Origin of the sequence: Trinickia diaoshuihuensis (assembly GCF_003390925.1) — a bacterium.
In the GTDB taxonomy this organism is placed as follows: domain Bacteria; phylum Pseudomonadota; class Gammaproteobacteria; order Burkholderiales; family Burkholderiaceae; genus Trinickia; species Trinickia diaoshuihuensis.
This window is the reverse complement of sequence record NZ_QUBS01000085.1, coordinates 113537-154921: the sequence shown is the minus strand read 5'-3', so window position 1 is coordinate 154921 and position 41385 is coordinate 113537. Positions and strand designations below refer to the sequence as shown.

The following is a 41385-nucleotide window of genomic DNA, read 5'->3' as shown; positions in this document are numbered from 1 at the left end:
GGCATCGGGCGGCGGCGCGCGTCGTTTGCGCGGCGCGGGGGCCGGGCGTTCGCCCGCCGCGCCCGAGGCCGGCCCGTTGCGCAAGCGGCGCATCCTTTCGACGGCCGAAACCGAAGGCGTCGAGCTCGACGCACTCGGCTTGTCCGTCGAGCGGCTTTGCGATGCGGCGAACGGTTCTTGGCTCGGCGCGCCCGCGGCTTCGCTGGATGCCGATGGGGCTTGCGGCGCGCCGATGACGTCCGAGGCGATCAAGGGCGCCGATGCGTCGCCGCGCGGCGCGGACGCCGGCACGGCCGGCGTCGGCAATGCTTTGAAACCGGCCGCGACCTTCACGGGCGTGGCGTTGCCGTCCTCGCTGTCGGATGCGCCGATCACGGGACCGGCAATCGCCTGCGTGGCCGAAGCCGCTTCCGTGACGGCGGCTTGCAGGGCGCCCGGTTTGCCCCGCTGCAATAGGTAGTAGTCGAGGACGCGGCGCACGATCGGCCCCGCCACGCTCGCGCCCCAGCCGCCGTTTTCGACGATACAGGCGATGGCGATTTTCGGGGCGTCGGCCGGTGCGAAAGCAATGAACAGCGAGTGATCGCGCAAGCGCTCGGGAATCGAGCCGCCGTGATATTTCGCACCTTGCAGCGAGTAGACCTGTGCCGTGCCCGTCTTGCCCGCCACGAGGAACGGTGCGTTGCGAAACACCTCGTAGCCGGTGCCCGACGGATTGCTCGTCACCGCTTCCATGCCGCGTTTGACGACGTCGATATCGGCTTGGCTCACGTCGATGCGTCCGCTTTCGCGCGGAACGGTGAGCCGCATGTCGCGCGTGATCGGATTCTCGATTTCCTTGACCAGGTGCGGCCGCATGATCGTGCCGTTATTGGCCAGCGTCGCCGTGGCGTGCGCCAGTTGCAGCATCGTGAACGAGTTGTAGCCTTGGCCGATCCCGAGGCTGATCGTCTCGCCTTCGTACCAGCGCTGCTGTTCGGGCTTGCGGTAGGCCTTCTTTTTCCATTCGGTCGACGGCAAGATGCCGCGCGCCTCGCCGGCGATATCGATGCCCGTCAGTTGCCCGAAGCCCCACGGCTTCATGAATTTCGAGATCGAGTCGACGCCGAGGTCGTGCGCGAGCATATAGAAATAGGTGTCGTTCGACACCATGATCGCGCGATTCATGTCGATCCAGCCCTGGCCCTGCGGCACGTCGTTGCGGAACATGTGCCCGCCGAACATGTAAAAGCCGGGATCGTGGAAGCCCCAATCGGGCGTGCGCTTGTGCAACGCCAGCGCGGCGAGCGCCATGAACGGCTTATAGGTCGAGCCCGGCGGGTAGGCGCTATGCAGCGGCCGGTTCAGCAGCGGGTGATCGGGGGAGTTGTTGAGCTCGTCCCACGTTTGCTGATCGATGCCGTCCACGAACGCGTTGGGATCGAAGCTGGGCGCCGAAACGAACGCGAGCACGTCGCCTGTCGACGGTTCGATCGCCACCAGCGCGCCGCGCTTGCCCGCGAAGGCCTGTTCGGCCACCTCCTGCAAACCGATATCGAGCGAGAGCACGAGGTTGTTGCCCGGCGTCGCCTGCGTGCGCGAGAGCGTGCGAACGGGGCGTCCGCCCGCCGTCACCTCGACTTCCTCGAAGCCGGTCAGGCCGTGCAATTCCGCTTCGTAGCTCTGCTCGACGCCGATCTTGCCGATATAGTCGGTGCCCTTGTAGTTGTTCGCATCGAGCCGAGGATCGTAATGATCGGGGTCGCTGTCGTTCTGTTCGCTGATTGCATCGATCTTTTCCTGATCGCGCTGCGAGATCCGGCCGATATAGCCGATCACGTGCGCGGCCGTGGTGCCGAGCGGATACTGACGGAACAGTCGCGCGCGCACGTCGACGCCGGGGAAGCGGAAACGCTGCGCAGTGAAGCGCGCGACTTCCTCGTCGGTCAGCCGGGTGCGGATCGGCAGGCTTTCGAAATTCTTCGAATCCTCGAGCAGCTTCTTGAAGCGGCGCCGGTCGCGCGCGTCGATCTCGACCACCGTCGAGAGTTGATCGATGACGTGATCGAGCGTGTCGCCCAGCTTCGAGGGGGTGACCTCGAGCGTATAAGCCGAATAGTTGCGCGCGAGCACGACGCCGTTGCGATCGGTGATGATGCCGCGATTGGGCACGATCGGCGCCACCGAGATGCGATTCTCCTCGGCTTGCAGCGAGTACTTGCTGTAATGCCAAACCTGCAGAAACAAAAAGCGCAGGATCAGCAGCCCGAAGCACGCGAGCACGAACAGGCCCGCCGCCGCCACGCGAAAGCGAAACTTCGAGAGCTGCTGCTGGGTGTTTTTGAATTCCGTCATGCTTCGGTGCAAAACGCGCTCGCGAACGAGCGCTCGGGTCGGCTCTTAAATGGGCCGCGTGTCGTCCGGATCGGCCGGGCGGCGCTGCGGCATCAGAAGCAGCGAACAGGCGAGGGGCCACAGTGCGGCTTCGACGAAACCGTGCACGAGCTGGCCCCAGCCGGGAAATGCCGCGCCCGTCAGCAAGCGCGTGACGAACGGCACCAGTTGCGCGATCACGAGCAGCGGCGCGACCGCGAAGACCTGCAAACCGCGCGGCATCCAGAGCACGCGGCGGTGGATCGTGATGGCCCCGTACGAAAGCAGCGTGTAGGCGAGCGCATGCTCGCCGAGCAGGCTCGCGCCGTGCACGTCCATCAAGAGCCCCAGAAAGAACGCGATACCCATACCGACCTTGCGCGGCTGATGGACGTTCCAAAAGAGCAGCACGAGCGCGACGAAATCCGGAACCCCGATCAAGCGGCCCCACGGCATCAAATTCAACAAGAACGCCGCGGCGAGGCTGAAGGCGATGAAGTAGGGATTGACCGGCAGCAGGATGTACTGCGGACGATTCATCGCTGGGCTCCCGAGGCGGCGCGCGCCGTGGCCGCGCCGTGTCCGTTGGCATCGGCCTTGGCCGGCTCGGCTTGTTTATCGGCCGCCTTGCCGTCGGCTTTAGCGGCTCGATCGGCTTTATCGCTCCTGCCGGCCGCCTTCTTTTCTTCAGCGTTCGGCTCCGCGCTCTTCGCCGCGGCGCCCGCCGGCTTCTCGGCCGTTTTTTCGGCGCCCTTCCCGGCCTTTTTGCCTTTCGCGTCCTTCGCCGCCGACGCGGCCTCGGGCACCTCGGGCCGCGGCGGCACGTCGCTCTTGTAGTGCAGCACGAGGACGTCGCGCGCGCCGCGCACGGCCGCGACCGGGGCGCAGACGACGCGTGCGAACGCCGTATCGGCTTGCTTATCGACGCGCACCACTTTCGCCACCGGCAATCCTTCCGGATAGACGCCGTCGAGCCCGCTCGTCACGAGTTCGTCGCCCGCGACGACATCGGCGCTGATCGGCACGAAACGCAACTCGAGCGTATCGCCGGTCGCGGTGCCGTAGACGACGCTGCGCAAGCCCGTGCGTACGATTTCCACGGGCACCGCTTGGTCCTTGTCGGTCAAGAGGGTGACTTCGGACTGCATCGGGAACACGCGCGTGACCTGCCCGATCATGCCGTCCTCGCTGACGACCGGCGAGCCGTTTTGCACGCCCTGGCGCGAGCCGCCGCCGATGACGACCTTTTGCGTGAACGGGTCGCGCATGCCGTACTGCACGTCGGCGGGGATCGATTGCGTGGCGACGTTGCGCGAGAGATTGAGCAGCGCGCGCAGATGCGCGTTCTCGGCGGTCAGCGTGGCGACCTGATTCGCTTGCAGCGAGAGCTGAAGATTCTTGGCGGCGAGCGTTTGATTGTCGCGCCGCAGCGTGTTGTTGGAGACGGCGAACTGCGCCGCGCCGAGCACGAGATCGCGCGGCAAAAGCGCGACGCGCTGTAGCGGATAGAGCCCCGCATCGAGCACGGCGCGCACGACTTCGAGCGTCTTGAAGCGTGCATCCGAGACGAGCAACACCAGCGAGACGACGACGAAGAAGATAAGCCGCGCGAGCGCGGACGGACCCTGCTTAAATAGAGGCGGCGGACTGTATTCCATGGTCGACGCCGAAAGCGTGAACGTTGGCGGGAGATGAAGCGGCGCGCATCAACGCTCGATCCGGGGGGAGCGAGTGGCGCGCGCCGAAGACGCCTGCAACGTCACTCGTACGAGAAGATGCTGCCGAGCTTGTCCATCCGCTCGAGCGCCATGCCGGAGCCGCGCACGACGCACGTGAGCGGATCTTCGGCGACGAGCACGGGCAGGCCCGTTTCCTCGGCGAGCAGACGGTCGAGGTCGCGCAGCAGCGCGCCGCCGCCCGTGAGCATCATGCCGCGCTCGGCGATATCGGCGCCGAGTTCCGGCGGCGTTTGCTCGAGGGCGATCTTGACCGAGGAGACGATTTGGTTGAGCGGATCGGTCAGCGCTTCGAGAATTTCGTTGCTGGAGATCGTGAAGCTGCGCGGAATACCTTCCGACAGATTGCGCCCCTTCACTTCCATTTCCTTGACTTCCGAGCCGGGGAACGCGGAGCCGATCTCCTTCTTGATCGCTTCGGCCGTTTGCTCGCCGATCAGCATGCCGTAGTTGCGGCGGATATAGTTGACGATCGCTTCGTCGAACTTGTCGCCGCCGACACGGACCGAGCCCTTATAGACGATGCCGCCCAGCGAGATCACGCCGACTTCGGTCGTGCCGCCGCCGATATCGACGACCATCGAGCCGGTCGCCTCCGACACGGGCAGGCCCGCGCCGATCGCGGCCGCCATCGGCTCCTCGATCAAGTAGACTTGCGAGGCGCCGGCGCCGTGCGCGGCTTCCTTGATCGCGCGGCGCTCGACTTGCGTCGAACCGCAGGGCACGCAAATGATGATGCGCGGCGAGGGCGAAAACATGCGCGATTCGTGGGCCGTTTTGATGAATTGCTTGATCATCTGCTCGGTCACCGTGAAGTCGGCAATGACGCCGTCTTTCATCGGGCGAATCGCTTCGATGTTACCCGGCACCTTGCCGAGCATTTGCTTGGCCTCGCGGCCGACTGCTTGAATGGTCTTCTTCCCGTTGGGACCGCCTTCTTGGCGGATCGAAACGACGGACGGTTCGTCGAGGACGATGCCCTTGCCGCGCATATAGATCAGCGTATTGGCGGTGCCGAGGTCGATCGCAAGGTCGTTGGAGAAGTAGCTGCGCAAAAAGCCGAACATGAAATCCTGTCTCGCGGGAGAGGCCGGGCTTCGCCGTGATGGCGCCGCGCGGCGGCGGAAAAAATAAAAGCTTCGGGTCTGAGCGGCTGCCGTTCGAGCGCCGCCACGCGAGCGCGAAGCTGCAATGAATTCGACCGGAGGCCGCGGCTCGCGAGGCGGCGGCTATGGTTGAGGCGCCGAGTGGCCTCACGCGGGGCCGGTCCGGGTTTGGTTCGAACGCGTAATGATACCTTATAATTTCGACCTATTTGTAGTAAACGGCCGGTCCTTTTTGCCGTTGCCGGCCCCCTCGTCGAGGGTACGATCCGACGCCCTAAACCACTGGCGCGACAGACGTTTTTCCGCGTTGCGCTTAAGTCCCTGTTTCCGGTGGAACACATGGCTTTGACCCTGACCGATGTGAAACGCATCGCCCATCTCGCGCGGCTCGAATTGGCCGATGCCGACTGCGAGCACACCCTCGCTCAACTCAACGAGTTCTTCGGGCTCGTCGAGCGGATGCAGGCCGTCGATACCTCCGGCATCGCGCCGCTCGCGCATCCGATCGAACAGATCGAGGACGTCGCGCTTCGGCTGCGCGAGGACGCCGTCACCGAAACGGTCGAGCGCGATGCTGCCCAGCGCTGCGCGCCTGCCGTGCAAGACGGGCTGTATCTGGTCCCGAAAGTGATCGAATAACCGGATCTACGGAAAGAACCGATATGTACGAGAAAAGTTTGAGCGAGCTTGCGGGCGCGCTCGCAAGCCGCGCGCTGTCCGCCGTCGAACTGGCGCAGTTGTACCTCAAGCGAATCGACGCGGCGCGCGAGTTGAACGCGTTCATCGAAGTCGACCCGGAACTCACGCTCGCGCAAGCGCGCGAAGCCGACGCGCGGCTCGCGCGCGGCGAGGGCGGCCCACTCACGGGCGTGCCCGTCGCTCACAAGGATGTGTTCGTCACGCGCGGCTGGCATTCGACGGCGGGCTCTAAAATGTTGGCCGGCTACGAAAGTCCGTTCGATGCCACCGTCGTCGAGCGCCTCGCCCGCGCCGGCATGGTGACGCTCGGCAAGACCAACATGGACGAATTCGCGATGGGTTCGTCCAATGAGAACTCCGCCTTCGGCGCCGTGCGCAACCCGTGGGACGAGCGCGCCGTGCCGGGCGGCTCATCGGGCGGCTCGGCCGCCGCCGTGGCCGCGCGCCTCGCCCCCGCGGCGACGGCGACCGATACCGGCGGCTCGATTCGTCAGCCCGCGTCGTTCTCGGGCGTGACGGGAATCAAGCCCACTTACGGCCGCGTGTCCCGCTACGGGATGATCGCGTTCGCTTCGTCGCTCGATCAAGGCGGTCCGATCGCGCGCAGCGCCGCCGACTGCGCACTGCTGCTCGGCGCGATGGCCGGCTTCGACGAGCGCGACTCCACGAGCTTGCAACGGCCCGACGAAGACTACGCGCGCCTGCTCGGCCAACCCTTCGCGGCCGATGCACCGGCCGGCAAGCCGCTCGCCGGCCTGCGCATCGGCCTGCCCAAGGAGTACTTCGGCGAGGGCCTCGCGGGCGACGTGCGCGCGGCCGTGGACGCCGCGCTAGCGCAGTACGAGGCGCTCGGCGCGACGCTCGTGCCGGTTTCGCTGCCCAAAACCGAGCTGTCGATTCCCGTCTACTACGTGATCGCGCCGGCCGAGGCGTCGTCGAACCTCTCGCGCTTCGACGGCGTACGGTACGGCCATCGCGCCGCCGAATACCGCGATCTGCTCGACATGTACAAGAAGTCGCGCGCGCAAGGCTTCGGTCCCGAGGTCAAGCGCCGCATTCTCGTCGGCACCTATGTGCTCTCGCACGGCTACTACGACGCCTACTACCTGCAAGCTCAAAAAATCCGGCGCATCATCGCGCAGGACTTTCAGGAAGCCTTCAAGCAGTGCGACTTCATCATGGGTCCCGTGGCGCCGTCCGTCGCCTGGGACATCGGCGCCAAGGGCGACGATCCCGTGCAAATGTATTTGGCCGATATCTATACGCTCTCGGTCAGCCTGGCCGGCCTGCCCGGCATGAGCGTGCCGTGCGGCTTCGGCACGGGCGCGAACGCGGGCCTCCCGGTCGGCCTGCAGATCATCGGCAACTATTTCGACGAGGCGCGGATGCTGCAAATCGCCGACGCGTTCCAACGCGTGACCGACTGGCACACGCAAGCGCCGCAAGCGGCATCGCGGGAGGCATGAACATGGAGTGGGAAGTCGTCATCGGTCTTGAGACGCACGCGCAACTGTCGACCGTCTCTAAAATCTTCTCGGGCGCATCGACGCGTTTCGGCGCGGCGCCCAACACGCAGGCGTGTCCGGTCGACTTGGCGCTGCCGGGCGTGCTGCCCGTCGCCAATCGCGGGGCCGTGGAACGCGCGATTCGTTTCGGTCTCGCCATCGGAGCGACGGTCGCGCCGCGCAGCATTTTCGCGCGCAAGAACTACTTCTATCCGGATCTGCCCAAGGGCTACCAGATCAGCCAGTACGAGATTCCGGTCGTGCAAGGCGGCACCATTACGATCGCCGTCCCCGCCAACGAAAAGACCGGCACCGCGGCTTACGAGAAGACGATTCGCTTGACGCGCGCGCACCTCGAGGAAGACGCGGGCAAGTCGTTGCATGAAGATTTCGCCGGTATGACGGGCATCGACCTGAACCGGGCCGGTACGCCCCTGCTCGAAATCGTCACGGAGCCCGAGATGCGCAGCGCGGCCGAGGCGGTGGCCTATGCCAAGTCGCTGCACGCACTCGTCGTATGGCTCGGCATTTGCGACGGCAATATGCAAGAGGGCTCGTTCCGCTGCGACGCGAACGTCTCGGTCCGCCCCAAAGGGCAGGAGCAATTCGGTACGCGGGCCGAGATCAAGAACCTCAATTCGTTCCGCTTTCTCGAAGAGGCGATCCAGTACGAAGTGCGCCGCCAGATCGAGTTGATCGAGGACGGAGGCACGGTGGTGCAGGAAACGCGCCTTTACGATCCCGATCGCCGCGAGACGCGTTCGATGCGCAGCAAGGAAGACGCGCACGACTACCGCTACTTCCCCGATCCCGATTTGATGCCGCTGGTCATCGACGCTGCGTGGATCGAACGCGTGAAGGGAGAAATGCCGGAGCTGCCGGCTGCGATGCAGCAGCGTTTCGTCGCGCAATACGGCCTGACGCCGTACGATGCGACGGTCCTCACTTCGAGCAAGGCGATGGCGGCTTACTTCGAAGCCGTGGTCGCTAAAACGGGGCCCTCGCAGGCGAAGGGCGCCGCGAACTGGCTGATGGGCGAGGTGTCGTCGCAGCTCAATCGCGACGGCCTCGAAATCGACGCCTGCCCCGTTTCTGCCGCGCAACTCGCGCTGCTCTTGCAGCGGATCGCCGACGGCACGATCTCGAACAAGATCGCCAAGGAAATCTTCCTCGCGATGTGGGAGGAAAAGGCCGGTGACGAAGGCGCGGCCGATCGCATCATCGAGGCGAAGGGCTTGAAGCAGATTTCCGACGCCGGCGCTCTGGAGGCGATCATCGACGAGGTGCTCGCCGCCAACCAGAAATCGGTGGAAGAGTTCCGCGCGGGTAAGGAAAAGGCGTTCAATGCGCTGATCGGCCAGGCCATGAAGGCGACGAAGGGCAAGGCCAATCCTCAGCAGGTCAACGAATTGCTCAAGAAGAAGCTGTCCTGAGCATCGGGACGATCGACGAACGAAGGCGGTTGGCCGGCGCGAGAACAAGCGCCGGCCGTGTCAGACCAACGAAAAGGGCATGAGAGGGCATGGGCAAGCGCGCGCGACTGGACGACTACCGGGTCCCGTTTCACGACGGCGATCGAGCAGAAAAGGCATTCTCGCTTGCAGATTTCGACCCGGGCGCGAAGCCCTTCTCGGCCGGTTCGAAGCTGGCCGACCGCGAACGTTTGGCCGGCTACGCCGCCAAGCTCGACGAGATGCAAGAGCGCTTGCACGCGCAGCGCCGCGAGCGTGTCCTGCTCGTTTTGCAGGGTATGGATACGAGCGGCAAGGACGGTACGATTCGCGCCGTCTTTCATGAGGTCGATCCGCTCGGATTGCGCGTCGCGACGTTTCGCGCGCCGACGCCCGAGGAAGCCGCCCACGATTTTCTTTGGCGCGTGCACCGTCAAGCGCCCGCGGCCGGCGAACTGACGATCTTCAACCGAAGCCATTACGAGGATGTGCTCGTGCCTCGCATCCGGGGCGAGTTGAATAATTCGGAACTCGCCTGCCGATACGCCCATATTCGGCATTTCGAGACGCTGTTGGCCGATTCGGGTACGGCCATCTTGAAGTGCTTCCTGCACATTTCGAAGGACCAGCAGCGCGAGCGTTTGCAAGCGCGGATCGACGACGATACGAAACATTGGAAGTTCGACCTCGCCGATCTCGAGGCTCGCGAGCATTGGGATGCCTATCAATCCGCCTATACCGAGGCATTGGCGGCCACCTCGACCGAGCGCGCGCCTTGGTACATCGTTCCGGCCGATTCGAAATCGCATCGGAACGTCATGGTGGCCGCGTTGCTGTTGCGGGTGTTCGAGAGTTTGAATCTTGAATACCCGCCCGCGAAGGCATCGCTGCAAGGCATTACGATCAAATGAAGCGGTGCTTGCCGCGCCTAACTTCGATTCAGTAGAACAGAACAAGGACAACCATGCTGCGAGTGATTTCGGCCAACTTGAACGGCATTCGTTCGGCGGCCAAAAAAGGCTTCTTCGAATGGTTCGGGGAGCAGAGCGCGGATATCGTTTGCGTGCAGGAAGTCAAGTGCTCGCAAGACGACATGACGCCCGAATTCCTCGCGCCGCACGGCTTCACGGGGTACTTCCAGCACGCCGTGAAGAAGGGCTATAGCGGGGCGGGACTTTATACGAGGCATGAGCCCGACGATGTCGTGATCGGCTTCGGTAGCGAGGAGTTCGATCCCGAAGGGCGCTACGTCGAAGCGCGATTCGGCAAACTTTCCGTCATCTCGGTCTACGTGCCTTCCGGCTCCAGCGGCGAGGAGCGGCAGCAGGCCAAGTTCCGTTTCATGGACGAGTTCATGCCGCACCTGGCCGCGCTGCGCGCCGAGCGCGAAGTGATTGTCTGCGGCGACGTGAACATCGTGCATAAAGAAATCGACATCAAGAACTGGAAAAGCAACCAGAAGAATTCCGGATGCTTGCCCGAGGAGCGCGCCTGGCTGACCAAACTCTTTGACGACGTGGGTTATGTCGACGTGTTTCGCCGGCTCGATTCGCGCCCCGAGCAATACACGTGGTGGAGTAACCGCGGCCAAGCGTACGCGAAGAACGTCGGGTGGCGTATCGACTATCAAATCGCGACACCCGGCATTGCCGACACCGCGAAGGCGACGTCGATTTTCCGCGACATCAAATTCAGCGATCACGCGCCGCTGACGGTCGATTACGACCACACGTTGAAGTGATCGATCGTGAGCGCCGCGGCGCCGGGCGGGCCGCGGCAAGCCTTTAGCGGCGCCGCTTGTCGGACAATAGCGGGTTTTCCGCGTAGTACCGGCGCAAGAACGTGTGCCGCGGCGCGTCGGCATCGCTGATCGTTTTCGTTTCCACCGCGATCTCTTGGCGCAACAGCCCGCCGCGTTCTTCGCGCGACGCCGGCCACGGCGGCAGAGATGGATCGTTCGGCGTGCCCGTCTTCACGAAGTGGGCTACATACCCGGAGAAGATGCGCGAGACCGCGTGATCCTGCGGCCGCCACACGAATCGATTCGACAGCCCGAGCGTACCGAGCGCGTACTTGATCTCGCTGCTATGCACGGCGCCGTCTTCGGGCAACTGCCCCGGCTCGGGGTTACGCTTTTGCGGCCGCTTGTGCGTGTACAGGTAGAAGTAGACCGGTGCGCCGCTCGTTTCCCGGTGCGCGTCGACCCAGCGGCGCGTGGCATGGCTGATGAAAATGTCGCTCGCGAGCGAGGTGGCCGAGCGCCGCACCTCGTCATCGTCGTTACCCGGGTAGAGCGCGAGCACGTCGGTAGCGTAGGGCCCGAATACGCGCTTCAGGACGGTGCGCCAGTTCTGCGGCGTGGGCGGCTGCGCATCGAGGATCATCGTGTGCGGGGCCTCGTGCGAATTGCTGCCGACGAGTAGCGGCACCCGCGCCTGCGATCCTGCCGCATAGGTTGCTTCGAGCGATTGCGTGAGGAAATGGCCATCGACGGTAGGCCAGAAGAGGAACTCGGGCTTCTCCTTGGGGCCGGTGGCGTCCAAGAGCGCTTGCGCCGAAACTTTGCGTAGGTCGCTGAGCGACGCGCCGTTCATTTTGCGTTGAAAAGCCTGCCCGGCCGTCGTCGCGTCTTCGCGCGTCCAATTGGTGAGCGGACCGAAGCCGGCGCCGCTTTGTCCGATGGCGCGCGCGAAGAGCCCTTTCGAGAGCGGCGAGGCGATATGCGCGCTCACGGCCACGGAGCCTGCGGATTCGCCCCCGATCGTAACTCTATCGGGATCCCCGCCGAATTTCTCGATGTTCTCGCGCACCCAACGTAGCGCCGCATGTTGATCGAGCAGGCCGTAATTGCCGGCAGCGCCATGGGGAGATTCGCGCGCCATTTCCGGCAGCGCCAGGAAACCGAACACGCCGAGGCGGTAGTTGACCGTGACCGTCACCATGCCGCGCGATGCCAGCGCGGCACCGTCGTAGCGCGGCTCGGAGCTGTCCCCCGCGGCGAAGCCGCCGCCGTAAAAGTAGACGAGCACCGGCAGTTTCTCGCCGGCCGTTTGAGCCGGCTTCCAGACGTTTAAAAAAAGGCAGTCCTCGCTCATGTCGCGCGCGCGGAATTCCATCGGAAACATCTGCAACTGCATGCAGCGCGCGCCGAAGCGCTTGGCCTCGCGCACGCCCGCCCACGCCGCGACCGGTTGCGGGGGCTTCCAGCGCAGATCGCCGACGGGCGGCGCCGCATAAGGGATGCCTCGGAAGTTCTCGATTTGGATATCGTTGGCGGATATTTTGAATCCTTCGACCGTGCCGGCGGGTAGGTCGACGCGCGGTGCCGGTTCATGGACGGATGCGCGCAGCGTCGCGGGGGCGAAGACGCCGAGCGTCGCGGCGACGAGCACGACTGCGGCACGTTGGCGCGACGAACGCAGCGAAGGAAGAAAATGCATTGCCGTGATTTGAGTCTTCATCATGATCCTCTCGATTCGTAATTAATGAGTGGGACCGCAATTCGCATTGAAGACGCGAAAGAATCATCGACGCCATGAAGCAATGGCGTAATGAGATTGATGCCGAATTGGATTTATGCGGAGCGATGTCGATATGCATCGGTCCTGATCGGCGCCGCACGGATGCGAGGCGGCGTGAGAAGCATTGTCTTGTAGAACTTGCCGGTATTTAGCGTAATTCCTTCAAATAAGACCAAAGGAACAGTTGGCGTAGCGCGATATGCCGTGCTATTCACCCGGAAACGTAGCGGGCGTAATGCGGATCAAAATTGGCTGTCATCGTCGTTATGGACAGCAAATACGCGCGCGAATCGGAGAGATCCGGCCGCGCGCGCTCGTCGCTAGCCCGGCTGACGCCACGGTGCGATTTTCGGCAAGAGCAGCATGCCGGGCGCCGCCAGCGCGGCGCATACGAGAAAGTAGTCGAACCAGCCGATTTTCGCGACGACGAACCCGCTGGCCGCGGAGGCCAGCGTGCGCGGCACCGAGGCCAGGCTCGTGAACAGCGCGAATTGCGTGGCGGTATAGCGTGGGTCGGTGGTGCTCGCGATGTAGGCCGTAAACGCCGCGAGCGTGAGGCCCGTCGCGAACGTCTCGAAACCGTAGATCAGCGCGAGAGCGGCCGGCGAGGGGCCGATCTTCGCGAGCCAGGCGAAGCCGAGCGTGGAGAGAATTTGGACGAAGCCGAAGATCCACAAACCGCGCGCGATGCCGATCTTCACGAGCCAGGCACCGCCGATGATGCCGCCCGCCAGGCTAGCCCAAAACGCGGTGGTCTTTGCGATCACGCCGATCTGCGTCTTGTCGAAGCCGAGGTCGAGGAAAAACGACGTCGACAGCGTGGTCGCCATCGTGTCGCCGAGTTTGTAGAGAAACACGAACGAGAGCACGAGCACGGCGGCGGCGAGGCCGTCGCGCGAGACGAACTCGGCCAGCGGCGAGACGATGGCCTCGCGCAGATTTTTCGGCGGCGCGCCGTGCACTTGCGGCTCGCGTACGACGAGCGTAAGCACGATGCCCGGCAGCATGAACGCTCCCGTGACGGCGAACACGGCCGTCCAGGGCAGATGGTCCGACAAAATCAACGAGAGCGAACCCGGTACGAGGGCCGCGACCTTGTAGGCATTCACGTGCACCGCGTTGCCGAGCCCTTGCTCGGTATCGGCCAGCAACTCGCGCCGGTAGGCGTCGATGACGATGTCTTGACTCGCGCCGAAGAAGGCGACGAGCGCGGTTAGCGCGGCAACGGTCCAGATCGCCTCGCGCGGCGAGACGAATCCGAGCGAGGCGATCGCGCCGGCCACGAGCAACTGCGTGGCGAGCATCCAGCCGCGGCGGCGCCCCGGGCGCCAAAACGGCAACCGGGGCACGTAGCGATCCATCAGCGGCGCCCAGACGAACTTCCACGTATAAGGAAATTGAATGAGCGCGAACAGGCCGATTTCCTTGAGGTTGACGCCTTCGGAGCGCAACCAGGCTTGCACGAGATAGACGAGCGTGAACAGCGGCAATCCCGACGTGAAGCCGAGAAAGACGCAAATGAGCATGTGCCGGTTCAGGAAAGCGCGCCACCCGGGGTGCGCTTCGTGCGCGCTCAGCGCGGCGCTTTCATGCGATGCGGAAGGCGAAGCGATGTCTCGTTTGATGGTCGGCCTCTTTTGACGCGGCGCGTTCAGGCGGGGGTGGCTCGATTCGAGCCGCGCCTGACGCGGTAGACCGCAAGACTACCACGCCAGTTCGCGCCCCAGCGGACCGCGTGGCCCCCGTGCAGCACGACGCGGTCCAATATCTCGATGCCGACCTCGGGGGCGAGCGCTTCGAAGTCCTTGATCGTGAGCACCCGGACGTTCGGCGTGTTGTGCCATTGATAGGGCAGCGATTTCGAAACGGGCATGCGGCCTTGCAGGACCGAGAGCCGATGCGGCCAGAAACCGAAGTTCGGGAAAGAGACGATGCACTCCTTGCCGACGCGCACCGTTTCGCGCAGGATCGCGGCGGTTTGATGGATCGTCTGCAGCGTCTGCGACAAGATGGCGAAATCGAAGCTCTCGTCCTCGAAAAGCCGCAGGCCGTCCTCGAGGTTTTGCTGGATGACGTTGACGCCTTGCTTGACGCAAGCGAGCACGCCCGCATCATTGATCTCGATGCCGTAGCCCGTCACCCCGAGTTCCTCGGTCAGCAGCGCGAGCAGGCTCCCGTCGCCGCAACCGAGATCGAGCACGGTCGCATTGGGCTCCACCCAGCGGGCTATGGCCCGGAAATCGGCCCGCGTGGAAAGCGAATCGATGGCGGCTTGATTCATGCCCGGACCTCCTCGGCAATGCGCTCGTAATAGGCGCGTAGGACATTGTGGTAGCGCGCGTCGTCCAACAAAAAGGCGTCGTGCCCGTGCGGCGCGTCGATTTCGGCGTACGTGACGCGCCGCTTGTGATCGAGCAGCGCCTTGACGAGTTCGCGCGAGCGCGTCGGCGCGAAACGCCAATCGGTCGTGAAGCTGGCCACGAGGTACTGCGCGCGCGTGTGGGCGAGTGCAGCCGTGAGATCGCCGTCGAACGCTTTGGCGGGATCGAAGTAGTCGAGCGCGCGCGTGATCAAGAGGTAGGTGTTCGCATCGAAGTAGTCGGCGAACTTATCGCCTTGATAGCGCAGGTACGACTCCACCTCGAATTCGACGTCGAAGCTGAAGTGGTACTCGTCGTCGGTGCCGCCCGCCGGACGGCGCAGCGCGCGCCCGAACTTGGTCGCCATGTCGTCGTCGGACAAGTACGTGATGTGGCCGATCATCCGGGCCACGCGCAACCCGCGGCGGGGCTTTACGCCGTGTGCGTAGTAATCGCCGCCATGGAAGTCGGGATCCGAGAGGATCGCCGAGCGCGCCACCTCGTTGAACGCGATGTTCTGCGCCGAGAGCTTCGGCGTGGAGGCGATCACGATGCAATGGCCGACCCGGTCCGGATACATGAGGCTCCAGGCGAGCGCCTGCATCCCCCCAAGGCTGCCGCCCATGACCGCCGCGAAGCGCTCGATGCCGAACGCGTCGGCCACGCGCGCCTGGGCATTGACCCAGTCTTCGACGGTCACGACCGGAAAGCGGGCGCCGTACGGCTTGCCGGTAGCCGGATCGAGACTCATCGGGCCGGTCGAGCCGAAACACGAACCGAGGTTGTTCACGCCGATCACGAAGAAGCGGTTAGTGTCGAGCGGCTTGCCCGGGCCCACCAGGTTGTCCCACCAGCCGACGTTTTTGGGGTCGTCGGCGTAGACGCCGGCGACGTGATGCGACGCGTTGAGCGCATGGCAGACGAGCACGGCGTTCGAACGCTCGGCATTGAGCGTGCCATACGTCTCGACCATGAGGTCGTAGCCGGCGAGCGACGCGCCGCTTCTGAGCGCGAGCGGCTCGGTGAAATGCATGCGTTGTGGAGCGACGATGCCGATCGATTCCATGGATTCCGCCTTCTAATAGGGCGGCTAAACGGTGTCGGCAATGCGCGGGGCGGGAGACAGTGCGCGGCTGACGACCTCTTTAGCCGCATTTATAGTGAACCCGAGACCGGCTCGGGTTCGCGCGCCCGCAATCGAGTCGACAAATCGGCGCGCCGCCTTGCGCGATTCCCGTTCCGGTCAAACGCCGGAGCCGGGCCCGCTTAAGGCAATAGACGGCAAAGGATAGCGGAAATCGGGATAACGCGCCATGGGCCCGTCGTTATTGGGCCTGCACCGCCGGAGGACGCCGTATCGCCGTCACGACATTGGCGCGCTGAAGTTCGGCAATGCCGGGATACCACATTTGGCGAGGCGGCGTCCGGGCGATCTGCCCGATGAACTCGGCAGGCAAGCCCGCGGCGCGGTAGTCGTCGAGCATGGACTGTGTGATCCTTTGCTGCCCCAACGCGTTGAGCCCGACAAAGCTCGGCTGGTGAAATCCGATTCGCGCGTAAGGCGAGGCGGCGCGCGTTCGCCCGGCGAGAAAGACATAGGTACAAGCGCTCGCGCATAGCCGCTCGACATAGGTGTCCAGCCTGCGTGCGCGCACCGCGCCGGCGAGTTGCTGCGCCTCGAGCACACGCCCGCCGTTCGAGTCGAGCACCAGCCATTGTGCCGATGGGGTGGCGTCCAGCACGTCGATGATTTTGGCCGCCGCCCCTTCGCGCAACGTGCCGACGACAAGCACTGCATGCCCATCGGGCGATACGCTTACGCGAAAGCGCCCGATCGGATCCTGGCCGATCGCGATCAACCCGAAAACGCGCATCTGCGGCAAGACGGAACTCACCAAATTGATGACGCCGCCGATCGCACCGAGCACGACCATGCAACGCGCGACGAACGCCCAGCCGCTCGCGCCGCCGCGCGAGGCGTGACGGTCCGCGGATCGCCAGATACCCACAGTCGACCAGCCAGACGAGAGCAGCGACGCAATCAAGACGGCAAGCGTCGTTACCGCGACGACACGCAATGACGCCAGAGTTCGACGCTCGAGCGTCGCGACCGAGGCAAAAATTCCCGCCGTCACCACACCGAGCAAGCCCCCGTTGATCCAGTACGAGACCGGCAGCGGCAGTTCGCCACGCCAGTGGCGCAAGAAGTAATTCGCAGGTGTCGTGCGCTCCGGCTCCGGGGCGGGGAGCGAGATGGCATGCGATAGGGTTATCGCATCGGTCCCTTCGCTCGGGCTTTGCCATACCGGCTCGATGGGTTCGGGCCGTTTGCTCTGCTCGGTTTTCCGGAACGCGAGCACCTTGGCATTGACGACAAAAAGCAGTCCCAGCGCGACGGGGCGGAACGTGCCCGAGGTCATGCGCTCGCTCAAAGCCGCAGCGATTCCGAATACCAGGAGCATCAGAAACGCGGATGCCCAATTGACGACAGACGCTGCATTCGTCAGATTCGGCGACGCTTTGCGGTTCAGTCCGCGCCACGCCATCGCAAAGGGTACGGAGCAGATAAGCGCGCCTGCGAACGTCTGTGCCGCGCTGTCCACCCCTTTAGCCAGCGCTGCCGCTGTGCTTAAAGCCGCGACCGCAACCATTGCCAGCACGGCCGCGTTCACGAGCGCCATCGCCCGTACCCATTTTTCGCCCCGCATCACGTTCCCCGATATTTGTTCGTTTTTGTGGTTCGACGCGGCGCTTGACCGGCGCCCTGCCTGCGCAGCCGCACTAGGGCCGATGCGCGGCAGCATACCGCCCGTGCGAGCGGCCTGTCAAAGCGGTGAGCCCACCTGCAAGATCAGCCGCAATTGCGCATCGGCATGCTCCGCGGGCGCGCGCGTGAAGCCGCTGCGCGCATAGCGATGCCAGCGGCCCACAACGTAGCTCACTAGCAGATTCGCGCGCATGGCGGGATCGTAGTCGGGCGGCAGCGCACCGCCCGCCGCGGGATCGCCCGCCGCGGGATCGCCCGCCGCGGGATCGCCCGCCGCGGCTTCCAACTCCCGGCCGGCCGCGGCCTGGTTGGCCTCCATGACGGCGATGCGCAGGCATTGCTTGACCGAGGTTTCGACGCGCTCGAGCATCTGTCCCACGCGTTCGGCCAGCCGAGCGTGCTCGCCCACGAGGGCTTCGCCGGTCAGCACCCGCGTCATACCGGGATTTTTGGCCGCGAAGTTCAACAGCATCATGCCGATGGCGCGCGCTTGTAGAACGCCGTTCGGCTCCTTTTCGGCGATTTGGTTGATGAGGCCGAAGAAGGTCGCCTCGATGAATTCGATGAGCGCCTCGAACATTTGCGCTTTACTCGCGAATTGACGGTAGAGCGCCGCCTCGGAGACGCCGAGCCGCGCGGCGAGCGCCGCCGTCGTGATTTTCTCGGTCTTGGGCGCCTCGAGCATGGCCGCGAGCGTCCGCAAAATATGCACGCGCCGCTCGCCCGGCTTCATGCGCGGTGCGCGCGCGGCGCTTCTCGTCTCGCTGTCGCGGGCTAAGTCCGCGTCCTGCTCTCGAATCGGCTCCATGGGCGCCCCGTTTCGTGACCCGGTCGGAGCGATTTTAGCGAACGAATGCGCCGATCGACATAGTGGGGGCGACCACTACCCGGCCATCGCGCCGCCGTACCGTCGGGACGCTTGAGCGCGGGAAGGTGTCCCACGATCCAAACCGTGCGGATGCCGAGCCGCTTATAGCGCTTCAGGTGCGAGCGCGTATCTTCGACGAGAATCGCCTCTTGCATCGGCACGCGCGCTTCGCGCAGCACCCGTCGCAACATCGGCAAGTCCGGCTTGGCGTGCCAAGCCCCGCGCCGGCGCATATGCTCGATCGCAATCACGCGCTCGAAGAGGCGCTCGATGCCCAGCTCGGCGAGCACGGCGCGCGCATAGTTTTCAGGTCCGTTCGTCAGGATCAGTTTGCGTCCGGGCAGGCAAGCGACGAGCCGCGCCAGGCCGCGCTCGGCGCGCACCATCGCCGGCAAGTCGGGGAACGTATGGACGACGCGCAAAAAATCGTGCGGATCGATCGGATGATGGCGCGTGAGTCCGAGCAGCGTGGCGCCGTAGCGCCGTCCGTAGCGCAGCCTCAGTTGGTCGGCTTCGGCCCGCTCGACGCTGAGTGCATCGACGATATAGCGCGTCATCGCCTCGTTGATCGCCGGAAAAATCGCGTGCGAGGCGTGGTGCAGCGTGTTGTCGAGATCGAACAGCCATACCGGGCTGCCCCCGCGCGGACGGATGCGGGGACGTCGGGTGGCGTGCGGCGAGACGGGCATCGGCAGGTGATCGGTGGCGGCGTTCGAGGCGGAGTCCGGCTTGGCCGGAACACGTCGCGCTCAGTGCGAGCGGATCATCGTGCCGAACGGCTGCTCGGTCAGAATTTCGAGCAGCACCGAATGTTCGATGCGGCCGTCGATGATGTGGACCGAACGCACGCCGCTCTTGGCCGCATCGAGCGCCGAGGCGATCTTCGGCAGCATGCCGCCCGAAATCGTGCCGTCTTCGAACAACGCGTCGATTTCGCGCGCCGAAAGATCGGTTAGCAGATTGCCGGATTTGTCCATGACGCCGGGGATGTTCGTCATCATGACGAGCTTTTCGGCGTTGAGCACGACGGCGAGCTTGCCCGCGACGAGATCGGCGTTGATGTTGTACGACAGCCCGTCTTCGCCGAAGCCGATCGGCGAGATGACGGGGATGAACGCGTCGTCTTGCAGCGCGCGAACCACGGCCGGGTTGATCGATTCGACCTCGCCGACTTGGCCTATGTCGACGTACTGCCCCGGGTTGTCGCGATCCGGCATCATCAGCTTGCGGGCGTGGATGAGGCCGCCGTCCTTGCCGGTGAGGCCCACGGCATGGCCGCCGAAGTGATTGATGAGCGTAACGATGTCTTGCTGTACTTCGCCGCCGAGCACCCATTCCACGACTTCCATCGTTTCTTCGTCCGTCACCCGCATGCCTTGGATGAACGTGCCCTGCTTGCCGATCTTCTTGAGCGCCTGATCGATTTGCGGGCCGCCGCCGTGCACGATGACGGGATTGATGCCGACGAGCTTGAGCAGGATCACATCGCGTGCGAACCCTTGTTTCAGGCGCTCCTCGGTCATTGCATTGCCGCCGTATTTGATGACGACGGTTTTGCCGTGGTATTGGCGAATATAAGGCAATGCCTCGGCCAGAATTTCGGCTTTCAGCGTGGGCGGCATCTGGGCGAGGTCGAGAGGCTCGGACATGGCGGCAAGCTCGGCAGGCAACGGTTCAAACGGGGGGGCGAAAACAGGCCGAATTGTACAGGAGTGCGCCGGCTACCCGCGGTTTTTGGTCGCAGTGCGCGTATGACGCGCCGATTCTTTGACAAAGATGCATGCGGCGTGCCGACAACGCTGGCATTATCGGTACACCGTATTGTTTTTACGACACTTTTCGTGTTCGACCTAACCGTACCGCCGATGGACGCTTCCGATTACCCGCTCGAACTGGATCCGAGCGCGCGTTGCGCGCGCTGCGGGGACGCGTTCGACTGCGGCAGCATGACGCGGCCGTTCGACTGTTGGTGCGCGCGCCTACCGGCGCTGCGGTCCGCCGCCGCGGGCGGCGCGAACCCGGCGTGCCTATGTCCGGCTTGCTATGCCGCTGAACTGGCTGCCGGCGGCGCGGCGCCGGGCGGGCCGGACGCCGAACTCGACCATACCGGACAGTAGACTTCGATGCACCGTATTACGAATACCGGCCGGATGAATCTCGGGCACCTGTTTTGGCTGCGGTGCCTGGCGATCATTGGGCAACTCGTCACGATCGCCGTCGTGCAGACGTTCTTCGGCGTGCATTTGCCGTTGCCGGCCATGCTGATCATCATCGCACTCGAGGCGATCTTCAACGCCGCGACGTGGATACGCGTGGCCAGCGCGCGGCCCGAAACCGACCTGGAATTGCTCGGCCAGTTATGGGTCGATCTCGGCGCGCTTTCGGCGCTGTTATTTTTGTCGGGCGGCACGACGAACCCATTCGTCTCGCTGTACTTGCCCTCGCTTGCGATCGCGGCGGCTGTGCTTCCGTGGCGGCACATGATCTGGCTCGCGATCTTCGCGATGTGCTGCTACGTCGCGCTCGGGTTCGATTCGGTCCCGCTGAACATGGACAACCCCGCGAACGTGTTCGACTACTACCGCACGGGCATGTGGGTGAACTTCATGGTCAGCGTCGGGCTCATCGCGTGGTTCGTCGCGCGGATGTCTGCCGCGCTGCGCCAGCGCGACGCGGCGCTCGGCGATGCGCAGCAACGGCTGTTGCGCGACGAGCGCGCCGTGGCGCTCGGCGTGCAAGCGGCGACCGTCGCGCATGAGATGGGCACCCCGCTTTCGACCATCGCCATGGTGACCGAGGAGTTGCGCGAGGCAGCCAAGCACGACGAAGGTCTCGCACCGTATGCCGACGATTTCGCGCTGCTCGAACAGCAGATGACGCTGTGCACCTCGGCGCTTGCGCGCCTGCGCTCGCGCGCATCGGTGTCGCCCGCGCGCGAGCGGCTCGGCCATTGGCTCACGAGCTTTTGCGAACAATGGCGGCTGCGTCACCCGCATGTGAAGTTCGAGCGTCTCGGCGCGGTGCCGGACGACGTATGGCTCGACGAGACCGCCGCCGTCGGCCAGATCTTGACCATCTTGCTCGACAACGCCGCGCGCGTGAGCAGCGATCATGTGACGCTCGCCGCCGCCGCGACGGACGGGTTCATCGAATTCGAGGTCTGCGATTCGGGGCCGGGGATCTCGCCGGCGCTACGAACGAAGCTTGGCGCCGCGCCGGTCGACAGCACGCAGGGCGGCCACGGCGTCGGCCTTTATCTCGCCTTCGCGGCAGCTTCGCGGCTGAACGGATCGATCGAGCTGCTCGATGGGCCATCGCGCGGCACGCGCGCCGTGCTGCGGGTCCCGGCCGCCAAGGACGAAGGACAACCGCGGCGTGCCGCACCTGCATCACCGAATTCCAAGGAGAAAGAACTATGAGCGGCAATCTATTTCTCGTCATCGACGACGACGAGGTGTTCTCGGGCATCTTGGCGCGCGGGTTGACGCGCCGGGGCTTCACGGTGCATCAGGCGCACAACGCCGACGAGGCGATCGCGCTGGCCAACCAGCACCGGTTCGACTTCATGACCGTCGATTTGCATCTGGGCAGCGATTCGGGCTTGAGCCTCGTCGCGCCGCTGCGCGAATTGCAACCCGACGCGCGGATGCTCGTGCTCACGGGCTATGCCAGCATCGCCACCGCGGTGCAGGCCGTGAAAGACGGCGCCGACAATTACCTCGCCAAGCCGGCGAACGTCGAATCGATTCTGGCGGCGCTGCAAAGCGAGGCCAGCGCGGCGCAAGCCGAAGCGGCAATCGAACATCCGACGCTGCTGTCGGTGGCGCGGCTCGAGTGGGAGCACATCCAGCGCGCGCTGGCCGAGAACGGCGGCAACATCTCGGCCACGGCGCGGGCGTTGAACATGCATCGGCGGACACTGCAACGCAAGCTCGCGAAACGGCCTGTGAAGCAGTGAAGTGAGGGCGGGTACGGTGAGACCGTGGCGAGCGGCATCTCGCGAGCTTGCTAGTCGATGCCGTTCGCGCTTTCAGGGGGGATCAACGGCGGTTGCCTCTGGGTATTAAATGTAGTAACATACCTACAATTCACAAGAGGGTGCCGTCATGACGATAACGACGCTATCGAGCAGGGAACTCAATCACGACGTGACCCGAGCCAAGAAGGCTGCGAAGGAAGGCCCGGTCTTTATAACGGATCGTGGGCGGCCCGCGCATGTCCTCTTGAGCTTTGAGGACTATCAAAAGCTCACGCAACAGAGGCGGAATATCGCCGACGCGCTAGCGATGCCGGGCGTCGAAGATATTGAATTCGAACCGCCCCGTGTTGAATTTGAGTCTCAACCGGCTGACTTCACATGATGTATGTGATCGACACCAATGTCGTATCTGAGTTACGGAAAGTAAAAGCAGGTAAGGCTGACGCCAATGTGTCCCTTTGGGCGGCAAGCGTCGATGCCGCCTCGCTCTTCATCTCGGCGATTACGGTCATGGAACTGGAGACCGGGGTTTTGCAGATAGAGCGGCGCGACGCCTACCAGGGGCAAATGTTGAGAAGTTGGCTTGACCACCATGTCATCCCAGAGTTCTCCTCGAGGACATTGCCTATCGACGGTATCGTTGCACAACGATGTGCTCGACTGCACGTGCCGGATCGACGCTCGGAGCGTGATGCTCTGATCGCTGCGACCGCGTTGGTGCATGGAATGACAGTTGTGACTCGGAATGTTGCCGACTTCGTTCCGACAGGTGTCGACCTTCTTAACCCGTGGACCGCATCCGCATGAGCGCCGCTCGCGCCGGAATGCATAAGCGGGTGAGAACGCGCTCGACGAGATAGAGTCGATATTCGTTGGACCGGAAGGCCGGCCGCACCGAGCGGCCGGACGTCATCATTTACGCGCTTTTATCGAGCGGCCGGCGCCGGCGCGGTTTCGACGGCGACTTGCTCGGGCGCAACGGCCGGCTGCCCCGGAGCCGTGAGCCGCTGGACGAGCCCTTGCCGCGGTGCGCTGCGGTCCCACACCGAACTCGTTCGCTCGCCGATGACTTGCATGAGCATGCCCCGATTGTCGGCGATAACTGCGGGCCAACGCGGTAGCCATCCTTCATCACGCGCGGTCGTGCCCTCGGGCGAAGCGCCCGATGTGTCGGGCACCGTACCGCTCGGATTGCCCGTTTTCACGAATTGCTCGACATAGCTCGAGAACATCCGGGATACGTCGTAGTCGGCGGCCGTCCACGCGTACCGGCGTACGTGCTCCAGGTTACCGAGCGCATAGGGGACTTGGGCGCTGTGTTTCGCCCCGAGGCGAGGATCGGTGTCCCGCGGCTGACCTGCACGCTGGACCTCGGGCGGCAGCGGTTGAGTGTAGCGGTAGTAGAACACGGGCGAGCGCCCGGTCTCGCGGTGCCGCTCCATCCATCGCCACGTTCCGTGGCCGATGAACAGGTCGCTCGCCAGCGCGGTGGCGGCGTGTTTGACCTCGTTTTCATCGTTACCCGGGTAATGCGCGAGCACCTCTTCGGCGTGCGCCGGAAACTTCGCTTTCACGGCTTGACGCCAGTTCTCCGGCGTTGGCTCCGCGTCGCCTAGGAGCGCCGTATACGGCTGCTCTTGCGAATTCGATCCCAACATCAGCGGGACCTGCGCCTGTCCACCGTTCGTAAAGACTTGCTCGGGCGACTCCGTCAAAAAGTGGCCGTCGATGCTGGGCAAAAACGGGATGGACTCCGGCGTGAGGCCTGATTGCCCCGCGGCCGTGAGGAGCGCGTGTGCCGGGAGGGACCGCAGTTGCTGTAGCGATGCGGCGCCGACGCGTGCCGCGAATTGGCTACCCGCTTGTTCGGCCTCCTGCCGTGTCCAAAACGCGGTGGGCGCGAACGCGCCGCCGCTTTGACCGATCGCGCCCGCGAACAGCCCGCGCGAAAGCGGCGAGGCCATATGCGCGCTGACGGACATCGACCCTGCCGACGATCCGGCGATCGTGACCTTCGACGGATCGCCGCCGAACTGCGCAATATTGTCTCGCACCCACCGTAGGGCCGAGACTTGATCGAGGAGCCCGTAATTGCCGGCCGTGCCATGCGACGATTCGCGCGCGGCCTCGGGCGGGGCGAGAAAGCCGAAGACGCCGAGCCGGTAATTGACCGTCACCATCACGATACCGCGCGCCGCAAGGTTCGCGCCGTCGTACCTCGGATCCGAGCCGTCCCCCGCGGTGAATCCTCCGCCGTGGAAGTACACGAGCACCGGCAGCTTCTTATCTGCCGCCTGGTTGGGCGCCCAGACGTTTAGATAGAGGCAGTCCTCGCTCATCTCCTTCGCGCGCGCATTGCTTTTGCTCGCGGGAACCGGCTGCATGCAGCGCGGCCCGAACTGCCGTGCTTGCCGCACGCCCGCCCAGCGAGCGACGGGCTGCGGTTCGCGGAAGCGGTATTCGCCGACGGGCGGCGCCGCATAGGGGATGCCTCGGAAGACGCGCACGTCCTTCTTCTGTCCTCGCATCTGCAAGCCTTCGATGACGCCGTCGGCTAGTTTGATTTGAGGCGCCAGCGCAGCTCGCGCGGCGTTCGCCGGTACCGCCGATGCGGCGGTGCTGCATAAAAGGGCTGTCGCCGTGGCGATGGCTGTGACGAGATGGCGCCTTGCTGAGTGATTCGACGATGTCTGCACGAATTGCCTCCTTTTTCGACCGGACTTTCGTCCAATGGGCCCGCCGTGGCGGTAGGAGATTCGATCATCGACGTCGTACAAATCGGCGCGGCGCGTGTCGTTCCGTTTCCGACCGAATTACGGTAGACGAACTCCGGAAGCGACGGAAATCGCCGACATGTCGGATTGCTGCGGCGTCTCGCCTGCGTCCCACACGGAGTGGGTGTTCTGTCCGATGACCTGCCGCAAGACGCCTTGTCGCTCGACCCGCAATGCCGGCCAATTCGGCACGGAGCTCGTGCTGCGCGGCCCAGCGTTTCCCTCGGGCGGCTCGCCGGGCGCCGATGCGGCTCCGTTGGGATTCCCCGTCTTCACGAATTGCTCCAGATAGCTAGAAAAGATGCGCGAGACGTCGTAATCGGCGGCCGTCCAAGGGGACCGGTCCGGGCTGCCGGGATTGCCGAGCGAGTACGCTAGCTGCGCGTCTTGCGCGGCCCCGAGTACCGGCGGATGCACCGTCCCGGTGTCGAGGCGAACCTCGCGCGGCAGGTCGTGCGTATAGCGGTAGTAAAAGATGGGAGCTTGTCCCGTTTGCCTCTGTAGATCCATCCATCGCCGCGTACTTTGCGTGACTTCATCGATGCCGGGATAGTGAGCCAGTTTGACGTCCACTTGATCGCGGAACCGCTCGAGCCTTTCGCGCAACGTCATGATTCGGCGGCCCTGACCCGGCTCGCTCGCGGTTGATGGCGGCTGTTGCCGTTCGTTCGATCCCAACAACAGCGGCACTTGAGATTGCCCGCCTCGGGCGAAGACTTGCTCGGGCGATTCGTTCAGGAAGTAGCCGTCCACGCTTGGCTCGAACATCGCCGGCTGTTCCGAACGCAGCGGCTGAGCCGTCGCCGCAAGCAGCGTTTGTGCCGGCAGCGAGCGAAGTTGCCGCAGCGATGCCGCGCCGACGCGAGCCGAGAACGCCGCCGCCGCGCGCTCGGATTGCGCTCTCGTCCATAGGGTCTGCGGCGCGAAGGCCCCGCCGCTTTGGCCTACCGCCCGGGCGAACAACCCACGCGATAGGGGTGAGCTCATATGCGCGCTGACGGAGACCGAGCCGGCCGACGTGCCGGCGATCGTGACTTGCGAAGGATCGCCACCGAATTGAGCGATGTTTTGGCGCACCCAGCGCAACGCCGCGAGCTGATCGAGCCAGCCGAAGTTCCCGGCCGCCTCCTGCGAAGATTCGCCGGGCACTCCTGACGGGGCGAGGAAGCCGAACACCCCGAGCCGATAGTTCAAGGTGACGGCGACGATGCCGCGCGAGGCGAGATGGGCGCCGTCGTAGCGAGTCTCCGACCCATCGCCGGACACGAATCCTCCCCCATGGAAGAACACGAGCACCGGCAGCTTCGCGCCCGCGCTGTTCGCGGGCGTCCACACGTTTAGATAGAGGCAGTCCTCGCTCATGGCCGTCGAGCGGAAGTCCGGCTTGCCGGCGACGTTCGGTTGCATGCAGCGAGGACCGAACTGCTTGGCGCCGCGCACGCCGGCCCAGCGGGCTACGCGTTGGGGTTCCCGGAAGCGAAAATCGTCTACGGGCGGTGCCGCGTACGGGATGCCGCGGAATACGCGTACGTCTTTATATTGGCCCTGCAGCTTGACGCCCTCGACGATGCCCTCCGCGAGCTGCGCCCGAGGCGCTTGCCGAGCCGTGGCGGCATGTGCCGTGCCGTTTGCCGGCAGCCAAGAAAGCGACGCCACGGCCGCGAGGGCCGCGGCCAAACGCGCCTGCTTCGCGCGATCGAATGAAATGTTCACGAGTGCCTCCGCTCCGAATGAACGACGGATTGATCCTCACCGTATGGTGAGTCGTGCGATCATTGACGCCAAACGCGTCCGGGATCGCTCCATTCGTTCAAATCGGACCGGATGCCGAAGCCACGGCTCATGCGAGCCGTACTACTTCACAGGACGTAGCGCGAGAGATCCTCGCTTTGCGCGACGTCGCCCAACGCGCGATCGACATACGCAGCATCGATCGTGACCTTCTGCCCGGAATGGTTGCCGGCCGAGAACGACACTTCTTCGAGCAGCTTCTCGATCACGGTGTACAAGCGCCGCGCGCCGATGTTTTCGGTGCGCTCGTTGACCGAGAAGGCAATCTCGGCCATGCGCTTGATGCCGTCCTGGGCGAACTCCAGTTCGACCTCTTCGGTCGCGAGCAGCGCTTGATATTGCTTCACGAGGCTCGCATCGGTGGCGATCAGGATCGATTCGAAGTCCTCGACCGAGAGCGAATCGAGTTCGACCCGGATCGGAAAGCGCCCTTGCAACTCGGGGATCAGATCGCTCGGTTTCGACAGATGGAAGGCGCCGCTCGCGATGAAAAGAATGTGATCGGTCTTCACCATGCCGTAGCGCGTGTTGATCGTCGTCCCTTCGACGAGCGGCAGCAAGTCGCGCTGCACGCCTTGGCGCGACACTTCGGCGCCGCCCGCTTCGCTGCGCGAGGCGATCTTATCGATCTCGTCCAGGAACACGATGCCGTTTTGCTCGACGTTCTGCACGGCCTTCGCTTTCACTTCCTCGTCGTTGAGCATCTTCGATGCTTCCTCGTCGGTCAAAAGCTTCAGCGCTTCTTTGACCTTGACCTTGCGGCGCGTCTTTTTACCGCCGCCGAGGTTCGCGAACATCGAGCGGATTTGCTCGGTCATGTCCTCCATTCCGGGCGGGCCCATGATGTCCATGCCCACTTGCGGCAAGTCGACGTCGAGCTCGATCTCCTTGTCGTCGAGCTGCCCTTCGCGCAGGCGTTTGCGGAACGTCTGGCGCGTCGCGTTGCCGCTTTCGGTGTCCTCGCTCGCGGCCTGCGCGCCGAACCCGACGGGACGAGCGCTCGGCAACAAAATGTCGAGAATGCGGTCTTCGGCTTGATCTTGCGCTTTCGTGCGAACTTTGCGCATCTCCGATTCTCGCGTTTGCTTGACGGCGATTTCGATGAGGTCGCGCACGATGCTGTCCACGTCGCGGCCGACGTAACCGACCTCGGTGAATTTAGTCGCTTCGATCTTGATGAACGGCGCATCGGCGAGCTTGGCCAGGCGCCGCGCGATCTCCGTTTTGCCGACGCCCGTCGGCCCGATCATTAGGATGTTTTTCGGCGTGATTTCCTGACGCAGCGGCTCGCCCACCTGTTGCCGGCGCCAGCGGTTGCGCAGCGCCACCGCCACAGCTTTCTTGGCCTTGTTTTGGCCGATGATGTGTTTGTCGAGTTCCGAGACGATCTCGGCGGGGGTCATGGTGCTCATCGGTTCCTCACTCGCTTGGCGCTTATTCGATCGTCTCGATGACGCGGTTATGGTTCGTGTAGATGCACATGTCGCCGGCGATTTCGAGCGACTTTTCGACGATTTCGCGCGGCGACAGCGTGGTGTTCTCGGCCAGCGCGCGAGCCGCGGCCTGGGCATACGCGCCGCCCGATCCGATCGCGCAAATGCCGCCTTCAGGATCGAGCACGTCGCCGTTGCCGGTGATGACGAGGGTCGTTTGCGCGTCGGCCGTGATCAGCATCGCCTCGAGCCGGCGCAGCATGCGGTCGGTGCGCCAATCCTTCGCCAACTCGACGGCGGCCCGCGTCAGATTGCCCTGATGCTTTTCGAGTTTCGCCTCGAAACGATCGAGCAGCGAGAACGCGTCGGCCGTGCCGCCCGCGAAGCCGACGAGGACTTTGCCGTTGTAAATGCGGCGCACTTTCTTTGCGCCGCCTTTCATGACGATATTGCCGAGCGTCACTTGGCCGTCGCCGCCGAGCGCAACTTTGTCGCCGTTGCGCACGGAAACGATCGTCGTGCCGTGAAATTGCTCCATGGTGCATTCCTCGAGAATACGAAGGAGCCCCGCGGCGTTCGGCCGCGCGAGCGTGGAAAACGGGGGCGCCGGGGAAGGATCTTCGTGATCCTCGCGCGCGCATTCAGCCCATTTTAGGGCGTGCGCGGGTTTATCAAGGGCGAGGGATGACGATCGGACGATCGCCCGGTCATCCGCTTCGCATCGGTAAGCTTTTCCGAGCGGCGAGAGGGGGCGGGCGCCTGAAGGCCGGCGCCGAAAAGAAAAAAGCGCGCGGGATACCGCGCGCCTCGTTGGAAGCAGCGTGCAAGCGCGCGGCGTGCAGCGCCGCGCCGGCGCCTCGTCAGTCGCCGAACAGCTTCTGCCGCAACTCGCGGCGCTCCTGCGCCTCGAGCGAAAGCGTAGCGGTGGGCCGCGCGAGCAGACGCGGGATGCCGATCGGCTCGCCCGTTTCCTCGCACCAGCCGTAATCGCCGGCTTCGATGCGTGCGAGCGATTGCTGCACTTTCTTCAGCAGCTTGCGCTCGCGGTCGCGCGTGCGAAGCTCGAGCGCGTGTTCTTCCTCGATCGTCGCGCGATCCGCCGGATCGGGAACGATCACCGTTTCGCGCAGGTTCTCGGTCGTCTGCCCGGCGTTGCGGAGGATTTCCGCTTGAAGCTGTTCGAGCCTGTTCTTGAAGAAGGCGAGCTGATCCTCGTTCATGTAATCCTTGTCGCTCATCTTCAGGATTTCGGCTTCGGTCAAGAGTCGTTTCGTCGTCATCTGCGTGCTTCTTCAATGTGAGGCAAAACCCATACATATTGCCCGCACTTTCGTATTGCCCGCAAGCGGTGCTAGGGAAGCGCCGGCGCCCGCGGCCCAGTGGCCGGGAAGACGCCGTCGCGCCGATGCGGGGCCGAACTCCGTAAGGAAACCGATCCTCGGGTGCTCCTGGCGCCGCAACACGAGCCTTGCAATGCGCGAGCCTCGGACGCGGCGTCTTTCGGTGTCTCGATTCTTTTGTTTCGGCCTTGCCCGGATAAGGTTTCCCGGTGCCGTCGCCTAACCCGCCGGTAAGCGGCGGGGACGTATTGTAACTGAATCAAACTTCGGCGCTGCAACAGAGAAAACCCTGTCGCGGCGCCACCAATATCCTGAAAATATAGCGCGCACCCGTGCAAAAAGCGAACCTTCGACGCGGGAAGCGCGTGCGGCGCACCACCTGTCCGACGATTTACGCGAGGCAGGCGTCGAGGCCGTCCGTAATGAGGTCTTGCGGCAGATCGATGCCGATGAACACCATCTTGTTCGTCTTCTTTTCGATCGGTAGCCATTTGGCCGCGAGATCGCTTCCCATCATTTGGTGGACGCCCTGGAACACGACCTTGCGGTCGACGCCCTTCATATAGAGCACGCCCTTGTAGCGCAGCAGCCGCTCGCCGTAGATCTGCAGGACGCCGCCGAGGAAGTCCTCGAGCTTGTTCGGGTCGAACGGACGATCGTTGCGGTAGACGAACGACTTGATCCGGTCGTCATGGTGCGCATGGTGGTGATGCGCATGGCCCTCGTGCTCGCAATGGCCGTGGTCGTGATCGCAATGCTCGTGGTCGTGGCCGTGATCATGCGCGTGGGCATGATCGTGGTCGTGGTCGTGATCGTCTTCGGCGAGGAAGTCCGGATCGATCTCGAGCTTCGCGTTCAGGTTGAAGCCGCGCAGATCGAAGATTTCCTTGATGTCGGCGTCGCCGAAGTTCACGACCTTGATCGCCGCTTTCGGGTTCATATGGACCAGGCGATGGCGCAAGTCGGCGAGCGTCGCTTCGTCGACGAGGTCGGACTTAGTGATAAACAGACGGTCGGCGAAGCCCACCTGGCGCTGCACCACTTCGTGCTGGTCGAGCTGCGCATTGGCGTGTTTGGCGTCGACGAGCGTGATGATCGCATCGAGCAAGAACGCGTCGCCGACCTCGCTATCCATGAAGAACGTCTGCGCGACGGGGCCCGGATTGGCCAAACCCGTCGTTTCGATGACCACGCGGTCGAACGCGATCTCGCCGGCGCGCTTGCGGGTGGCGAGATCGCCGAGCGCGCGGGCCAGATCGCCTCGGATCGTGCAGCAGATGCAGCCGTTGCTCATTTGCACGATCTGCTCGGCTTGTTCCTGAACGAGGATCTCGTTGTCGATGTTCTCCTCGCCGAACTCGTTTTCGATGACGGCGATCTTCATGCCGTGCTTTTCGGTGAGGATGCGCTTGAGCAGCGTGGTTTTGCCGCTGCCTAGGAAGCCGGTCAAGATAGTGACGGGGATCATGTTCAATCGCCTATGGGTCGAAATCAGGGACGGTTCAAGCGAGCCGGCCACGAAAATATTGAAGCATACCGGCGCGCGCGCATTTGCGCCGAAGCCTCCTTTGCCGCCGGCCTCGGCGTGGCGCGCCGCCGCGCGTTCGCCCTAAATGGGGGCGGTCATACGATTTGCAACAGCAGCCCCTTCAGGTACTCGCCTTCGGGGAATGCCGCCAAGAGCGGATGGTCCAGACCCGCGCCGAGACGCTTCAAGATTCGGGCGTCCACGCGCGCGTCGGCAGCGGCGCCGGCGACGATCTTTTGGAAAAGATCCGCATCGATCGCGCCCGAGCACGAATACGTGAAGAGCAGCCCGCCCGGGCGCAACAGACGAAACCCCGAGAGGTTGATGTCCTTGTAGGCGCGCGCCGCGCGATCCACGTGCTCGCGTGCCGGCGCGAATTTCGGCGGGTCGAGCACGACGAGATCGAAGCGCTCGCCCTCGTCCACGAGACGGCGCAGCGTGCGAAACGCATCGGCGTCGAGCCACTCGGCCCGGCTCGCGTCGAAGCCGTTGGCCTCGACGTTCGCGCGCGCAAGGGCGAGCGCCTCGCCCGACGAGTCGATCGAGACGACGCGCTTGGCCCCCCCGCCCAATGCCGCAAGCGAGAAACCGCCGGTGTAGCAGAAGCAATTGAGGACCTCGCGCCCCGAGGCGTAGGTCTGGACGAGCGCCCGATTATCGCGCTGGTCGACGTAAAAACCGGTTTTATGGCCGGTGCGGACGTCGACGTGGTAACGCACGCCGTTCTCGCGCGCGATCAGTGTTTCGGGCGGGGCGTCGCCGGTCAAAACGCCGGTCGTTTGCTCGAGGCCTTCCTTTTCGCGGATCGACACATCGGAGCGTTCATAGACGTTCGGGCAGCCCGTGGCGCCGACGAGCGCCGCCACGATCGCCTGCTTCCACGCCTCGACCCCCGCGGCCATGAATTGGCAGACCAGTTGGCCGCGGCCGGCGCCGCTGTCTTCCGTGTAGTAATCGACGACGAGCCCCGGCAGGCCGTCGGCTTCGCCGAAGATCAGCCGCACGGCGCCCGTGTCGCGCACGAACGCTTGCCGATGCGCGAAAGCGCGTTGCACGCGCCGCTTGAAAAACGCGTGGTCGATCGGCTCGCTCTCGTCGAAACTCCAAACGCGCAGGCGGATTTGCGAGTGCGGGCTGTAAGCCGCCCGGGCAAGGAAACGGCCGTCGTGCGCGCGCACGACGACGGTGGCGCCCGAGGCGGGCTTGCCCTCGACGTGCTCGATCGCGTTGGCATAGACCCACGGATGGCGGCGCAACAGCGATTTTTCCTTCGAAGGCTTGAGCGTAACGGTATTCATGGCAAAAACGGGGTTGAGCGGCGCGCCGCGACGCGCGCCGGGAAGCGCGTCAGTCGCGCTTTTTCGCGCGCGGGTGAGCCGTATCGTAGATACGCGCGAGATGTTGGAAGTCGAGCGACGTATAGATTTGCGTCGCGGCGACGCTGGCGTGGCCGAGCAATTCCTGCACGGCGCGCAGATCGCCGCTGGACTGCAAGACGTGCGTCGCGAACGAGTGCCGCAATACGTGCGGATGCACATTGGCCGGGATTCCGGCGCGCAGCGCGGCGCGCTTGACGCGCTCGCGCACGACGTTCGGCGATATGCGCGCTCCGCGCACCGACAAGAACAGCGGATGCGGGTCGGCTTTGACGAACTGGCCGCGCACGGCGAGCCAAGCGTCCAGCGCCTCGATCGCCTTGCTGCCGACAGGCACGGCGCGCTGACGTTTGCCCTTGCCGAGCACCGTCACTTCGCGCGCCGCCATATCGAGCCAGCCGGCCGAGCGGTAGCCGCCGCCTTCGTCGAACGCGACGTCGAGCCCGACCAGTTCCGAGAGCCGCAAGCCGGACGAGTAGAAGAGTTCGAGGATGGCATGGTCGCGCAGTCCTTCGGCGTTATCGGCCGCACCGGCGTGCATCAGTGCGGCGGCGTCGTCCACGGACAGCGCTTTGGGCAGCCGTTTAGGTTGCTTGGGCGCCCGCACGGCGGCCACCGGATTGGCGGGCAGCTCGATCCGCTCGCCGAGCCAACGGTAAAAGGCGCGCCAAGCCGACAGGCGATGGGCGATCGAGCGCGCCGCCAGCCCGCCCGCATGCGCCCGGGCCACGGCCCCGCGCATATCCACGGAGGACAGACTCGCGAGCGGCCGGCCTTTCGCCAATTGCAACAGCGTCTCGAGCTCGTGCGCATAGCTGCGCAGCGTATGCTCGGAGAGCCGCCGTGCATGCGTGAGGTCGGCGAGGTATTGCTCGATCAGTTCGGAATCGGCCGGGGGCACGTGTGCGCTCGTCGGAAAGAGGCGGCGGCTTACCGGGCGAGCAGCCGGCTCAACGCCGCGCTTGCCAGTGTGCCGATTTGCATCAGGAAATCGGTCGCCATCCCCTCATGAAAACGCCGGGGGTCGGGCGAGCCCATGACGAGCAAGCCGAAGGCCGGCGCCGCGCTCGCCTGCTCCCCGGCGCCCTGCGCCGCTTCGGCGGCGTTCGCGCGCGCGGCCGAGTTCTCGCCCGCGCGCGGTTCGCGCAGCGCGATGAGGACGATCGACTGGACGCCGCCCGCGTCGCCGGCGGGGCCCTGGCCGGCGACGTCCGGCGCGACGAGCCATTGCGCCGCCTCGAAGCCAGAGTTGGCGCCGCAGTACGGCGCGTCGAGCCCGTTCGCGAATAAGCGGACTTCCTCACCTACGTGACGCGCGAATTCGGCCTCGCGGTAGGTATCGGCCACGTCCCACACGCGCAGCGCCGCTTGCGGCACGTCGAACACTTCCATGAGGCCTTGCGCGACGGTACGCGGCAAGGCGTGCGCGTCGCGCTCGGCGATCACGCGCGCGGTCCAGCGGTTGAACTTGGCCGCGATGCTGTCGTTCTCGTGTCCGTACCGCAGCAACTCGGCCAGCCGCCGCTCGAGCAACTTGTTCTTTTCGCGCAGCATGTCCATCTGGCGCTCTTGCAGCGAGACGGCGGCCTTGCCGTGCGGATTGGCGAGCCGGATCGCCGCCAATAGCTCCGCATGCTGGGAGAAGAATTCCGGATTGGCGAGCAGATAGTCGGCGACTTCGCGATCGTTCATGGGTGTCGGCAAAAGAGCGGGCAAGAGCGAATGGGTATAAAAAAGGCCGGCGCGCCACCGACGCGCCGCCATCGTATCGGTTCAATCGGCGAGTTCGATCTCGCCCTCGAACACCGTCGTCGCGGGCCCCGACATCATGAGCGAGGCGGCTTCGTCGCGCGCGCCGTCCCAGGCGATGGTCAGCGTGCCGCCGAGCGCGTGGACGGTGACGGGCGAATCGAGCAGGCCGCGGCGAATGCCGGCGGCAACCGCCGCGCAGGCCCCCGTGCCGCAGGCAAGCGTCTCGCCCGCGCCGCGCTCGAACACGCGTAGCGCCACTTCGCCGCGCGAGACGATCTGCATGAAGCCTGCGTTCACGCGCTGCGGGAAGCGCGCGTGATGCTCGATCCTCGGGCCCAGCTCGGCAACCGGAAAGGCGCGGACATCGTCCACGACCTGGACGGCGTGCGGATTGCCCATCGACACGACCGAGACCCAGTACGTGAGGCCCTCGATCTCGAGCGGCCAGAGCGTGTCGGCGCCTTCGCCGCGTCCTTCGAGCCCCGTGGCGTCGAACGGCACGCGCGCGGGCTCGAATACGGGCGCGCCCATATCGACGACGACCTCGCCGTTTTCTTGCATCGTCAGCGTGATGAGGCCGCCGTGCACCTGCACTCGGACGCTGCGCCGATCGGTAAGGCCGGTATCTCGCACGAACTTGACGAAGCATCGCGCGCCGTTGCCGCAATGTTCGACTTCGCCGCCGTCGCAATTGAAGATGCGGTATTTGAAGTCGGCGCCCTCCACCGTGGGCCGCTCGACCAGCAGCAACTGATCCGCGCCGATGCCGAAATGGCGGTCGGCGAGCGCGCGCACTTGCTCGCTCGTCAGGGCGAGCGGCCGGCTATAGCCGTCGAGCACGACGAAGTCGTTGCCCGCGCCGTGCATCTTGGTGAACTTGAGCTTCATGATGGCGCTATTGTAAGGGACAGCGCACGGCAATCGATGCCGCGCCTCAATCGTAGACGCTCGGCATGCCGGGCGGGCGGGTCTTGAAGCGTTTGTGCACCCAGTAGTACTGCTCGGGGATGCGCGGAATCTGCTCTTCGAGGAACGCGTTCATGCGTCGCGCATCGGCCTCGTCGTCGCCCGTCGGAAAGTTTTCCCAAGGTTTGAAGACCTTTAGCCGATAACCTTTGTAATTGGGCAGCACCTCGCCGATGAACGGCAGCACTTGCGCGTGGCCCACCTGCGCGAACCGCCCGACGGCCGTCAATGTGCACGTGGGGATGCCGAAAAAGGGCACGAACGTGGAATTGCGCAGGCCGTAGTCCATATCGGCGCCGAGCATGACGGGTTTGCGCTCGCGCAGCCAACGCAGCACCACGCGCGCGCTATCGGCCCGGCTCGCCATGTCGGCGCCGAACCGGCCGCGGGCCTGCTTCGCGATTTCCTCGAGTTCGGGGTTCGACATCGGCTGATAGAGGGCGGCGCATTGGCGTTGCAACGCCACGTTGATGAACACCGAGCCCGCTTCGATGCCGACGAAGTGAAAGCCGAGCAGCAGCGTGGGCGGCATGTTCGGATCGGTCAGATCGACTTCGCTGTCGACCACCACGAGCTTTTTGAGCTTCTCCAGGGAGCCGAACCATTGCACGCTGCGTTCCACGTAACTGCGGATCGCCTGGCGAAAGTGCTTGGACGCGATCTCCTCGCGCTTTTGCTCGCTCCACTCGGGGAAGCACAGTGCGAGGTTCGTGTGAACGACGCGCCGGCGCTTGCTCGGGATTTGATAGAGCAGCCAGCCGAGGCCGTCGCCCAGGCGCGCGACGAAACCGTACGGCAAGATCGCCAGAAATTTGAGCAGCCCGATGGCGAGCTTCGTGCCGAGGCGATTTAACATGCTCGGCCCTCACGCGGGAGCGGATAAAACGAATGCTGAGCCGGCGCGAAGGCGGCGGGGACGCATGAGCGCGGCGCGCGATGCGCCGAATAGATGGGAAGAGACACGGCAATTCGCTCTGTGACAATCTCGAGAAGCCGCTATAATACGGGCTTCGCCGAGTTAATAGACAACTTGCGGGGCGAAGTCGCCAGGGCGCCAGCAGCGTCCGGGCGAATAGGAAATCCGCTAAAGCGTCGCCGCTTCAGGCTCCCGAAGCTGGCTACGTGAACTCAACACCGTAACCTTGGAGTCTGCAACGTGGCAAACGACTACCTTTTCACGTCCGAATCCGTTTCCGAAGGCCATCCCGACAAGGTCGCCGACCAAATCTCGGACGCCATTCTCGACGCCATCCTCACGCAGGACAAATACTCGCGCGTTGCCGCCGAAACGCTGTGCAACACGGGTCTCGTCGTGCTGGCCGGTGAAATCACCACGACGGCGAACGTCGATTACATCCAGATCGCGCGCGACACGATCAAGCGCATCGGCTACGACAACACCGATTACGGCATCGACTACCGCGGTTGCGCGGTGCTCGTCGCCTACGACAAGCAATCGCCCGATATCGCGCAAGGCGTGGATCGCGCGCACGACAACAACCTCGATCAAGGCGCCGGCGACCAAGGCTTGATGTTCGGCTACGCCTGCGACGAAACGCCTGAGTTGATGCCGCTGCCGATTCACTTGTCGCATCGCCTGGTCGAGCGCCAAGCGTCGCTGCGCCGCGATGGCCGCCTGCCTTGGCTGCGTCCCGATGCGAAGTCGCAAGTGACGGTGCGCTATCTCGACGGCAAGCCGCATTCGATCGATACCGTCGTGCTCTCGACGCAACATGCGCCGGAGATCGAACTGTCGACGCTGCGCGAAGCCGTCATCGAAGAGGTCATCAAGCCGACGTTGCCGGCCGAGCTGATCAAGGGCGACATCAAGTTCCTCGTGAACCCGACGGGCCGCTTCGTCATCGGCGGTCCGCAAGGCGACTGCGGTTTGACCGGCCGCAAGATCATCGTCGATACGTACGGCGGGGCGGCGCCCCACGGCGGCGGCGCGTTCTCGGGCAAGGATCCGTCGAAGGTCGATCGCTCGGCGGCCTATGCGGGCCGTTACGTCGCAAAGAACATCGTGGCGGCCGGTTTGGCCTCGCGTTGCTTGATTCAAGTGTCGTACGCGATCGGCGTGGCGCAGCCTACCTCCGTCATGGTCAATACGTTCGGCACGGGCAAGGTGTCCGATGCGACGATCACGGCGCTCGTTCGCGAGCACTTCGACCTGCGTCCGAAGGGCATCATTCAGATGCTCGATTTGCTGCGCCCCGTCTATGAGAAGACGGCTGCTTACGGTCACTTCGGCCGCGAAGAGCCGGAATTCTCGTGGGAAGCGGCCGACAAGGCGCTCGTGTTGGCCGAGGCGGCGGGCACGGAGCCGGTTGCCGAAGTGGCGTAATAGCGGCGCCATTGCCTCGAATTGCCGGCCCGGGCGTCTAAGCGCCCGGGCCGTTTTCATTAGGGGCGCGGCAATGCGGTGCCGGCGGACCGGGAGCGTGCCCTACCGGCTGGTCCAGTTCGATCGATCGATGCTCGCGCGCCGACGCCGTGATCGCGGCGGCGATGCGCAAGTCGTTCAGCGCGTCGTGAGGGCGGTTGCGGCAACGCATCCGGCCTTCGATCGAATCGAGGAAGGCATGCGCCTGGGCGATAAAGGCGTCTTGCGCGCCGGCGAAATCCATCGTCGTGATCTCCTCGCCGCGATACAGGCGCAGGCTGCCGTTCTCCATCTCCGTCGGGCGCAGCTCGAGCACGCCTTCGCTGCCGACGATGGAAATCTGCCAGGACTCGGCGTTTCCCGGCTTCACGTAGCCTGCCAGCATCGAACACAACACGTCCCGCGGAAACAACAGATTGGCGACGCAGGTTTCCTCGCGCACTTGATGATCGGCGGTATGCCGGATCCGATTGGCGAACGCCGAAACGCGCAGCGGCTCGCCGAACAACCAACGCAATGGATTGATGAAGGCATAGCTCATGTGGGTCAATGGCATGCCGCCGCTTGCCGCTTCGTCGTAGTACCAGCTTCCCGCATTCCCATTCCAAAGGGCGATCGACTGAATCGCGATCGGCCGGCCGATCCGGTCGGCTTCGATCCAATCGCGAGCGGTTTCCCACACGGCCTTATAACGTGCTTCGAAGCCAAGCTCGATCAAGACGTCGTGGGCTCGTGCAAGTTCGACGATGCGTGCTCCGCCGGCCAACGAAGCGGACAGCGGGCCTCCGATCAGGGTGGGCAATCGCTGCCCGATCGCCCACGACGCCAACGCGTCTTGCGCGCTGTGCGGGACTTCGATCAATACTGCATCGGGCGCGCATTCGACAAGGCGCAGAGGGTCGTCGTAGCAAACGCTGCAACCGAATTGCGCGCCTAGCGCTTGCGCGCTCGACAAGCGGCGGGCGGCGATGCCGACGAGCTCTACGCGTCCGGTGGAAACAAACGCCGCTATCCGCCGCCGCGACATGAAACCGGCGCCGATCGCCGCTAGACGAATCGTCCCGGGCGCGCTATTCATGGATGCCGTCCACCCGCGCGGCCCGGCTTCAGTCGCACCGTATTGCGATAGACGGACCAGGCCGGATCGAAGATGAACTGCAACAATAACTTCGCGCGCGAAGCGAAGGCCGGTTGACCTGCATAAAACTCCGGCGCGATCGCTCGCAGCCGCGGCAAACGGTTCCACGGAACGTTGGGAAAGTCATGATGTTCGATGTGATATCCGAAATTGCACTCGAACAGGTTGGTCCACCCGGTGAAGTTGTTGGTCTCCTGCCCTTCGACGAGCACGAAGTGCTCTTGCACGACGCGCGTGCCCAATGGATGCAGGCCGAGCGCGAAAAAGATCGATAGGGCGAGATAGAGCAACGCCTGCCACCCCCACAGCCAAAGCACGAGCACATCGACTCCGATCTGCACCGTCGCATTGATCGACATCCACCCCGTCCAATAAGGCTGGCCACCGGGGAATTTGCGCGTTCTGAGCATTTGGAAAACCGGAAAAAACGCGAGCCATAAGGCTTTGCGTGAAGCGCGGTTGCCGACCCAACGCGCTTCCGAGGCAGTGGGCACGCCGACGTCGCGCTCGTAGTCGCCGAACGCGCGGTGATGCCATAGGTGATAGCGAAAGAATGGCACGGCGCTCCAGAGGACGAGCGGCACGTTGGCCAGGCACGCCGCCCAATGATTGGCGCCGCGGCCTTTGAAGATCAGGTTGTGGCTGGCGTCGTGAATGAGGGCAAGCAGCGAAGCGGCGACATAGGCGCCGACGAGCCATGCCAGCAGTACAGGTTGCCAAAGGGCCAGGCCGCGCATCCGCGCCGCCAGCCCAAGCTGCGCCAGCACGAGCGCGGCCGCCAAGAGTGCCGACCACCGGTTGTGGCCGAATAAGCCGCGAACTTGCGGATGCGCGCGCAGGATGTCGCGGCGCCGCCGAACATGCGGGTCGACCTGCTCCGTCACGGTGAAATTACAGGCCATGCTCTGCGTCGGCACGAGCCGCTCCCTTCTCGATCGTTGCCGAACCCGGACCGCCTGCCGTGCGACGGACGCTAATCCATGCAAAGTAAGCGAGCGGAAAAATGTTTCCAAGCAACAGCCAATCGCTATGTGAATCGGGGCGGGCCAGCGCGATGGCGGCAAATAGCAGCCATATCAGCGTGACGGCTATGTTCAAGATCCGGAATTTCTCGACCCGGAGGGGATGCACCACTTTGATTGGCGTAAGCGTCAGCACGCATAACAGTGCGACGGCGACCGCCGTAACGGACGGGGCTGCCTGAAATCGATAAAAATAGAAGGCGGCAATATTCCAAAACTCCGGAAATCCGACAAAATAGCCATCCGCTGTCTTGATATCGCGATTGCAATAATGATGCAATGCCGACGTCAAAATCAGTACGGTCAGCGCAAATCGTATCGACGACGGCAGCAATTCGGAATGGTAGAGCATCAGCGCCGGTACGATCACGAAGGTGAAGTAATCGACCAGTAGATCGAGCGTGCCGCCGTCGAATCGGGGGAGTATGGCTTTAACGTCGATCTTTCTAGCGATCGGCCCGTCGATGCCGTCGATGATCAAGGCGACGAACAACCAAAATAGCACCTTCGACCAATCACGGGCTTCAACGGCAAGCAGAGCCGCTAGCCCGCATATTACGCCGCAGGCCGTAAAGGCATGGACTGCCCATGCATATGCTCGTGTCGTCGAAGTGATCTGCGTTCTTCTTCGAATTGCCGGTCTCATTTGTCGCGCGGGTTCGTATCAACACGTCGAGCATGGTTGCGACGAACATGATGCCGCTGCGTCGACTCGACGATTCTGTATAGGTCTATGCATCGATGGGTGTTCTGCTTTCGAGGCAAGAATACCGAAGTCCGTCAGAGATAGGCGGTAAAAGCGATGTCCATCGTCCCACTATTTAGTAATCGACGAGCCTGATTGATATCATTAAGCGGCGTGCCGCTCAATCGTGCATTGACGAGCGATCCGCGCAAATCAATACTGAGTGCGGTCAATGTTCCCATTGACGGGTGCGCTTTATTTTTCACGTGGAAATTACGATATGAACAAAAATTCCTCTGAAAGGTTTACGTGTATCGCTTGGGCATCGGGGATCTACAAGAACATGTTCCGGAATTTGCGCGCCGATTGCGAGCGATTCGGCTACCCTTGCCATCTTTACGAAATCGACGAAGACTATTCGAGCTTATTGCAGGCGTGGTGCAACCACCCGCGCATCATTCGCAGAGGCGTTGAGGAATTCGGCACCGTGCTTTATTTAGATGTCGAATGCCGTATCGTGGCGCCGATTCCGTCAACGTGGCGGGCACCGCTCGTGTCCATTCGCTGGCCGGAGCAGAAATTCTGGATACGCTATAACTCGGGAACCGTGATGGCCGATGAAAGCTGTATTCCCTGGTTGGACGCCTGGATTCGCATTATCGACGAATGGAAAATGGGGGAGCTTGCGCGCGAGGACCACGTGCACTGGCCCGGCGATTTGTGCGATGAACTCGCGCTGGCGGCCGCGTTGGGCGCCTTCGGCGTTGCGGTGCAAACACCGCGTCTCGAGTATGTGAATCGCGAGAGCGACGCCGAAATCGCGCGGGGGCTGTGGCGTACGGAACGCACGATC

39 protein-coding genes (1 of these 39 running past the window's edge) are annotated in these 41385 nt (G+C 64.0%); 12 read left to right on the top strand and 27 right to left on the bottom strand.

All coding sequences use genetic code 11. The features are described 5' to 3' along the window. The 4 genes from mrdA to DXT59_RS23955 all read right to left on the bottom strand — a co-directional run. The coding region (gene mrdA / locus DXT59_RS23970) for a penicillin-binding protein 2 (RefSeq protein WP_116139860.1) at positions 1–2334 on the bottom strand (2334 nt) is incomplete at its 3' end. Positions 2335–2379: 45 nt separating this feature from the next. Next, positions 2380–2892: a rod shape-determining protein MreD gene (mreD, locus tag DXT59_RS23965; protein ID WP_116139858.1), complete on the bottom strand. Its 513-nt coding sequence runs from the start codon at positions 2890–2892 to the stop codon at positions 2380–2382. Next, a complete protein-coding gene (mreC, locus tag DXT59_RS23960; protein ID WP_116139856.1) occupies positions 2889–4010 on the bottom strand; it encodes a rod shape-determining protein MreC in 1122 nt (373 codons plus the stop codon). The genes mreD and mreC overlap by 4 nt, the downstream gene beginning before the upstream one ends. A 101-nt stretch (positions 4011–4111) precedes the next feature. Then, entirely contained in the window at positions 4112–5155 is a 1044-nt protein-coding gene (locus DXT59_RS23955; RefSeq protein WP_017772379.1) for a rod shape-determining protein, read from the bottom strand. Between the two features lie 378 nt (positions 5156–5533). Here DXT59_RS23955 and gatC point away from each other — a divergent pair, with 378 nt between their 5' ends. The 5 genes from gatC (at position 5534) to DXT59_RS23930 (ending at position 10590) form a co-directional block, all read left to right on the top strand. Continuing rightward, positions 5534–5833 carry an Asp-tRNA(Asn)/Glu-tRNA(Gln) amidotransferase subunit GatC gene (gene gatC, locus DXT59_RS23950; RefSeq protein ID WP_116139854.1) on the top strand — a complete coding sequence of 100 codons (300 nt, stop codon included), beginning with the start codon at positions 5534–5536 and terminating at the stop codon, positions 5831–5833. A 23-nt stretch (positions 5834–5856) separates the two neighbouring features. Further along, positions 5857–7359 (top strand): Asp-tRNA(Asn)/Glu-tRNA(Gln) amidotransferase subunit GatA, encoded by a 1503-nt coding sequence (gatA, locus tag DXT59_RS23945; protein ID WP_116139852.1) that lies wholly within the window; start codon positions 5857–5859, stop codon positions 7357–7359. Beyond that, a complete protein-coding gene (gatB, locus tag DXT59_RS23940; RefSeq protein ID WP_116139850.1) occupies positions 7356–8831 on the top strand; it encodes an Asp-tRNA(Asn)/Glu-tRNA(Gln) amidotransferase subunit GatB in 1476 nt (491 codons plus the stop codon). The genes gatA and gatB overlap by 4 nt, the downstream gene beginning before the upstream one ends. An 89-nt stretch (positions 8832–8920) precedes the next feature. Then, a complete protein-coding gene (locus DXT59_RS23935) occupies positions 8921–9760 on the top strand; it encodes a PPK2 family polyphosphate kinase (RefSeq protein ID WP_116139848.1) in 840 nt (279 codons plus the stop codon). Between the two features lie 53 nt (positions 9761–9813). Then, positions 9814–10590, top strand: a complete 777-nt coding sequence (locus DXT59_RS23930; protein WP_116139846.1) for an exodeoxyribonuclease III — start codon at positions 9814–9816, stop codon at positions 10588–10590. Positions 10591–10633: 43 nt separating this feature from the next. Here the strand turns inward: DXT59_RS23930 and DXT59_RS23925 are convergent, their stop codons facing one another. From DXT59_RS23925 to argB, 8 genes are all read right to left on the bottom strand, one after another. Further along, positions 10634–12313, bottom strand: coding sequence for a carboxylesterase/lipase family protein (locus DXT59_RS23925; protein ID WP_240324641.1), 1680 nt, complete (start codon positions 12311–12313; stop codon positions 10634–10636). Positions 12314–12690: 377 nt separating this feature from the next. Continuing rightward, positions 12691–13983, bottom strand: coding sequence for an AmpG family muropeptide MFS transporter (locus DXT59_RS23920; protein WP_116139844.1), 1293 nt, complete (start codon positions 13981–13983; stop codon positions 12691–12693). A 38-nt stretch (positions 13984–14021) separates the two neighbouring features. Continuing rightward, complete coding sequence (metW, locus tag DXT59_RS23915; protein WP_116139842.1) at positions 14022–14651, bottom strand: methionine biosynthesis protein MetW; 630 nt, start codon at positions 14649–14651, stop codon at positions 14022–14024. After that, a complete protein-coding gene (gene metX, locus DXT59_RS23910; protein ID WP_116139840.1) occupies positions 14648–15796 on the bottom strand; it encodes a homoserine O-succinyltransferase MetX in 1149 nt (382 codons plus the stop codon). The genes metW and metX overlap by 4 nt, the downstream gene beginning before the upstream one ends. Before the next feature lie 259 nt (positions 15797–16055). Beyond that, positions 16056–17438: a COG3904 family protein gene (locus DXT59_RS23900; protein ID WP_162878225.1), complete on the bottom strand. Its 1383-nt coding sequence runs from the start codon at positions 17436–17438 to the stop codon at positions 16056–16058. A 117-nt stretch (positions 17439–17555) separates the two neighbouring features. After that, positions 17556–18305 carry a nucleoid occlusion factor SlmA gene (gene slmA, locus DXT59_RS23895; RefSeq protein WP_116139836.1) on the bottom strand — a complete coding sequence of 250 codons (750 nt, stop codon included), beginning with the start codon at positions 18303–18305 and terminating at the stop codon, positions 17556–17558. After that, complete coding sequence (locus DXT59_RS23890) at positions 18272–19054, bottom strand: pyrimidine 5'-nucleotidase (RefSeq protein ID WP_116139834.1); 783 nt, start codon at positions 19052–19054, stop codon at positions 18272–18274. Before DXT59_RS23890 ends, slmA begins: the two co-directional genes overlap by 34 nt. Positions 19055–19114: 60 nt before the next feature. Further along, positions 19115–20014 (bottom strand): acetylglutamate kinase, encoded by a 900-nt coding sequence (argB, locus tag DXT59_RS23885; RefSeq protein ID WP_116139832.1) that lies wholly within the window; start codon positions 20012–20014, stop codon positions 19115–19117. Positions 20015–20206: 192 nt separating this feature from the next. Here argB and DXT59_RS23880 point away from each other — a divergent pair, with 192 nt between their 5' ends. The 5 genes from DXT59_RS23880 (at position 20207) to DXT59_RS23860 (ending at position 23151) form a co-directional block, all read left to right on the top strand. After that, a complete protein-coding gene (locus DXT59_RS23880) occupies positions 20207–20482 on the top strand; it encodes a cysteine-rich CWC family protein (protein ID WP_420823424.1) in 276 nt (91 codons plus the stop codon). Positions 20483–20488: 6 nt separating this feature from the next. Next, complete coding sequence (locus DXT59_RS23875; RefSeq protein ID WP_116139828.1) at positions 20489–21784, top strand: ATP-binding protein; 1296 nt, start codon at positions 20489–20491, stop codon at positions 21782–21784. Next, positions 21781–22323: a response regulator transcription factor gene (locus DXT59_RS23870; RefSeq protein ID WP_116139826.1), complete on the top strand. Its 543-nt coding sequence runs from the start codon at positions 21781–21783 to the stop codon at positions 22321–22323. Before DXT59_RS23875 ends, DXT59_RS23870 begins: the two co-directional genes overlap by 4 nt. A 148-nt stretch (positions 22324–22471) precedes the next feature. After that, on the top strand, positions 22472–22726 hold the full coding sequence (locus DXT59_RS23865; protein WP_116139824.1) for a type II toxin-antitoxin system Phd/YefM family antitoxin: 255 nt from the start codon (positions 22472–22474) through the stop codon (positions 22724–22726). Next, the gene (locus DXT59_RS23860; RefSeq protein WP_205417468.1) at positions 22723–23151 is read left to right on the top strand and encodes a type II toxin-antitoxin system VapC family toxin; all 429 of its coding nucleotides are present in this window, start codon (positions 22723–22725) and stop codon (positions 23149–23151) included. Before DXT59_RS23865 ends, DXT59_RS23860 begins: the two co-directional genes overlap by 4 nt. A 119-nt stretch (positions 23152–23270) precedes the next feature. Here DXT59_RS23860 and DXT59_RS23855 read toward each other — a convergent pair whose 3' ends face one another. The 11 genes from DXT59_RS23855 to DXT59_RS23805 form a co-directional block, all read right to left on the bottom strand. Continuing rightward, positions 23271–25040, bottom strand: a complete 1770-nt coding sequence (locus tag DXT59_RS23855) for a carboxylesterase/lipase family protein (RefSeq protein WP_240324639.1) — start codon at positions 25038–25040, stop codon at positions 23271–23273. A gap of 117 nt (positions 25041–25157) precedes the next feature. Further along, a complete protein-coding gene (locus DXT59_RS23850; protein WP_116139822.1) occupies positions 25158–26831 on the bottom strand; it encodes a carboxylesterase/lipase family protein in 1674 nt (557 codons plus the stop codon). 146 nt (positions 26832–26977) lie between these two features. Further along, entirely contained in the window at positions 26978–28321 is a 1344-nt protein-coding gene (gene hslU / locus DXT59_RS23845) for an ATP-dependent protease ATPase subunit HslU (RefSeq protein ID WP_116139820.1), read from the bottom strand. Positions 28322–28343: 22 nt separating this feature from the next. Beyond that, complete coding sequence (hslV, locus tag DXT59_RS23840; protein WP_116139818.1) at positions 28344–28880, bottom strand: ATP-dependent protease subunit HslV; 537 nt, start codon at positions 28878–28880, stop codon at positions 28344–28346. Positions 28881–29202: 322 nt separating this feature from the next. Continuing rightward, a complete protein-coding gene (gene dksA / locus DXT59_RS23835; protein ID WP_116139816.1) occupies positions 29203–29622 on the bottom strand; it encodes an RNA polymerase-binding protein DksA in 420 nt (139 codons plus the stop codon). Between the two features lie 451 nt (positions 29623–30073). Next, positions 30074–31150: a CobW family GTP-binding protein gene (locus DXT59_RS23830; protein ID WP_116139814.1), complete on the bottom strand. Its 1077-nt coding sequence runs from the start codon at positions 31148–31150 to the stop codon at positions 30074–30076. 155 nt (positions 31151–31305) lie between these two features. Beyond that, positions 31306–32508: a class I SAM-dependent rRNA methyltransferase gene (locus DXT59_RS23825; RefSeq protein ID WP_116139812.1), complete on the bottom strand. Its 1203-nt coding sequence runs from the start codon at positions 32506–32508 to the stop codon at positions 31306–31308. A gap of 49 nt (positions 32509–32557) precedes the next feature. Further along, the gene (xerC, locus tag DXT59_RS23820; RefSeq protein WP_116139810.1) at positions 32558–33487 is read right to left on the bottom strand and encodes a tyrosine recombinase XerC; all 930 of its coding nucleotides are present in this window, start codon (positions 33485–33487) and stop codon (positions 32558–32560) included. 29 nt (positions 33488–33516) lie between these two features. Next, entirely contained in the window at positions 33517–34278 is a 762-nt protein-coding gene (locus DXT59_RS23815) for a DUF484 family protein (RefSeq protein WP_116139891.1), read from the bottom strand. Positions 34279–34359: 81 nt separating this feature from the next. After that, entirely contained in the window at positions 34360–35226 is an 867-nt protein-coding gene (gene dapF, locus DXT59_RS23810; protein ID WP_116139807.1) for a diaminopimelate epimerase, read from the bottom strand. A gap of 46 nt (positions 35227–35272) precedes the next feature. Continuing rightward, positions 35273–36160, bottom strand: coding sequence for a lipid A biosynthesis lauroyl acyltransferase (locus DXT59_RS23805; RefSeq protein ID WP_116139805.1), 888 nt, complete (start codon positions 36158–36160; stop codon positions 35273–35275). Positions 36161–36460: 300 nt separating this feature from the next. Here DXT59_RS23805 and metK point away from each other — a divergent pair, with 300 nt between their 5' ends. Then, positions 36461–37648, top strand: a complete 1188-nt coding sequence (gene metK, locus DXT59_RS23800; protein ID WP_116139803.1) for a methionine adenosyltransferase — start codon at positions 36461–36463, stop codon at positions 37646–37648. Between the two features lie 37 nt (positions 37649–37685). On the opposite strand, the gene DXT59_RS23795 is transcribed toward metK, so the two are convergent. From DXT59_RS23795 to DXT59_RS30795, 4 genes are all read right to left on the bottom strand, one after another. Continuing rightward, positions 37686–38765, bottom strand: coding sequence for a Gfo/Idh/MocA family protein (locus DXT59_RS23795; RefSeq protein WP_116139800.1), 1080 nt, complete (start codon positions 38763–38765; stop codon positions 37686–37688). Then, positions 38762–39742: a fatty acid desaturase gene (locus tag DXT59_RS23790; RefSeq protein ID WP_162878224.1), complete on the bottom strand. Its 981-nt coding sequence runs from the start codon at positions 39740–39742 to the stop codon at positions 38762–38764. The genes DXT59_RS23795 and DXT59_RS23790 overlap by 4 nt, the downstream gene beginning before the upstream one ends. Then, positions 39717–40340 carry a CDP-alcohol phosphatidyltransferase family protein gene (locus DXT59_RS23785; protein ID WP_162878223.1) on the bottom strand — a complete coding sequence of 208 codons (624 nt, stop codon included), beginning with the start codon at positions 40338–40340 and terminating at the stop codon, positions 39717–39719. Before DXT59_RS23785 ends, DXT59_RS23790 begins: the two co-directional genes overlap by 26 nt. Positions 40341–40627: 287 nt before the next feature. Then, positions 40628–40774 (bottom strand): hypothetical protein, encoded by a 147-nt coding sequence (locus DXT59_RS30795; RefSeq protein ID WP_162878222.1) that lies wholly within the window; start codon positions 40772–40774, stop codon positions 40628–40630. A gap of 38 nt (positions 40775–40812) precedes the next feature. On the opposite strand from DXT59_RS30795, the gene DXT59_RS23780 reads away from it, so the two are divergent. Beyond that, a protein-coding gene (locus tag DXT59_RS23780; protein ID WP_162878221.1) for a hypothetical protein crosses the window boundary here: on the top strand, positions 40813–41385 show its 5' portion. Its footprint extends 252 nt past the window's final position; only the first 573 of its 825 coding nucleotides appear in the window; the start codon lies at positions 40813–40815; its stop codon lies beyond the right edge, outside the window.

Coding starts and splice junctions, on each gene's coding strand:
- gatA (WP_116139852.1), top strand. CDS start 5,857: ATGTACGAGAAAAGTTTGAGCGAGCTTGCGGGCGCGCTCGCAAGCCGC.
- DXT59_RS23815 (WP_116139891.1), bottom strand. CDS start 34,278: ATGAACGATCGCGAAGTCGCCGACTATCTGCTCGCCAATCCGGAATTC.
- DXT59_RS23925 (WP_240324641.1), bottom strand. CDS start 12,313: ATGATGAAGACTCAAATCACGGCAATGCATTTTCTTCCTTCGCTGCGT.
- metX (WP_116139840.1), bottom strand. CDS start 15,796: ATGGAATCGATCGGCATCGTCGCTCCACAACGCATGCATTTCACCGAG.
- dksA (WP_116139816.1), bottom strand. CDS start 29,622: ATGACGACGAAACGACTCTTGACCGAAGCCGAAATCCTGAAGATGAGC.
- mreC (WP_116139856.1), bottom strand. CDS start 4,010: ATGGAATACAGTCCGCCGCCTCTATTTAAGCAGGGTCCGTCCGCGCTC.
- DXT59_RS23930 (WP_116139846.1), top strand. CDS start 9,814: ATGCTGCGAGTGATTTCGGCCAACTTGAACGGCATTCGTTCGGCGGCC.
- DXT59_RS23805 (WP_116139805.1), bottom strand. CDS start 36,160: ATGTTAAATCGCCTCGGCACGAAGCTCGCCATCGGGCTGCTCAAATTT.
- gatB (WP_116139850.1), top strand. CDS start 7,356: ATGAACATGGAGTGGGAAGTCGTCATCGGTCTTGAGACGCACGCGCAA.
- DXT59_RS30795 (WP_162878222.1), bottom strand. CDS start 40,774: ATGGGAACATTGACCGCACTCAGTATTGATTTGCGCGGATCGCTCGTC.
- argB (WP_116139832.1), bottom strand. CDS start 20,014: ATGTCCGAGCCTCTCGACCTCGCCCAGATGCCGCCCACGCTGAAAGCC.
- dapF (WP_116139807.1), bottom strand. CDS start 35,226: ATGAAGCTCAAGTTCACCAAGATGCACGGCGCGGGCAACGACTTCGTC.
- DXT59_RS23935 (WP_116139848.1), top strand. CDS start 8,921: ATGGGCAAGCGCGCGCGACTGGACGACTACCGGGTCCCGTTTCACGAC.
- gatC (WP_116139854.1), top strand. CDS start 5,534: ATGGCTTTGACCCTGACCGATGTGAAACGCATCGCCCATCTCGCGCGG.
- DXT59_RS23900 (WP_162878225.1), bottom strand. CDS start 17,438: ATGCGGGGCGAAAAATGGGTACGGGCGATGGCGCTCGTGAACGCGGCC.
- mreD (WP_116139858.1), bottom strand. CDS start 2,892: ATGAATCGTCCGCAGTACATCCTGCTGCCGGTCAATCCCTACTTCATC.
- DXT59_RS23890 (WP_116139834.1), bottom strand. CDS start 19,054: ATGCCCGTCTCGCCGCACGCCACCCGACGTCCCCGCATCCGTCCGCGC.
- DXT59_RS23865 (WP_116139824.1), top strand. CDS start 22,472: ATGACGATAACGACGCTATCGAGCAGGGAACTCAATCACGACGTGACC.
- metW (WP_116139842.1), bottom strand. CDS start 14,651: ATGAATCAAGCCGCCATCGATTCGCTTTCCACGCGGGCCGATTTCCGG.
- hslV (WP_116139818.1), bottom strand. CDS start 28,880: ATGGAGCAATTTCACGGCACGACGATCGTTTCCGTGCGCAACGGCGAC.
- DXT59_RS23875 (WP_116139828.1), top strand. CDS start 20,489: ATGCACCGTATTACGAATACCGGCCGGATGAATCTCGGGCACCTGTTT.
- DXT59_RS23860 (WP_205417468.1), top strand. CDS start 22,723: ATGATGTATGTGATCGACACCAATGTCGTATCTGAGTTACGGAAAGTA.
- slmA (WP_116139836.1), bottom strand. CDS start 18,305: ATGGAGCCGATTCGAGAGCAGGACGCGGACTTAGCCCGCGACAGCGAG.
- DXT59_RS23795 (WP_116139800.1), bottom strand. CDS start 38,765: ATGAATAGCGCGCCCGGGACGATTCGTCTAGCGGCGATCGGCGCCGGT.
- DXT59_RS23825 (WP_116139812.1), bottom strand. CDS start 32,508: ATGAATACCGTTACGCTCAAGCCTTCGAAGGAAAAATCGCTGTTGCGC.
- hslU (WP_116139820.1), bottom strand. CDS start 28,321: ATGAGCACCATGACCCCCGCCGAGATCGTCTCGGAACTCGACAAACAC.
- DXT59_RS23955 (WP_017772379.1), bottom strand. CDS start 5,155: ATGTTCGGCTTTTTGCGCAGCTACTTCTCCAACGACCTTGCGATCGAC.
- DXT59_RS23830 (WP_116139814.1), bottom strand. CDS start 31,150: ATGATCCCCGTCACTATCTTGACCGGCTTCCTAGGCAGCGGCAAAACC.
- DXT59_RS23870 (WP_116139826.1), top strand. CDS start 21,781: ATGAGCGGCAATCTATTTCTCGTCATCGACGACGACGAGGTGTTCTCG.